The organism is Achromobacter sp. NPDC008082 (assembly GCF_042957345.1).
Lineage (GTDB): Bacteria > Pseudomonadota > Gammaproteobacteria > Burkholderiales > Burkholderiaceae_B > Achromobacter > Achromobacter kerstersii_A.
Window position 1 is genome coordinate 571,841 of the sequence record NZ_JBIBIB010000002.1, and the last position, 54,908, is coordinate 626,748.

The following is a 54,908-nucleotide window of genomic DNA, read 5'->3' on the forward strand; positions in this document are numbered from 1 at the left end:
TAACCATCGCGCGACGGGCTCCGAAGGCCTGATGGCCTTCTATGCCAAGGTCGGTGCGATGCGTCCGACCTTGCCCTACGACATTGACGGCGTGGTCTACAAAGTGGATTCGCTGCCCGCCCAGAAGGTGTTGGGCTTTGTGGCGCGCGCGCCGCGCTTCGCGCTGGCGCACAAGTTCGCCGCCGAAGAAGCCACGACGACGTTGCTGGATATTGAAGTGCAGGTGGGCCGCACGGGCGCCATTACGCCGGTCGCGAGGCTGAAGCCCGTGTTCGTGGGCGGCGTCACTGTCACCAACGCCACCTTGCACAACGAAGACGAGATCCGCCGCAAGGATGTACGCAAGGGCGATACCGTCATCGTGCGCCGTGCGGGCGACGTAATTCCCGAAGTGCTGGGGCCCGTGCTGGAAAAGCGGCCCGACGACGCGCAGGAATTCGTCATGCCCACGGCCTGCCCGGTCTGCGGCTCGGCCATCGAACGGCTGGAAGATGAAACCATCGCTCGGTGCACCGGCGGCCTGTTCTGCGGCGCGCAGCGCAAGCAGACGCTGTGGCACGCCGCCAGCCGCAAGGCGCTGGACATCGAAGGGCTGGGCGAAAAGCTGGTGGACCAACTGGTCGACAGCGGCCGCGTCAAGACGCTGGCCGACCTGTTCAGCCTGCGTCCGCTGGAACTGGTGGGGCTGGACCGCATGGGCCAGAAATCTGCCGACAACCTGGTGGCGGCCATCGACAAGGCGCGTGCGCCGGGTCTGAACCGTCTGCTCTTCGCGCTGGGCATCCGCCATGTGGGCGAAACCACGGCGCGCGACGTGGCGCGGCATTTCGGCAGCATTGACGCCATCATGGATGCCGACGAAGACGCCTTGTCGTCGGTGCCGGACGTGGGGCCGGTGGTGGCCGCATCCATCCGCCGCTTCTTTGCCGAACAGCACAACCGCGATGTGATCGAGCAGTTGAAGGCGCAAGGCGTGAATCCCGTTGCCGAGGCTGCGCCGCAAGACACGACGCTGGCGGGCAAGACCTTTGTGCTGACCGGCACGCTGCCCAACTGGACGCGCGAAGAGGCGTCGATGCACATCCAGGCCGCGGGCGGCAAAGTCAGCGGCTCGGTGTCCAAGAAAACGGCCTATCTGGTGGCAGGCGCTGAGGCGGGCAGCAAGCTCACCAAGGCGCAGGAACTGGGCGTGACCGTGCTGGACGAAGATGCATTGAAAGAACTGTTGGGGATGTCGTAGCCAAAGCTGCACGCCCCAGGGCGCGCAGCTTTTTGTTTTGAGGCGTTGCCCCCCCGAACCGCACAGGCGAAAAAAAACTGCCCGCATCGGCGGGCAGTTTGGGGTCTGGCGCAGGCTTACTGAATCTTGGCCTTGTCGCGCAGTTGCTTCTGGTAGTCGGCCAGGGTTTGCTGGCGCAGCATTTCTTCCAGTTGCGGACGGACTTGATCCAGCGGCGGGAATTCCACCGGGCGGGTGTCCTCAACCTTGATGATGTGCCAGCCGAATTGGGTTTGGACCGGCTTGTCGACCAGTTCGCCCTTCTTCAGTTGGGTCACAGCTTGCGCGAACGGCTGGACGTAGTTGGTCGGGGGAGCCCAACCCAGATCGCCACCCTTTTCGGCGCTGCCGGGGTCCTTCGAGTTCTTCTTGGCCAGATCGTCGAACTTGTTCTTGTTGCTCTTGATCTGAGCCAGCAGGTCATTGGCCGTCTTCTCGTCTTCGACGAGGATATGACGGACCTTGTATTCCATCTTGCCGGCTTGTTCCTTCTTGATCTTCTCGTATTCCGCCGTGACCTTGGCGTCCGACACCGGGTTCTTGGCCAGGTAGTCGGCCATCAGGGCGCGGACCAGGATGCCTTGGCGGGCCAGTTCGATCTCGGTCTGAACGTCGGCCTGCTTGGCGATGCCGCTGGATTCAGCGGCTTGCACGAAGATTTGGCGGTTGATCATTTCCTGCTTGACCTGTTCGCGCAGTTGCGGCGAATCGGTCGCGCCTTGGCTGACCAGCAGCTTGACGAATTGATCCAAATTCTTTTGCGGAATGGCCTTGCCGTTAACGGTGGCCACGTTCTGCGCGAAAGCAGGCACGGCGATGACGCAGGCCGCAGCCAGCATGACGATGCGTTTCATGAATATCCTTTTACTTTCTATTTGGGAGCCTGGGCATCTAGCGCAAGCGCATGAATCGGATAGGGGATCAAATCTTGCAAATGATGATACACCAGCCTATGGCGCGCCACGGCGGAGAGCCCTGCAAAGCAAGGCGCCACGATGTGCACGCGATAATGGCCGGCGCCGTTTTTACTGCCTTCGTGGCCGGCATGCAAATGCGAGTCGTCCAGAATGTCCAAAGTGAGGGGTTCCAGGGCGGCTAGGCGCTCCCGGATCAGGGCGATGCGATCGGTGGTGTCTGACATGGCGGCAATATGAAAGTTCCGGCGCGCGCAGCGGTTGGCGCGCGCCGAGGGTTTATTAGGCCGTCTGGCGGATCAGGGCTTGGAGGGCGGGGGGCCGGAGCCGGCGTTTTCGTCCGTCTGGATGTGCTTGCCCAGCCACACCGACTGGCCAATCACGAAGACGACCATCAGGCCCATCAGGCCAAATGCCTTGAAGCTCACCCATTGCGATTCGGTGAAGTGGCCGGAAAACGCCACATACAGGTTCAGCGCGCCAGCGACGAGGAAGAAGGCTGCCCACACCAGGTTCAGCTTGTCCCAGGTGGCATCGGGCAACTGGATCTGCTTTTCCATCAGGCGGCGGATCAGGTTGCGGCCAAACAGCAAGCGGGCAAACAACAGCGCGCCGCCAAACAGCCAATACAGCACGGTGGGCTTCCACTTGATGAAGACGTCACTGTGCAGCCAGATCGTGGCGCCGCCAAACACCAGGATCACGGTGAGGTTGATCCAGTGCATGGCTTCGGTGGGGCGGCCCGTGGCCTTCAGCCAGATAATCTGCAACACCGCCGCCGCCATGGCGACGCCCGTGGCGATGAAGATGTCCGTGTACCGATAGGCAATGAAGAACAGGAACAGCGGGAACAGGTCGAACAGAAACTTCTTCATTCAGTCTTCTATGGGTTCAAACGTCATCGACAGGGAATTGATGCAATAGCGCAGCCCGGTGGGTTCCGGGCCGTCGGGGAAGACGTGTCCCAGATGCGAGTCGCAGACGTTGCACAGCACTTCGGTGCGCACCATGCCGTGGCTGACGTCGCGTTCTTCGCGAACCAGTTCCGGGTCCAGCGGCTGGAAGTAGCTGGGCCAGCCGCAGCCGGCGTCGAATTTGGTGTCGGATGCGAAGAGCGCCGTGCCACAGCCTACGCAGCGGTAGATGCCCGGCGTGGTCGTATTCCAGTAACGCCCGGTGAACGCGCGTTCGGTACCCTTTTGACGGGTGACCACGTATTCTTCGGGGGAAAGTTGTGCACGCCATTCGGCGTCGGTTTTGCGTACTTTTTCCATATCAGCTCTTGGAGTCCCGATGCCCGAAATGGTTCGGGCATAATTCCGCCCCATGTTAATCGAGTTTGACCAGGCGGTAGTGGCTACGCCCCAGGCAGAAGTGTTGCGCGGGGTGAGCGTAACCCTGGCCGAACGCCGCATTGGCATCGTCGGCCCCAATGGTGCTGGAAAGAGCACGCTGGCCCGGCTGATCAATGGTCTGGTGCTGCCCTCAGCCGGAAGCGTCCGAGTCAATGGCCTGGATACCCGGCATGATTTGAAAGCCGTGCGCCGCCAAGTCGGATTCGTTTTCCAAAACCCCGAAAATCAGATTGTCTTCCCGATCGTGCGGGAAGATCTGGCGTTTGGCCTGAAAAATCTGGAACGGGACAAGGCGCTGCGAGAAACGCGCATCGATGCCCAATTGGCCACTTTGGGCGTGGGGCATCTGGCCGATCGCACCAGCCACACGCTGTCGGGCGGTGAACGCCAACTGGTGGCGCTGGCGGCCGTGCTGGTCATGGAGCCCGCGTTGATTGTCTTTGACGAACCCACCACACAACTGGACTTACGCAACCGCAACCGCGTGCGCCGCGCCATTGCCGAGCTGCCGCACGATGCCATCGTCGTGAGCCATGATCTGGAACTGCTGGAAGATTTCGACCGTGTGCTGGTCGTGCGTGACGGCGGCATCGCCGCCGACGATGCGCCGGCCGCCGCCCTGCGCTGGTATCGGGAGCACTGCGCATGATGGAGCCGCTATACGTCGCCGGCCGGTCGCCGCTGCACCGGCTGCCGGCGTGGCTGAAGCTGGCCGCGCTGGTCGCGGCCGGGGCGGGGCTGTTCGTGCTGCGCGACCCGCGCTGGCTGGGCCTGGCGTTTGCGCTGGCCGCCATCCTCGTCTGGTCCACGGGCGTTACGGCGCGAGCCGTCTGGCGCCAGGTGCGCGGGCTGCTCTGGGTGCTGCTGGCGGTGGGTCTGTTTACGGGATGGTTTCAAGGCTGGATTGACGCGCTGGCCGTGGTGTTGCGCGTGGGCGCCATGGTGGGCCTGGCGCTGGCCGTCACGCTGGCGACTCGGACGTCTGACCTGATCGACGTCTGTGAACGTGTGCTGAAGCCGCTGGAACGCATTGGCCTGGTGGATGCCGGCAAGGTGGCGCTGGCGCTGGCCCTGGCTTTGCGTTTCGTGCCAGAAATCTGGCGGAATTTTCAGGAAATCCGCGAAGCGCAAGCGGCTCGCGGCCTGGGCGCACACCCCGTCGCCCTGATCGTGCCCCTGATCGTGCTGACGCTCAAGCGCGCCCAGGAAGTGGCCGAAGCCATCGATGCGCGCAGCCCTTGACCGCTGCGTGTTCGGATTGACCCTCTAGAAGGTAAGACCATGAAATCCAATAACACCGTACTGATCGCGCTGTTCGCGGCGTTGATCGTCGTCTTGAGCCTGATGCCGCCGATTCCCCTGCCGGGCATTCCGGTGCCGATCACGCTGCAAACGCTGGGCGCCATGCTGGCTGGCGCGATGCTGGGGCCTCTGCGCGGCGCGCTGGCTTGCCTGCTTTATCTGGTGCTGGCGGCGATCGGCCTGCCGGTGTTGCCGGGCGGCCGGGGCGGATTGGGCGCGTTTCTTGGGCCCACGGGCGGTTTCCTGATTGGCATGGTGGTGGGCGCTTTTGTCACGGGCTGGCTGGCGCGTTTGTTGGCGGGCAGCGCAACGGGCACATGGGCAAAACTGGTGGGCTACGTGCTCGCCTGCATCGTGGGCGGCATCGTCGTGGTCTACGCCTTTGGTGTGCCGTGGCTGGCCTCGGTTACCAAGATGGGCTTGCCCAAGGCGGCCACGGCCGTGGCGGTGTTTCTGCCGGGCGACTTGGTGAAAGCAGTGGTGGCCGCGTGGGTGGCGTCCCGCGTTGAACGCGTCTGGCCGATGCTGGGCCGCTAGGACTAGGCGCCTGGCCGTTGACCGTTATGCGTTATGCGTTAAGCGCTAACCCCTTGCCGGTGGCAGCGGGCGCCATTCGTGCGGTGACAGGACCGTAACGGGCGGCCCCACCCGTTTAGGGCATGCTCCGCACTTCCAAGGGAATCCCCCAACTGACGCGCCAAAAGTTTTTCTAGTACAAGTTCGCCATTAACGAATGCGTTTGCTGAATCAAGGTTTCTGTAGCACATCAGGGATTTACCGGAGTTGCGCGTAGTCATCTGATACTGTTTTAACCCTATAATATTTTTTTCTGTATAACTTTAACTAGGCTCGCTTCGCCTCAATCGAGGCACATAAGAGCCACCACAGGAGACAAAAAATATGCGCAAGCACTTCGGCTTGTCCGCGGCGGCTGCCGCTTTCGCCCTGGCTCTGCCGCTCCTGGCGAGCGCTCAGGTCAAAGTCGGCGTCACGGTGTCCAGCACCGGCCCCGCTGCATCGCTGGGTATTCCCGAACGCAATACCGTGGCGCTGCTGCCCAAGGAAGTGGCCGGCCAGAAGATCGAATGGATCGTCCTGGACGACGCCACCGACACCACGCAAGCCGTCAAGAACTCGCGCAAACTGGCCTCCGACGACAAGGTCGATGTGCTGATCGGCACGTCCGTGACGCCGGGCTCGCTGGCCATGGTCGACGTGGCCGCCGAAGCCAAGGTGCCGATGATCAGCGTGGCCGCCAGCGCCAAGATCGTTGAACCGGTTGACGACAAGCGCCGCTGGGTCTTCAAGACCCCGCAGAACGACGCCCTGATGGCCGGCGCTCTGGCTGACGCCATGTCCAAATCCAAGGTCAAGACGCTGGGCTTCATCGGCTTTGCCGACGCCTATGGCGACGGCTGGCTCGACGTGATGCAAAAGGCCGCCAAGGCCAAGGGCATCGAAATCGTCGCCATCGAAAAATACAGCCGTACCGACACCAGCGTGACGGGCCAGGTGCTCAAGCTGGTCGGCGCAAAGCCGGACGCCATCCTGATCGCTGGCGCGGGCACCCCGTCCGCCTTGCCGCAAAAGGAACTGAAGGCTCGCAACTACGGCGGCACCATCTACCAAACCCACGGCGCCGCCAACAACGACGTGCTGCGCGTGTGCGGCAAGGATTGCGACGGCATGTACCTGCCGGCCGGTCCGCTGCTGGTCGCCGCCCAATTGCCGGATAGCAACCCGGTGAAGAAGTCGGCCCTGGCCTACGTTGAAACCTACGAGAAGGCCAACGGCGCCGGCTCCACCAACACGTTCGGCGGCCACATGTGGGACGCCGGTCAACTGGTTGTGGCAGCATTGCCGGTTGCGCTGAAGACCGGCGCCAAGCCCGGCACGCCGGAATTCCGCGTCGCCATGCGCGACGCGCTGGAAGGCGTGAAGGATCTGGCCGCCTCGCAAGGCGTGTTCAACATGTCGCCCACCGACCACGCTGGCTTTGACGAGCGTTCGCGCGTCATCGTCAAGGTTGAAGGCGGCAAGTGGGTCTACCAGCCCGGCCTGTAATTCCCCAGGATTGCCCGATCCACGGGTGCAGAACGCAAGGCGGCGTCCATTCATGGCGCCAGTCTTGCGGCACCTGAGCAATGCTTCGCACCGGCCTATCCGGCCGGTGTGTCGTATCAGTGTTCCGGGTGGGGTCGGAACACCAAGAATCAATAAGGTTGTTAGATGGATTCCTCTATTGCGCTGATTCTGCTGCAAGACGGTGTCGTCAACGGCGCCATCTATGCTCTTCTGGGCATGGCTCTGGTGCTGGTTTTCGCCGTTACGCGCGTCATTTTCATTCCCCAGGGCGAGTTCGTGGCGTTTGGCGCCCTGACCCTCGCCATGCTCGTGGATGGCAAGGTGCCCGGCACCGCCTATCTGCTGCCGCTGCTGGGCGCGGTCTGCCTGGTGCTTGAGCTGCTGCGCGCCGTGCGCACCCGCAGCTTTGCGGGCGTACCCAAATCACTGATCACCTGTGTCGTTCTGCCGCTGGCCCTGCTGTGGCTGACGAAGAGCTACACCGGTCCCGACAACTCGCTGTGGCTGAACATGCTGCTGACGCTGTTGCTCGTGATCCCGATGGGCCCGATGGTCTATCGCATTGTTTATCAGCCCCTGGCCGAAGCCACCGTGCTGGTGCTGCTGATCGTCTCGGTTGCCGTGCACTTCGCGCTGACGGGTCTGGCGCTGGTGTTCTTTGGCGCGGAAGGCTGGCGCACGCCGGCGTTCGTCAGCGGCCAGGTGGATCTGGGCTTCATGGTCTGGTCCGCGCAAAGCCTGTTCGTGGTGGCAACCTGCGCGCTGCTCATCATTGCGCTGTGGCTGTTCTTCGGCAAGACGCTGTATGGCCGCGCGCTGCGCGCCACCGCCGTGAACCGCCGCGGGGCGCGTCTGGTGGGCATCAGCACCACGATGTCGGGCAGCCTGACGTTCACGCTGGCCACCGCCATTGGCGCCATGTCCGGCATGCTGATCGCACCGATCACCACCGTGTATTACGACACCGGCTTCCTGATCGGCCTGAAGGGCTTTGTGGGCGCCATCATCGGCGGCCTGGCCAGCTACCCCGTGGCGGCCGCCGGCTCGCTGCTGGTGGGCGTGCTGGAATCCTTCTCGTCCTTCTGGGCCAGCGCCTATAAGGAAGTGATCGTCTTTACCTTGATTATCCCGGTTCTGGTCTGGCGTTCGTTCAGCACCCATCACGTGGACGAAGAGGAATAAACGTCATGAACCGCATTCTGCTTGCCGTATTTCTCGTCGTCCTGGCGGGCCTGCCACTGGTGCCGGTCACGCCCGAGTTCTGGGTGACGCAACTTAATTACATCGGTCTGGCCAGCCTGGTTGTGCTGGGTCTGGTGCTGCTGACCGGCGTGGGGGGCTTGACGTCGTTCGGCCAGGCCGCGTTTGTGGGCCTGGGCGCTTACACCACCGCATTCCTGACCACGCAGTACGACGTATCCCCGTGGCTGGCGCTGCCGGCCGGCCTGATCCTGACCGCCGTCGTGGCCTATCTGTTGGGCGCGATTACTTTGCGCCTGTCGGGCCACTATCTGCCGCTGGGCACCATCGCCTGGGGCCTGTCGCTGTATTTCCTGTTCGGCAACATCGACTGGCTGGGCAAGCACGACGGTATCGCCGGCATTGAACCCATCAGCATCTTCGGGATGTCGCTGGCCAACGGCCGCCACATTTATTACCTGATCTGGGTGTTCGTGCTGTTGGCGCTGTGGGCTACCCGCAACTTGCTGAACTCGCGCCCGGGGCGCGCCATCCGCGCGCTGAAAAGCGGCGCGGGCATGGCCGAATCGATGGGCGTGAACACGGCGGCGTACAAGGTCGTGATCTTCGTGTGGGCGGCGTTGCTGGCGTGCATTTCAGGCTGGCTCTACGCGCACATGCAGCGCGCCGTCAGCCCCAGCCCCTTCGGCGTGAACTACGGTATTGAATACCTGTTCATGGCGGTGGTGGGCGGTGCGGGCTATGTCTGGGGCGCGTTGCTCGGTTCCAGCGTCATCCTGGTGCTGAAAGACCAGTTGCAGAACTGGCTGCCCAAGCTGCTGGACACCAACGCCAACTTCGAGATGATCGTCTTCGGCGTGCTGCTGATCCTGATGCTGCAATACGCCCGCAACGGCCTGTGGCCGATTCTGGCGGGCTGGTGGGGCAGCATCACGGGCGCCGACGGTTCGCGCCGCAATCTGGCGCCGCCCGCGCCCGCACCGGCTTTGCCGACGCGCGCACGTCCGCAAGCGGGTCAGGTGGTGCTGGAAGTGGACGCCATCCGCAAAGAGTTCGGCGGTCTGGTTGCCGTCAACGACATCACGTTCAAGGTCAGCTCCGGCGAAATCATGGGCCTGATCGGTCCCAACGGCGCCGGCAAGAGCACAACCTTCAACCTGATCAGCGGCGTGTTGCCCGTTACGCGTGGTCAAGTCACCTTCATGGGCCAACGCATCGACAACCGTTCGGCGCGCGAGATCGCCAAGCTGGGTGTGGGCCGCACGTTCCAACACGTGCAGCTGCTGCCGGGCATGACCGTGCTCGAGAACGTAGCCCTGGGCGCGCACTTGCGCTCGGACGTCGGCGTGCTGGCTGGCGCCTTGCACTCGGACCGCGCCCGCGAAGCACAGTTGCTGCACGAAGCCGCCGAGCAGATCAAGCGCGTGGGCCTGGGTGAATACCTGTACGAACAGGCGGGCAATCTGGCGCTGGGCCAGCAACGCATTCTGGAAATCGCGCGCGCCTTGGCGTCCGACCCGGTGCTGCTGTTGCTGGACGAACCCGCCGCCGGCCTGCGCTACAAAGAAAAGCAAGACCTGGCGCGGGTGCTGGAGCAACTGCGCGCGGAAGGCATGAGCATTCTGCTGGTCGAACACGATATGGATTTTGTGATGCGCCTGACCAACCACCTTGTGGTGATGGATTTCGGCACCAAGCTGGCCGAAGGCGTGCCAGCCGACGTGCAAAAGAACCCTGCGGTGCTGGAAGCCTATCTGGGCGGCATCGACGACGACCTGCCCGAAGCGGATCAGGCCAAGCCCGTGTCGGCAGGAGGTGTGCAATGAGCGCCGCGCAAACACCCGTTCTTGAAGTCAGCAATCTGTCGGCCCGCTACGGCAAGGTGGGCGCGCTGGTCGGCGCCACGCTGACCGTGCCCGCTGGCAGCATCGTGACGGTGATCGGCGCCAACGGCGCCGGCAAATCCACCATGCTGAACGCCATGATGGGTTCCTTGCCCCAGACCGGCCATGCGGCAGGCACTGTGCAGTACGCGGGTACCGATGTGTCCAGCTGGCAGGTCGAGCGCCGCGTGGCGGCGGGCATGTCGCTGGTGCCGGAACGCCGCGAATTGTTCGGCACCATGTCCGTGGAAGACAACCTGCTGCTGGGCGGCTTTCGCCGCTACCGCGCCCGCGAGGCCGGCTGGCGCGACACGCTGAACGAAGTGTTCGACCTGTTCCCGCGCTTGCGCGAACGCCGTGCGCAACAGGCAGGCACGTTGTCGGGCGGTGAACGCCAGATGCTGGCGGTGGGCCGCGCGCTGATGGCCAAGCCCACCTTGCTGATGCTGGATGAACCCAGCCTTGGCTTGGCGCCGCGTATCGTGCGCGAAATCTTCCACATCATCGCGCGCCTGCGCGACACGGGTGTGGCGATTCTGCTGGTCGAACAAAACGCCCGCGCGGCGTTGCAAGTGGCCGACTACGGCTACGTGCTGGAAACGGGCGAGGTCATTCTGCACGGCCCGGCGCGTGAGCTGGCCGGTGACCCGAAAGTCATCGAAAGCTATCTCGGCCTGGGCAAGGGCGCGGACAAGGATTGACGCGACGCGCATCCGTCCTTTCCAAAAAAAAACCGGGCGCTGCCCGGTTTTTTATCGCCCGAAGACTTCCACCACGCGAAAGCGTTCACACACCAGCATCATGTCTGGCGCATAGCCGCCGTTGCGGTCGAAGTAGGCAATGTGCGCATCGCGCCAGACATCAAATGGGCCTTCGCCTTCTGCCAGCGCAAACGCCTCGTCCACCTGGTCAAAGCGCTGGATCAACACGCTGGTGGTTTCGATGACGCAGGCCGGGCGGCCCTGGCCGTCCAGCACCACATCGCGCCGGCCAGCCTGCGGCACGGGTTCGTTGTCGTCGAAATGGGCAAGTGCGCCGCACGTGGCCGTTTTGGCGCCGGCCAGTACCAGCGCCAGCAACTCGTCGGCCAGCGCGGGTGAGTCGCCAAACTGGAAGGTCACGGCATCTTCATAGGGGGCGGGCGGTTTCATGCCAACGGTGTCCATTGCAAGATCAGTTCCTGGCCCATTGCGGGGTCCGAGGTGGAGGGGGCGCCAGTCTCGATGCGGCCCGCAAACCGGCGCGACCAAGCGGGCGCGTCATTATCGCGCACGGTGACGTCGTACCAGCCGTCGGTGCGCGCCATGTCCCAGGACAGGTCAATGGACGCCCCAGGCGCTAACGTCGTGTCGGCCTGCTGCGGGTGTTCATAAGCGTTGGCGGCCACGCGGAACGTGCGAGACTGCGTTCCCGGGTTGTGTATCGACAGCCGCAAGGACGCACCGGGTGTGTCATAGGCGGCGATGGCTTCAAGCGGCGGCGCGGCGTGGGGGGTGATGGCCGTGACATCCGTAGCGGGGCTGACGGGGGGCGTGACCGCAGCGCCCGTGTAATGCCGGTGAAAGCCATTCGGGCCCAGCACCCAAAGGTCGTAGCGGCCGTCGTCCTCTGATGTCAGCCATTGGCCTTCCAGCTGTTTTCCTGCCTCGACCGTATAGCGGCGCGGGCCGCGTTCCAGATGCAGGCGGTCATAAACGTGCAGCACAGCGCCTGCCGCGCCCGCATTCTGAAATTGCAGCGCGACGTGTTCACCATCAACGCGCGCATGCACATGCAGCGCATAGGGCAGCGCGCGCGACGGCCGGGTGCCGGGCGCCTGGCGCGCAAGCCCTGCCTGCACGGGCGCGGGGGGAACGACGGTGCCGGGCAATGCCGACGCCTGCGCCGCACGTTCGGACGTGGCGGGAAACGCGCGCAGCAAGTCCGATGCGTCGGGGTTTGCGAAATCGAAGATCGACGTCAGGTCACCGCATACGGCGCGTCGCCACGGCGAAATGTTTGTCTCGGCCACGCCAAAGCGCTGCTCAACAAAGCGCAACACCGAGGTGTGATCGAACACCTGCGAGTTGACCCAGCCGCCTTTGGTCCACGGCGACAGCACGTACATCGGGACGCGTGGCCCCAGCCCATAGACGCCATGCAGATGGGCTGGCGTGTCATCTTTTTCCACGCCGGTGATGATCTCGTGATATTCGCCCCGTGTGTCCACGGTGGACGCGCCCGCCAGCGCACCCGAGGCGTCGCGCGATGGCGGCGCAGGCGGCGGCATGTGGTCGAAAAAGCCGTCGTTCTCGTCGAACATCAGCAGCAGGACGGTCTTGCTCCAGACCTCGGGGTTGGCCGTCAACGCATCCAGCACGCGCGCGGTGTAGTCGGCGCCTTGCGCGGGGCTGGACGGGCTGGGATGTTCCGAGCCCGCCTTGGTGGCGCAGATCCACGTCACTTGCGGCAGCGCGCCATCCAGCACGTCTTGCCGCAGCATGTCGAGATCGCGTGTCGTCAGCGCCTTGTCTTTCAGCGCCGCGAGCGACCCGGGTGCGCCTTGGTAAGCATCGCGGTATGCCTTGAACCCCGCCGTGGGGTTCAGCGAGTAGTTGTCCGCCATGTTCTGGTAGATGCGCCAGCTGACGCCAGCGGCTTCCAGCCGTTCGGGATAGGTCGTCCACGTGTAGGCGCGGGCGGGGTCACCGCCCTTGAGCTTGTTGTAGACGTTGCCCAGCGCCGGGCCGTTGCCGCGCCCCTCGCCATCGTTGGTGCCGCTCCACACGAACAGCCGGTTCGTGTTGGTGCCGCCGGTGAACGAACAGTGATAGGCGTCGCACACCGTGAAGGCGCGCGCCATCGCGTACTGGAAAGGCATGTCGGCGTCGGTGTAGTACGCCATCGAATGATTCTTCTTGGCGGCAGGCCACTGGCCCATGCGGCCTGCGTCCCAGGCGTCTTGCGCGTTGGACCAGGTATGCGGCGTGCTGGCGACGCGCAAGGTCTCGAAGGCTTCGCGCGTGTCCAGGTGATAGGGCAGCACGCTGCGCGGGGCGCCCTCGTCAGGCTTGTCGTTGTATTGCGCCCAGACGGTGCGATGCCGGTAGTCGGGGCTGTCCGGCACCGGAATCGGAAAGCGGTCGCCGAAGCCTCGTACCCCGGCGAGCCCGCCGAAGTAGTGATCGAACGACCGGTTTTCCTGCATGAAGATCACGATGTGTTCAACATCGCGAATCGTGCCGGTGCGGTGGTTGGCGGGGATGGCGAGCGCCCGCCGGATAGAAGCGGGCAAGAACGCCAGCGCGCTGCCGGCGCCTGCCAGGGATGCGCTTGTGCGCAGGAAATCGCGTCTGCTGTGCATGGCTCTGCCTTCTGGGGCGAAGCCGATAGCGTACGCGTGTTTCCCTTTTTTTTCGCTGACTGCGCCGGCCTTTGTCTTACTTGCGGCCCGTGCTTTCCGCGTAGTCCATGTACAGCTTGTGAGCGCGGCGCGCCATCGGGCCGTATTCCAGCGCGCGGTCTTCCACGCGGTTCACATGGACCACCTTGCCGTAGTTGCCGGACGAGAACACTTCGTCGGCTTCTTCGACGTCGGCGCGGGTCAGGCTGCGCTCTTGCACTTCAATGCCATCGGCCTTCAGCAGCGCCAGCACGCGGCGGCGCGTGATGCCGTTCAGGAACGTGCCGTTATCAACCGGCGTGGACACCACGCCGTTCTTGGCGAGCCACAGATTGCTGGTGGCGAATTCCGCGATGTTGCCCGCGCCGTCCAGCATGATGGCGTTGTCGAAACCCTTTTCGGCGGCTTCGCGGATGGCGCGCTGGCCATTGGGGTACAGGCAGGAGGCCTTGGCGTCGGTGGGCGCCATGTTCGGCCATGAGCGCGCAAAGCTCGAGAAGCAGGCCGAGAAACCTTGTTCGCCCGGCATCGGCACTTTGAACACGTGCAGCACGAACTGCGTCTTGTCGGCATCCGGCAGCAGGAAGCCGTCGGCGCAATAGAACATCGGCTTGATGTAGAGCTCGGTGCCTTCAGGGAATTTGGCCACGGCTTCCAGGCACAGCTTCTGGATCGTTTCCCAATCGATCTGCGGCTTCATCAGCATCTTTTCAGCCGAGCGCACGACGCGCTGGCAGTGCAGGTCCAGGTCAGGCGTCAGGCCGCGGAACGCGCGCGCGCCGTCGAAGACCATGCTGGCCATCCAGAAGGCGTGGTCGGCGGGGCCGAGCAGTTTGGGGTTTTCGGTGGTCCAGTGACCGTTGTGCCAATACAGGGCGTCCATGCTTATCTTCCTTCACTTGTGTAGGGTGACGCAGCCGGGGCAAGGCCTGGGCATTACCAGGGCATGACCAGGGCATGACCGGGGCGGCGCCGAAACGTCAGGATACATGAGGCGGCGGGCAAGGTTGGCGCGCCATCGCACGTCATTCGTGCGTCATTCACGGGCCAATGCGGCCTGCACGCGATCAGCGGCATCAGCCGGCATCCATTGCCGCCAGACGGGGCCGTACTGCTTCAGGAAGTAGCGTGCGGCGTCTTCGGGTTCCTTGCCTTCCGTTTCGAGCCAGCCCAAGGTGGCGTTGATGGCGTCATCCGGCACGGTCAGCTTGCTAAGGAATTCCGCGATCTTGGGCGCGTCCTTCGCAAACGCCGCGTTTACGCCGGTCACGACCGGATTGGGCTTGAACTCTGTGGCGACGGGATTGGCGCATTTGGGGTCGGTCATGCAGGTGTATGCCGTCTGGTCGAAGGCGGGCAGTTCCAGCTTCACCAGGTCTAGCGCACCGACCAGCGACGTGGGCGTCCAGTAATAAAAGACGATATCGCGCTTGCGCTTGTAGGCCGACACGATGGCCGCTTTCTGCGCCGCGCCCGAGCCCGGGGCGAAAAGCGAATAGTCTTTATCCAGCTTCAGCGCGCGCAGCAGATTGTCGTTCAAGGTGCCGCAGGCCCAGCCGGCGGGGCAGCCGTAGATGCGGCCGCGTCCCGGTTCTTCGGGGTCGGCGAACACGTCTTTCATGCGCGCAAGGTCGGACGCGGCTTTCAGTTCAGGATGGCGTTCAACGGTGTAGCGCGGCACGTACCAGCCTTCGCCCGCGTCATACACATGGCCCACGCCCAGCACCTTGCCGCTGGCCAGGGCCTTCTTCCAGGCGCCTTCGATCTGGCCGGGCCAGACTTCGGGCGTGACGTCCACATCGCCGCGTTGCAGTGCGGCCAGCATCGGCAGCGTTTCGCCGATTTCAACCGAGGTCTTGCAGCCGTAGCCGTGTTCCAGCACATAGCGTTCGATGCCCGCCAACACCAGGTTGGACTCCCAGTTCAGCCCGCTGAAGCGGACGGGGCGGTTGACTTCACACGTGGGGGTTGCTGTCTTGGCCGCGGCAGGCGTTGCCGAAGGATCGGCGGCATGGGCCGCGGCAGACGCAAGCAGCGCCGCGGCCAGGGCCACAGCGGCAGAGACGGGGGCGAGCGGATGCGGGTTGCGCATGGTCAGGCACCTGTTGGGTTGGGTGCGTTTTATTGTACGGGCGCTTGTGGCGGCTCTAATGCAAACGGGGCCGCATGATGCGGCCCCGTCCGGGTGACAAGCAGGGTCAGGCGTAAGCCGGTCAGGCGCGGGCGGCGCGCCGGCGGTCGATGAACGCGCCGACTTCGCCCACGATGCCGCGCCGGAAGGCCAGCACGCAGATGACGAAGATCAGGCCGATCACGATGGTGACCGATTCGCCCAGGCGCAGGAACCATTCCACGCCGGTCAGGCTGGCCATCATCTGGCCGAAGTCGCCCACCTTGTTCTCAAGCAGCACCACGATGAAGGCGCCCAGGATGGGGCCGGTCAACGTGCCCAGCCCGCCGATCAGCGTCATCAGGATCACAAGCCCGGACATCTGCCAGGTGGCGTCCGACAAGGTGGCCGACACGAACACCAGCGTCTTGGTGGCGCCGGCCAGCCCGGCCAGCGCGGCTGACAGCACGAAGGCCAGCAGCTTGAAGCGGTCGACGTCATAGCCCAGCGAGACCGCACGCGGCTCGTTTTCGCGCAGCGCTTGCAGCACTTGTCCGAACGGCGAATTCACCGTGCGCCAGATGATGAAGTAGCCCAGGACGAAAATGGCCATCACCACGTAGTACAGGTTGATGTCCTTGGACAAATCCAGCATCCCCAGCAAGGTGCCGCGCGGCACGCTTTGCAGGCCGTCTTCGCCACCGGTGAACTTGGCTTGCAGGAAGAAGAAGAACACCATCTGCGCCAGCGCCAGCGTGATCATCGCGAAGTAGATGCCGCTGCGGCGAATGGCGATGGCGCCCATCGCCAAGCCCAGCAGCGCCGCCACGCCCACGCCGAACAGCAGGCCGATCTCGGTGGGAAAGCCCCACACCTTCATCGCGTGCCCGGCCGCGTAGGCCGCGCTGCCCAGGAAGGCGGCGTGCCCGAACGACAAGAGCCCGGTAAAGCCCAAGAGCAGGTTGAACGCGCACGCAAAGAGCGCGTAGCACATGATCTTCATGGCGAAGATCGGGTACACCCCCAGGAAGGGGAGAGCGGCCACCACGACGGCCAGTACCGCATAGCCCAGGAATTGACGATTCATTTTTCTTTTCCGAACAGCCCGGCCGGGCGGATCAACAGAACGATGGCCATGATGATGAACACCACGGTGCTGGACGCTTCGGGCCAGAACACCTTGGTCAGTCCTTCAATCACGCCCAGCCCCAACCCGGTCACGATGGCGCCCATGATGGACCCCATGCCCCCGATCACGACCACGGCGAACACGACGATGATCAGGTTGGACCCCATCAGCGGCGAAATCTGCAAGACGGGCGCGGCCAGCACGCCGGCAAAGCCCGCCAGCGCCACGCCGAAGCCGTAGGTCAGCGTAATCATGCGCGGCACGTTCACACCAAAGGCTTCCACCAGGCGCGGGTTCTCGGTGCCAGCGCGCAGCAGGGCGCCCAGGCGAGTGCGTTCAATGACGAACCAGGTCGCCAGGCAGACCACCACCGACGCCGCCACGACCCAGCCGCGATAGTTCGGCAGAATCATGAAGCCCAGGTTGGTTGCGCCACGCAGCGCTTCGGGGGTCGGGTAAGGTTGCCCCGATACGCCGTAGAAGCTGCGGAACAGGCCTTCGATCAGCAAGGTCAGGCCAAAGGTCAGCAGCAGCCCGTAAAGGTGATCAAGCTTGTACAGATGCTTGAGCAATAGTTTTTCGATCAGTATGCCGAACAGCCCCACGACCAGCGGCGCCAGGATCAGCATGATCCAGTAGTTCAACCCCAGGTACGACAGCCCCATCCAGGCGATGAACGCGCCCAGCATGTAGAGCGCGCCGTGCGCGAAGTTGATGACGTTCAGCAGCCCGAAGATCACGGCAAGCCCGAGCGACAACATGGCATAGAAGGAACCGTTGACCAGGCCCAGTAATAGCTGGCCGAACAAGGCCTGTATAGGGATGCCGAAAAGGTCAGTCATCTTGTGAAAATCCTGCGCGTACGGATGGAAGCGAGCAAATTCAAGGTGCGGCCGCGGCCCGCGCCGGGCCGCACCCTGGTGTCACATGAGCCGGGAATTATTTCTTGACCAGCTTGCAGGTGGACTCGGACAGCTTGGTGTAGACCTCGTCGCCAGGCAGCGTGGCCACGACCTTGTAGTAGTCCCACGGGCCCTTGGATTCGGCCGGGGTCTTCACTTGCATCAGGTACATGTCATGGACCATGCGGCCGTCTTCGCGCACATAGCCGCCTTGGGTGAAGAAGTCGTTGATCTTGTTCGACTTCATCCACTTCATGACGGTGTCGGCGTCGTCCGTGCCCGTTGCCTTCACGGCGTTCAGGTAGAACATCGTCGACGAGTAATCGCCCGCTTGCAGCATCGACGGCTTGCGGCCGACCTTGGCTTCAAACTTCTTGGCCCAGGCGCGCGAGGCGTCGGATTGATCCCAGTACCAGCCGTCGGTCAGGTACATGCCTTGCGTGGCTTGCAGGCCCAGCGAGTGCACGTCGTTGATGAACACGAGCAGGCCGGCCATCTTCATCGTCTTGGTCACGCCGAATTCATTGGCGGCCTTGATGGTGTTGATGGTGTCGCCACCCGCGTTGGCCATGCCCAGGATCTGCGCCTTGGATGCCTGCGCTTGCAGCAGGAAGGACGAGAAGTCCGAGGCGCCCAGCGGTGCGCGCACCTGGCCCTTGATCTCGCCGCCTGCGGCCTTCACAACGGCCATCGTGTCGCGTTCCAGCGCGTGGCCGAAAGCGTAGTCGGCCGTCAGGAAGAACCAGCTCTTGCCGCCGTCCTTCACCACTGCCGAACCCGTGCCGCGCGCCAGCGCCACGGTGTCGTAGGCGTAGTGGACGGTGTAGGGCGAACATTGCGCGTTGGTCAGGTCGGATGCGCCTGCGCCCACGGCGATGAACGGCTTTTTCTTTTCAGCCGCCACGGCCGCCATGGCCAGGCTGGTGGCCGAGTTCGTGCCCGCAACAATGACGTCGACCTTTTGTTGATCGAACCATTCGCGTGCGCGTGCCGACGCCACGTCGGCCTTGTTCTGGTGGTCGGCCGAGACGACTTCGATCTTCTTGCCGTTGATGGTGCCGCCGGCGTCTTCGATCGCCATGCGGATCGCGTCCAGACCAGCCTTGCCGTCGATGTCGGAATACACGCCCGACATGTCGGTGATGAAGCCGATGCGGATGACATCGTCGGAGATACCTTGCGCGTGGGCGGTTGCCCCTGCAAATCCCAGGCCCGCCATGGCCAGTGCAGCAGTGATGGTGTGCAGCTTCATGGGATGACTCCTCTTCCCTACGGTGTAGTGTTGCCGGGATTCCGGCGGATGACAGGTTGTTTTAGACGCCCAACAATTCGTTGAGCGTGTCCTGTTTTTCTGAAAGTTCTGCGGCTTCGAAATGCTCGACGATCTGACCGTGCTCCATGACGTAGAAGCGGTCAGCCAGCGGAGCCGCGAAGCGGAAGTTCTGCTCGACCATGACGATCGTGTAGCCGCGCTGCTTCAGCGCCTTGATCATGCGGGCAAGCGCCTGCACGATGACGGGCGCCAGGCCTTCGGAGATTTCGTCCAGCAGCAGCAGATTGGCGCCGGTGCGCAGAATGCGCGCCACGGCCAGCATCTGTTGTTCGCCGCCCGACAAGCGTGTGCCCGGTGAATTCCGGCGCTCTTGCAGGTTGGGGAACATGTCGTAGATTTCGGCCAGCGACATGCCGCCGCCCAGCGAACCCACGACCGGCGGCAGCAGCAGGTTTTCTTCGCAAGACAGGCTGGCGAAGATGCCGCGTTCTTCGGGGCAATAGCCCACGCCCAGGTGGGCGATTTTGTAGGTGGGCAGGTCGATGGCTTCGGTGCCGTGAATGCGCACCGAGCCCTTGCGGGAGCCCGTCAGCCCGAGAATCGCGCGCAACGTCGTGGTGCGGCCCGCGCCATTGCGGCCCAGCAGCGTGACAACTTCGCCTTGCCCCACGCGCATATCCACGCCGTGCAGGATGTGCGATTCCCCGTACCAGGCTTGCAAGCCTGAAATTTCCAGTGCCGGGGTGCTCATGCGTGCGCTCCTTGAAGTTCGCCGTCGGTGGTGCCCATGTACGCCTGCATCACGGCCGGATGGCGGGAGACTTCGGCGTACGTGCCTTCGGCCAGCACCGAGCCGCGCGCGAGCACGGTGATGGTGTTGGCGATGGAGGACACGACGTTCATGTTGTGTTCCACCATCAGGATCGTGCGCCCGGCGCTGACGCGCTTGATCAGCTGCGTGACGCGGTCCACGTCTTCGTGGCCCATGCCCTGCGTGGGCTCGTCCAGCAGCATCAGTTCGGGTTCCATCGCCAGCGTCGTGGCGATTTCCAGTGCGCGCTTGCGGCCATACGGCAGGTTCACCGTGGTCTCGTCCGCGAAGGCGCCCAGGTCCACCTGTTCAAGCAGCGCGCGCGCCGGCTCGTTCAAGGACGCCAGCCGCTTGTCGCTTTGCCAGAAGTGAAACGACAGCCCGGTCTTGCGCTGCAAGCCGATGCGCACGTTCTCCAGCACGGTCAGGTGTGGAAACACCGCCGAAATCTGGAACGAGCGAATCACGCCACGCCGCGCAATCTGCGCGGGGCGCTCGCCGGTAATGTCGATACCGTTGAACTTGATGGTTCCCGACGTGGGAGATAAGAACTTGGTAAGCAGGTTGAAGCATGTGGTCTTGCCCGCGCCGTTAGGCCCGATCAAGGCATGAATCTCGCCTCGCTTGATACGCAAATCGACCCCATTGACCGCGACGAATCCGCGGAACTCCTTGGTGAGGCCTTTTGTCTCCAGGATTGTGTCATCCATGTCCGCTGCACCAGCGTTGTATTTATATGGTCTCTGCCTGCCGTCATTGCGGCAGACCCCCGCGGGGTCGGAAAACCAGAGATGTCTCGTAGTTTTCTGATGAGTTGCCGGCGAGTATGCGGACCTCTTTATCAAAATTCCATGAGGGTTTTACATAGGTTTTGCAGTGCGGAAAGCTCAATTGTCGGCACGCCGACAATACACGCCGCGCAAGGCGGGAAAACCCTTTTCCAAGCGCAATGCGTTGCAGCAAATACGCGTTGATTCTTATCAACTGATCAAACAAATTCAGCGAGGGAAAACCCCGGTTTTCCACTCGTTGAAATCACAATGCCATATTTAAACCGCAGGGTTTACGCGGGTGTTTTTTGTTTGAATTCACACAGATCGGAAATGCCGCATTGGGGGCACTTCGGTTTGCGCGCCACGCAGATGTAGCGGCCATGCAGGATGAGCCAGTGATGGGCATCCTGGATATATTCGCGCGGAATGAACTTCACGAGCTTGTCTTCCACTTCAAGCACGTTCTTGCCCGGCGCGATACCGGTGCGGTTCGACACGCGAAAGATATGCGTATCCACCGCCATCGTGGGCTGGCCGAATGCGGTGTTGAGCACGACGTTGGCCGTCTTGCGGCCCACGCCCGGCAGCGATTCCAACGCCTCGCGCGTTTGCGGCACTTCGCCGCCGTGATGCTCAAGCAGGATGCGACAGGTGGCGATCGTGTTCTTGGCCTTGGTGCGGTACAGCCCGATGGTCTTGATGTAATCGGACAAGCCTTCTTCGCCCAGCGCCAGCAACGCTTCGGGCGTGCCGTATTGCGGGAAGAATTTACGCGTGGCGATGTTGACCGATTTGTCGGTGGCCTGCGCCGACAGCAGCACCGCGATCAGCAACTGGAACGGCGTGTCGTATTCCAGTTCGGTGGTGGGGTTCGGGTTGGCCGCTTGCAGGCGGGCGAAGATCTCACGGCGTTTGGCTGCGTTCATGACTGCGTCGGATTGCGGCGGGCCCGGGCGCGGGCCAGCGCGGATTCAATGGCGGAGCGCTTGCGGTCTTCGCTTTGCGCGTCGGCGGCGGCGGGGGTAGGCGCGCTGGCGGCGGCGGGCGCCTCGGGCGCCATCAGGCGGGCGTTGTCGGCAGCCAGACGTTCGGCTCGCGCCAGATGGCTGCGGTGCCGCTGGCGGCTGATGGCGGCGTCTTCTGCGGTCCAGGCGCGGCCGGCAGGCACCATTTGAATACAGTCCACCGGACAGGGCGCCACGCACAGATCACAGCCCGTGCACCAATCGGCCAGCACGGTGTGCATGTGCTTGTTGGCGCCCACGATGGCGTCAACCGGACAGGCCTGGATGCACAGCGTGCAACCGATGCAGTGCGCCTCATCGATGCGGGCGACCAGCAGCGGGCCGGGTTCGCCGCGTTCTAGGTCCAGCGGCAGGGCGGGGGTTTGCAGCAAAGCGGATAGCGCGGCGATGCCGTCGTCGCCACCGGGCGGGCAGCGGTTGATCGGTGCTGAGCCGTCCGCGATGGCGTCGGCATAAGGCCGGCAGCCGTCATAGCCGCACTTGGTGCATTGCGTCTGGGGCAGCAAGGCGTCGATGCGGTCGGCAAGTGAGCGACAGGACATGTAAGGCCAATAAAAGAAAAGGGGCCACGCGGGCCCCGTGAAATACGGATCAGGCTTGAGGTGGCGCGGGCCAGGCCCGCGCGTCACCTGCCGGACGGCGCTGCGCCGTCGTCAAGCCGATTGCCGGATGAATTCGGCAATTTTAGGACAGATCATTTCGCGCCAGCGGCGGCCCGAGAAAATGCCGTAGTGGCCGCAGTTCGGCGCGGTGTAGTGCGACTTGCGCTCGGCGGGGATGTTCTTGCACAGCTTGATGGCCGCGCGCGTCTGGCCCTGGCCCGAGATATCGTCCAGCTCGCCTTCAATGGTGAAGAGGGCCACCTTCTTGATGTCGGCGGGGCGCACGGTCTGGCCGTCAACTTCCCACGTGCCGCTGGGCAGCGCGAAGTCCTGGAACACCATGCGGATCGTGTCCAGATAGAACTCGGCCGGCATATCCAGCACGGCGTTGTATTCGTCGTAGAAGCGGCGGTGCGCTTCGGCGTCGCTGTCGTCGCCGCGCAGCAAGTCCAGGTAGAACTCGTAGTGCGACTTCATGTGGCGGTCGGGGTTCATGGCCATGAACCCGGCGTGCTGCAGGAAGCCAGGGTAGACCTTGCGGCCCGCGCCCGGGTAACGCGGCGGCACCGGGTGGATCACCTGGCTTTCAAACCACGAATAGGGCTTGGTGGTGGCCAGGCGGTTCACCTGCGTGGGCGACTGGCGCGGGTCGATGGGGCCGCCCATCATGACCATGCTGCGCGGCTGGCAGGGGTCATTGGCGGTGGCCATCAGCGACACGGCGGCCAGCACCGGCACGGTGGGCTGGCAAACCGAAATCACGTGTACGTCGGGGCCCAGGTGGCGGATGAAATCCTGCACGTAGCGCACGTAGTCGTTCAGATGGAACGGGCCGGCGGCGAGCGGAACCATGCGGGCGTCGACCCAATCAGTGACATAAATGTCATGGTTGGGCAGCAGGGCGCGCACGGTGTCGCGCAGCAAGGTCGCATGGTGGCCCGACAGCGGGGCAACCAGCAGCACCTTGGGGTCATCGCGGCCAGCCACGCGCACGTCGCGGTGAAAGTGCACCAGGCGGCAGAAGGGCTTGTCCAACGCCACCGCTTCGGTCACGCGAACGGACTTGCCGTTGATTTCGGTGGTGGGAAGATTCCAGGCGGGTTTCTGGTATTCCTTGCCGATACGCGTCATCAGCTCGTACCCCGCGGCCATCTGGCGGGAAATCGGGGTGTAAGCGAGGGGACTGTAGGGACTGGAGAACAGCTGAGAACCGGCATCCGTGAATGCAGCGAACGGAGTCAGGAAGGCGCGCTGCATTTCGTGCAATTGGTACAGCATTTGGAGGATGTCCTTCTGGGTCGAGCGTGTGCCCCGATTATTGCGCCGAGGACTAAAGATATATCCAATCAGCCTAAAGAAACTGCGGCTAACACCGGGATTCTGTTGCTAAAAAGAGACCCGTCATCCCCTTAGGCACCAGTTTAGGGCGTTTTTTTGCCCAGCATAGAGACCAAAGGGAGGATTTATGCACTAGGCCGGTCAGTGCGGAATCACCAGTAATTTTCTACTGCCAGGTTGCCCGGTATGCCGCGGCGGCCCGGCTTGAAACCGCGTTCGCCCAGCAGCTTGCGAGCGTCCGCCAGCATGTCGGGGTTGCCGCAAAGCATGATCTTCGCCTGCTCCGGGTCCAGCGGCAGCCCGGCCAGCTGCTCCAGCCGGCCATCGGCGATCAGCGTGGTCAGGCGCTCTTGCGGCATGCCGGGCAGCGCTTCGCGGGTGGCGATGGGCAGGTAGATGAGCTTCTGCGGATCTGCCGCATACAGCTCGGCCAGTTCCTGCCGCGCGCCCCAGGATTCGATCTCTTCGCGGTAGGCCAGCTCCGCCACGGTGCGCACGCCGTGCACCAGAATGATGCGGCGATAGGCGCGCCAGGTGGCAGGGTCGCGCAGCAGCGACAGGTAGGCCGACAGGCCGGTGCCGGAGGCCAACAGCCAGAGGTCGCCGCCGGGCGCAAAGCGTTCCAGCGTCAGGAAACCATAGGGCGTTTTTTCGACGTACAAGGCATCGCCCGGGCGCAACTGCGCCATGCGCGGGCTGAACAGGCCGTCGGGAACCACGATGGAATAGAACTCCAGCCCGGACTCGTGCGGGGCGGACACCATCGAGTAGGCGCGCCACAGGGTGGGCGGGCCGTTGGGATCATCCGCCCCGGGTAAACCGACCCGGGCGAACTGGCCCGGCAGGAACGTATACGCGTCGTCGCGCGTTACGCGCAATGAGAACAGCTTGTCGGGCACCCAGGTGTGGATCTGAGTGACGGTTTGGCGCGTGTATTTGGAGTCGTCGGTCATCGGGGCATCGCACGAAGCCGGCCGCCAGGCGGCAGCCGGCTATCGCGGATTATTTTTCCAGGAATTGCAGCTTGTCCTGCTTGCCGTTCCAGTCGTCGGCGTCCGGCAGGGGCTTCTTGGCGCGGCTGATGCTGGCGAACTCGGGCGAAAGTTCAGCGTTCAGCGCGATGAAATTCAGTTGGTCTTGCGGCACGTCTTCTTCGGCGTAGATCGCATTGGCCGGGCATTCCGGGATGCACACGGCGCAGTCGATGCATTCGTCGGGATCGATCACGAGGAAGTTCGGACCCTCACGAAAACAGTCCACCGGGCACACATCAACGCAATCGGTGTACTTGCACTTAATACAGTTTTCGGTGACAACGTGGGTCATTCAGGAACTCCGGGATCGGCGGCATTTGTGTCTTGTTGGGCGGATTTTACCCAATGCGCGCCGGATGTGCCGGTAATACCCGTATTGACTTCGTGGCCCATGGCCCTGAACCCCTGGTTCTCTATGCTATGGTGTCGCGAAACCGATACGCGCAATCATGATAATCACTTCGCTGCTCGACACCGATCTGTATAAATTCAGCATGATGCAGGTGGTACTGCATCAGTTCCCCGCTGCACAGGTCGAGTACCGTTACAAGTGCCGCACCGTTGGGGCCGATCTGCGCCCCTATCTGGATGAAATCCGTGAAGAAGTGCACCAGCTTTGCCAACTGCGCTTCACTCAGGATGAGCTGGATTATCTGGGCGGCTTGCGCTTCATCAAGAGCGACTTCGTCGACTTTCTTGGCCTGTTCCATCTGCCCGAGCGCTGCATCCATATCAGCGAAGGCGATGCGCCGGGCGAGATCGCCATTGAAGTGAAAGGCCCGTGGCTGCACACGATTCTCTTCGAGATCCCGGTGCTGGCCATCGTCAACGAGGTCTACTTCCGCAACACGCGCAAGAACCCCGACTGGGAAGAAGGCCGCCAGCGCCTGCAATCCAAGATGCACCTGGTGCTGGACGACCCGGCGCTGGCCGATTTCCGCGTGGCCGAATACGGCACGCGCCGCCGCTTCTCCAAGGTTTGGCACCAGGAAGTGGTGTCCACCATGAAGGCCCAGATGGGCGAGCATTTCGCAGGCACCAGCAACGTATTGCTGGCCAAGCAGCATGAAGTGTTGCCGCTGGGCACGATGGGCCACGAATACTTGCAGGCGTGTCAGGCGCTGGGTCCGCGGCTGCGCGACTCGCAGGTGTTCGCGCTGGAAGTCTGGGCCAAGGAATACCGGGGCGACCTCGGCATTGCGCTGTCGGACGTCTACGGCATGGACGCGTTCCTGCGCGACTTCGACATGTATTTCTGCAAGCTCTTCGACGGCGCCCGCCACGATTCTGGCGACCCCTTCGTCTGGGGCGAGCGCCTGCTTGAGCACTACCGCAAGAACCGCGTGGACCCGCGCGCAAAGACGCTGGTGTTCTCGGATTCGCTGACCTTCCCGCGCGCGATCGAGCTGGCCCGCCAGTTCTCGGGCCGCTGCAAGGTGTCGTTCGGCATCGGCACGAACCTGACCAACGACCTGGGCCATGAACCCTTGCAGATCGTCATGAAGATGGTCCGCTGCAATGGCCAGCCCGTGGCCAAGGTGTCTGATGCGCCAGAAAAAACCATGTGCGACGATCCCGCCTATCTGGCGTATCTGCGCCAGGTGTTTCAGTTGCCTCCCGCCTGAGGGCGGCTCGGGGTAAATTGCTGGTTTCCAGTTTCATCAACTCAACTCGACTCTAGGGGAATATTCATGAGCAGCATCAAGCGCTTCCACGTCGCCAAGCGCCTGTCGGACATGGCCGTGTACAACGGTGTCGCGTACCTGGCAGGCCAGGTGCCGGACGACGCCAAGCTGGACATCACCGGCCAGACCGAGCAAGTGCTGGCGACGATCGATCGCCTGCTGGCCGAAGCCGGCACCGACAAGACCAAGATCCTGATGGCCCAGATCTACGTGGCCAACATCAAGGAATTCGACGGCATGAACAAGGCATGGGACGCGTGGGTCGCTGACGGCAATTCGCCTCCGCGCGCCACGGTTGAAGCCCGCCTGGCCAACCCGGATTTCAAGGTCGAGATCATCGTGACGGCCGCTATCTAAGCGACTGCCGCCCGCAAGTGAAAAGCCCTTCGGCATGCCGAAGGGCTTTTTCTTTGGGGTTTTTTCTGTGGGTTTGCACAACCCTGCGCCAACGCGAAGGGCGCGTTACTCCCCCATCAACAACGTTGCCGCCAACAGCCCGCCCAAGGCTTCGCAGCGCGAGAGCTCCGCCGCCGGCACCGTCTTTTCCGCCACGATCTGTTCAGCCGTCTGCGCACCCAGATTCACGATCAGCGCAGGCGCCACCGCGTTCAGCCGCCATCCGGTGCAAATGCGTTCCACCTGCCGCGCGGCGCCCGTGCCATCGCTGCCGGCGCTGATGGCGCAGGCATAGGGCAAGCCCTGGATGCGGTCGAGCACGGCGTAGTAATTGCGATCAAAAAACTCCTTCATCTCACCGCTCAGGCTGGCCAGGTTTTCGGGCGCGCAGAACAGATAGCCGTGGCTCGCCAGCAAGGCGTCGGAGTCAACGTCGGAGGCCCGCAGCAGCTTCACGCACAAGGCGTCCGCCAGGTCGAGTTCGGCCGCGGCCGCTTGCGCGCCCCGCGTAGCGGCCTCGGCCATTTGCCGCGCCGCGCCGGTGCGCGAATGCCAGACGATCAGCAGCTGCTTCATGCGTAGCGCGCCAAGGTGTCCTGCCGGTAATAGGCCCGCAGCAGGTCATACCATTCGGGCAGCGCCTGCTGCATCGGGAACGGGTCCACGAAGAAGTGTTCAGAGCTGACCGCGAAGAATTCCGCTTCGTCCGTGGCCGCGTACGGGTCCATCGGCAATTGGCCGTACCAGGCGTCGGCGGCTTCGCTTTCGGGGTCCACGTCGTGCGGGATGGCCGCTTCCACGGCATCCAGCGCGGCGATGAAGCGGTCAAGGCTGTCGTCCAGCACGCGGCGCCATACCTGCGGTTTCAGATCCGGGTGCGCGGCCAGCGACGGCATGCCATCGGCAAAACCGGAACGCAGGTCCAGCTTGTGGGCGAACTCATGGATGACGACGTTGAAGCCGCCGTCTGACATCTGCGTGTCCTCCCAGGAGAGCACCAGCGGGCCGCCTTCCCACGCTTCGCCCGCCGCATCTTCGATGTATTCGTGAACCACGCCGTCATCGTCCTGGCGCGAACGCGGGATGCGGAAGCTGGCCGGATACACGATGATTTCGTCCCAGCCTTCATAGAGTTCAGGCGCAAGATTCAGAATGGGCAGGCTGGCCTGCGCGGCAATCGACAGGCGCATGAAGTCCGACACGTCCAGGCCCTGCGCGCCGTTGATGGTCTTGCTGGCCAGCAGCCAGGCCGACCGCGCGAGCAGCTGATCGGTTTCATCGGCGTTCAACGCCGCCAGGAAAGGGTGGGCATCCAGCACCTGCCGCCACAGTTCGGGCGAGATGCGGGCTTGCATCTCGGCCACTTCGGACGCGCGGGCGCCCCGGCCCTTGAGCCAGCGCAACATAAGCTTGGGTTCCTTCTATATATCGGGATATGGCAGGGGATTCTGAGTGATCAAACCCTAGTGTAGAGTGTCGGGATATCAACCAACCCCAGCACGACGCCCTTCATGTCCGCCCCGCCTGTTATCGACGCGCCTTCGCCTTTTGACGCTTCCTGGCGGCAGGAGGTAGGGGCGGGCCTGGACGCCGATGGCCTGGCGCTGATTGACCGGGCCGTCGCCTGGGCCACGCCGCGCTTTGAAGGCCAGCAGGCGCTTACCGGCGAGCCCTTGGCCAGCCACGGCGCCGGCGTCGTCCGCATTCTGGCGGCCCTGCATACCGACGCCGCCACCCGCGCCGCCGCGCTGCTGGCCGCCTTGCCCACCGACTTGATGGCCCCGGCGCCCGCCTTGCGCAACGACCCCGTCGCCACCGCCTTCGGCGCAGAAGTGGCGCGGCTGGTACAAGGCACGCGCGCGCTTTTGCGCCTGGGCGTGGTGGCCCGCCAAGCCAGCGACGCCGAAGCCGAAAGCGGTTCCCAAAAGGAAATGCAGCGCAAGATGTTGCTGGCCATGGCGGCCGACCTGCGCATTGTGCTGATGCGCTTGGCCTCGCGGCTGCGCACCTTGCGTTGGCACGCGGAAAGCAAGGCGCCGTGCTCGACCGGGTTCGCGCAGGAAACGCTGGACCTGTATGCGCCGCTGGCGAACCGGCTGGGCATCTGGCAGATCAAATGGGAAATGGAAGACCTGGCTTTTCGCTTCCTGGAACCCGACCGCTACAAGCAGATCGCCCGCTTGCTGGAAGAAAAGCGGGTGGAGCGCGAAGCCTTCATTGCGGGCGCTATCGAGCGCATGCAGACGGCGTTGGCTAAGAGCGGCATCGACGCCGAAGTCAGCGGCCGGCCCAAGCACATCTACAGCATCTGGAACAAGATGCGCGTCAAGCGGCTGGACTTCTCGCAGATGTACGACCTGCGCGCGCTGCGCGTCATCGTCGAAGACGTGCGCGCCTGTTATACGGCGTTGGGGCTGGTGCACGAAATGTGGACGCCGCTGTCTGACGAGTTCGACGACTACATCTCGCGGCCCAAGCCTAACGGCTATCGCTCGCTGCATACCGTGGTGGCGGACGATGACGGCCGCCCGTTCGAAGTGCAGATCCGCACGCGCGAGATGCATCAGTTCGCCGAATACGGCATGGCCGCGCATTGGCGCTACAAGGAAGCGGGCGCGAAGGGCGGCCAGGTGGCGGCGTCCAGTGAATACGACCGCCAACTGGCGTGGATGCGTCAGCTGCTGGCCTGGAACAGCGATGTCGAAGGCGGCGCAGAGCCAGGCCAGGCAACGGGGCTGGAGCCGGGACAAGCGTCCGGCCAAGAGCCGGGTAAGCCTGGGGGTAAAGCGGAATCCGGCAAAGCGGAATCCAACAAGACCGCATCAGGCAAACCCGGCTCCAGCAGGAACCGCAATGCGGTGAAGGCGCCCGCGCACACGGACGAACGCATCTACGTGCTGACGCCGCAAGCGCGCGTGATCGAGCTCCCGGCAGGCGCCACGCCGGTGGACTTCGCCTATCACCTGCATACCGACCTGGGCCACCGCTGCCGCGGTGCGCGCGTTGATGGGCAGATGGTGCCGCTGCAAACGCACTTGTCGACCGGGCAGACCGTGGAGATCATCTCCGCCAAGTCGGGCGGGCCGTCGCGCGACTGGCTCAATCCCCAGTTGGGGTTTCTGGCCAGCCCGCGGGCGCGCGCCAAGGTGCGCATGTGGTTCAACGCCATTGAATTGCAGCAACGCATCACCCAAGGCCAGGCCTTGGTTGAAAAGGAATTGCAGCGGCTGGGCAAGACGGCCGTCAATCTGGAACAGCTGGCGCAAAACCTGGGCTTTGCGCGCGCCGACGACCTGTACGTCGCGGCGGCCAAGGAAGAGTTCAGCCTGCGCCAGATCGACAGTGTTTTCCAGCAGCCGGGGCCTGCGGTGGAGCCGCAGCCGGCGGCGCTGCGCAACGCCAGCGCGGGCAGCGCCGAGAAAAGCGGCAAGAGCGGCGTGCTGGTGGTGGGGGTGGGTTCGCTGCTGACGCAGCTGGCGCGCTGCTGCCGCCCCGCGCCGCCCGACGCCATCGCCGGCTTCGTCACGCGGGGGCGCGGTGTGTCGATCCATCGCAGCGACTGCCACAGTTATCTGGCCTTGGCCGCGCGCGAACCCGAGCGCGTCATTGAAGTGGCCTGGGGCGAAACCTCGGACACGTTCTATCCGGTGGACGTCAGCGTGCGCGCGCACGACCGTCCCGGCCTGTTGCGCGACCTGTCCGAAGTCTTTGCGCGGCTGCGCCTGAACGTGGTGGGGGTGAATACGCAGAGCAAGCAGTCGCTGGCTCATATGGTGTTCACGGTGGAAGTGCGCGGGGGCGAATCGCTCGCCCGTGCGCTGGACGCCTTGGCCGAAGTGGCGGGCGTGTCCTCGGCAACGCGCCGGTAGGACGAAAACCCCCAGGGCCGGGCGGCCGTGGGGGCTCTAGCTTTAGTGGTCCAGCTTCTCGTGCGCGCGTTCGCGCATGAAGAACGAGGCAATCAGGCCCAGCGCCACGCCGAACATCACGTAGTAGGCCGGCGCCATCGGCGAACCGGTGGTCTTGATCAGCCACGTCACGATGAACTGCGCGAAACCGCCGAAGATCATCACGGCCACGTTATAGGCAAGCGACAAGCCCACGGAACGCACGCGCGCCGGGAACAATTCCGCCATCACCGTGCTGAACACGCCGAAGAAGGCCGACACGAAGAAGCACACGACGATCTGCACCGTCAGCAGGCGGCCGATGGACGGGGCGTCCGACAGCCAGTAGTACAGCGGATACAGCACGATCAGGTAGCCGATCAGCGAACTGATCACCAGCGGACGGCGGCCGATGCGGTCGGACCATGCGCCCATGAACGGCGTCATCAGCACCATCAGCGCCGCGCCCGCCATCTGCACCATGAAGGTTTCCTTCATCGGCAGCTTCAGGATTTGCGTGGAGTACGTCACCAGATACGTGAAGGTGATGTAGATGGACACCGTGGCGGTCACGACCAGGCCCACGCCGATCATCGTTTCACGCGTGTGGGTCTTGATCATCTGAACCAGGCTCAGGCGCTGCACTTCACCGCGCGCGGCGGCCTGGCGGTCTTCTTCCTGCATCTTCTTGAAGACGTCGGTTTCGTCGACGTTCTTGCGGATATAGATGGCGATGGGAACAATGACCAGGCCGAAGGCGAACGGAATGCGCCAGGCCCAGGCGGCGATCTGTTCTTGCGTGAAGAACTCGGTGATCAACGTGCCGCAAGCCGCGCCGATCAGCAGCGCCAGCATCTGGCCAGCCATCTGCCACGAACCGTAGAAGCCGCGTTTGCCGTTGGGGGCCATTTCAATCAGCAGCGCCGTCGACGTGCCGAATTCACCGCCCGCCGAGAAACCCTGCAACAGGCGCGCGATCAGGATGAAGATCGGGGCCAGGATGCCGGCGGCGTGGTACGTCGGGGCCACCGTGATCAGCGCGATGGACACGGCCATCAGCGAGGTCACCATCACCATCGCGGCCTTGCGGCCTTTCTTGTCGCCGTACATGCCCAGGATGATGCCGCCCACGGGGCGCATGAAGAAGCCGACGCCGAAGATGGCGGTCGTCATCAGGATGGCGTTGAGTTCGCTGCCCGGCAGGTTGGGGTCGGTGGGGAAAAAGAGCTTCGCGATGATCGGCGTCATGAACGCGAACACCAGGAAGTCATACCATTCGAGGGCGTTGCCTATCACTGCGGCCACGATGTTGCGTGTGGGAACTGCTTTGTGCTGCACGGTTTCTCCTTGGGGGTGTTATTCCAATCCGGGCGACATTCTAGGCGCTTAACCCGTGAACAGTGCCGGGCGCCGTCCGAGACGTGGGCGCTTCCTGGCTTTACACTTCTGTTTTTCCCCAAAGCAGAGAAGTCACATGAACGCGCGCACCTGGCTGGAAACGCTGGTGGGTTTCGATACCACCAGCCGCAATTCCAATCTTGCCCTGATCGAAACCGTCCGCGATTGGCTCAAGGGCCAGGGCGTCGATGCGTGGCTGGCGCACAATCCCGAGCGCACCAAGGCCAACCTGTTCGCCACGTTGCCGGCGCAAGACGGCAACCAGCAGGGCGGTATCGTCCTGTCGGGCCACACCGACGTGGTGCCTGTGGATGGCCAGGATTGGGCCTCGGACCCGTTCAAGCTCATCGAAAAAGACGGCCTGCTGTATGGCCGCGGCGCGTGCGACATGAAGGGTTTCATCGCCGGCTCGCTGGCGTTGGTGCCGGAATTTTTGGCCATGCCGCGCAAGAAGCCGATCCATCTGGCCTTCTCGTATGACGAAGAAGTGGGCTGCGCGGGCGCGCCCTACATGCTGGCCGACTTGCTGGAACGCGGCATCCGCCCCGAAGGCTGCGTGGTGGGTGAACCCACGGGCATGCAGGTGGTGGTGGCCCACAAGGGCATCAACCTGTTCCGCTGCAAGGTGCACGGCAAGGCGGCGCATTCGTCCTTGACCCCGCGCGGCTGCAACGCCATTGAATACGCCGCCCGCCTGATCTGCCGCATTCGCGACCTGGCCGACAGCTTCAAGGCCAACGGCCCGTACGACCAGTTCTACGACGTGCCGTTCTCCACAATGACCACCAACCAGATCCGTGGCGGCATCGCGGTCAACACCATCCCTGAACTGTGCGAATTCACCTACGAATTCCGCAACCTGCCGGGCATGCAGCCCGATGAGATCCAGGCAGAAGTCGAAAAATACGTGCGTGATGAGCTCCTGCCGCGCATGAAGGCCGAATTCGACGGCGCGTCCATCGAAATCGAAACGGGCGCCGCGGCCCCCGCGCTGGAAGCGTCGGAAGAAGCCGCCATCACCCAGCTGGTGCGCGCGCTGACCGAAGACCGCACCACCCGCAAGGTGGCCTATGGCACCGAAGCCGGCCTGTTCCAGGGCATTGGCATTCCCACGGTTGTCTGCGGCCCCGGCCATATCGAACAGGCCCACAAGCCCAACGAATATGTCGCCCTGGACCAAATGGCCTCGTGCGAGACCTTCCTGCGCCGCCTGGGCCAATCGCTGTAACTCGCGCCCACTTGGCGCTACGGACGATCCGGGTGCGGCCGGGGCCGGGGGCTTCCCGCCCCGGCCACGCCCGGGTCAGGTAAAATGACGGGTTGCAAACCGGATTTGCGGCCGGCAGTGGTCTGTCGCGATACCGGGGGAGATGCTTGGTGAAACCTTACGACTTTCCGGATGCCAAGGGCCATTTTGGCCCCTATGGCGGTGTTTTCGTGGCGGAAACGCTGATGCACGCGCTCGACGAGCTGCGTGCCGCCTATGACCATTACCGGGTCGATCCCGCCTTCCAGGAAGAGTTCAACTACGAACTCAAGCATTTCGTGGGCCGGCCCAGCCCGGTCTACCATGCCCGCCGATGGTCCGAGATGCTGGGCGGCGCCCAGATCTGGTTCAAGCGCGAAGACCTGAACCACACCGGCGCGCACAAGGTCAACAACTGCATCGGCCAGGCGCTGCTCGCCAAGCGCATGGGCAAACCGCGCGTCATCGCGGAAACCGGCGCTGGCCAGCACGGCGTGGCCACAGCCACGGTGGCGGCCCGCTACGGCATGGAATGCGTGGTCTACATGGGCAGCGAAGATATCCGCCGCCAGGCGTCGAACGTCTACCGCATGAAGCTGCTGGGCGCCACGGTGGTGCCGGTGACTTCCGGTTCGCGCACCCTGAAAGACGCGCTGAACGAAGCCATGCGCGACTGGGTCACCAACATCGAAAACACGTTCTACATCATCGGCACGGTGGCGGGTCCCGACCCCTATCCCCGCATGGTGCGAGACTTCCAGACCGTCATCGGCAACGAATGCCTGACGCAGATGCCGGAGGCCATCGGCCGCCAGCCCGACTACGTCGTGGCGGCAGTGGGCGGCGGTTCCAACGCCATGGGCATCTTCCATCCCTACATCCCCTACGAAAACGTGCGCCTGATTGGTGTCGAAGCGGCGGGCGAGGGCATGGATAGCGGCAAGCACGCGGCGTCCCTGGCCGCCGGCCGGGTGGGCGTGCTGCACGGCAACCGTACTTACGTCATGCAGGACGCCGACGGCCAGGTCCAGGAAACGCATTCGGTGTCGGCCGGCCTGGATTACCCCGGTGTGGGTCCTGAGCATGCCTGGCTGAAAGACTCGGGCCGCGCGGAATACGCGGGGATCACCGACGATGAGGCCCTGAAGGCGTTTCATGAATGCTGCCGCATCGAAGGCATCATGCCGGCGCTGGAGTCCTCGCACGCCATTGCGCAAGCGGTGAAGATGGCTCCCACGCTGCCGCGCGACGCGATCATCCTGGTCAACTTGTCGGGCCGTGGCGACAAAGACATGCATACCGTCGCCGAACGTGCCGGTATCGAGCTCTAACACCATGACTACTCGCATTGATCGTATTGCTGCCGCCTTCGCGCGCACGGCCGAATCCGGCCGCGCCGCGGCGCTGATTCCCTATATCGCGGCAGGTGATCCTTCGCCCGCCGCCACCGTTCCGCTGATGCACGCGCTGGTCGAGGCGGGCGCCGATGTCATCGAGCTTGGCGTACCGTTTTCCGATCCCATGGCCGACGGCCCCGTGATCCAACGCGCCGCCGATCGCGCCATTGCGCAGGGCGTGGGCCTGGCCCGGGTTCTGGAGCTGGTGGCGGAATTCCGCCAACGCGACACCACCACGCCGGTGGTGTTGATGGGCTACGCCAACCCGATCGAACGCATGGGCCAGACGGCATTTGCCGTCAACGCCGAACGCGCGGGGGTGGATGGCGTGCTGGTCGTTGACTACCCGCCCGAAGAAGTCATCGAATTCGCCGGAACGTTGGGCGAACACGGCATTGCCCCGATTTTCCTGCTGGCTCCCACCTCCACGGAAGAGCGCATCAAGGCCGTGGCGGAAGTGGCGCGCGGCTACGTGTATTACGTGTCGCTCAAGGGAGTCACGGGCGCGGGCTCGTTGAACACCGACGACGTGGCTGAACGCGTTGCCGTCATCCGCCGCCATATCCGCGACATCCCGGTTGGCGTGGGCTTTGGCATCCGCGACGCCGAAAGCGCCCAGCGCGTGGCGCGCGTGGCGGACGCGGTCGTCATCGGCAGCAAACTGATTGAAACCATGGAGCAGGCGGCGGCGAATGCCCCGGCTGACCAGAAAACCGGCGCAGCCGTCACCGCCGCCGGCGGCTGGCTGCGCACCATCCGGCAAGCGCTGGATCAAGTCAAACGAGACGGCGCGTCGGCCTGAGCGGCCCGGCGCGACCTCTAACGGGATGAAATAACAATGAGCTGGATCGAAAAACTCCTGCCTCCTCGCATCAATAAAACCAGCGACAGCGGCGCCCGCCGCGTTCCGGAAGGCCTTTGGGTGAAATGCCCGTCGTGCGAATCGGTGCTGTACAGCGAAGACTTGGCGGCCAATCTGCACGTGTGCCCCAAGTGCGACCATCACATGCGCATCGGCGCGCGCGCCCGCATTGATTCGCTGCTGGACATGGAAGGCCGCGTTGAAATCGGCCAGACCACGCGTTCGGTCGACACGCTGAAGTTCAAGGACACCCGCAAGTATCCCGAACGTCTGCAAGAGGCCGTCAAGCAAACGGGCGAGACCGATGCGCTGGTAGTCATGAGCGGTTCCATTCGCGGCGTGCCGGCCACCTTGGCCTGCTTCGAATTCGAATTCATGGGCGGTTCCATGGGCTCGGTGGTGGGCGAGCGCTTTGCGCGCGGCGCCCAGGCTGCGCTGGACAACAAGACGCCGTTCATCTGTGTGGCGGCTTCAGGCGGCGCGCGCATGCAGGAAAGCCTGCTGTCGCTGATGCAGATGGCCAAGACGAACGCCATGCTGACCCGCTTGTCGGCGGCCGGTCTGCCGTTCATCAGCGTGCTGACCGACCCCACCATGGGCGGCGTGTCGGCCAGCTTCGCCTTCATGGGCGACGTGGTCATCGCCGAACCCAAGGCGCTGATCGGCTTCGCCGGCCCGCGCGTGATCGAACAAACCGTGCGCGAAAAGCTGCCCGAAGGCTTCCAGCGCGCTGAATTCCTGCTGCAGAAGGGCGCGATCGACATGGTTGTCGATCGCCGTCAGCTGCGCGAGGAAATCGCGCGTCTGCTGGCGCTGTTGACCAATCAGCCTGCGGACGTCGTGACGGCCTGAGGCCTTTGTGGGTTCGCATGAAAAATGCCGTCGTCAGGCCAACGCTTGAAGACGGCATTTTCTTTGCGGCGAGGGTGTCTGTTACCCGGGGCGGGTGCAGGGTGTATCGAGTGTGACCATGCTTTTCGGAACAGTGTTTTCCACCGAAATATGTTGCCATATTGCGACAACCGCCGAGCTATCTGACCCGGATTTTGATATGTTGCCAACTAGACCAGAAATCCACGGAGTTACTTGATGCTGTCGACCAAGAAGAAAATGCTCACGCGCCTTGTCGGTTTGGCTTTGGCCGGCGCTGCAACGCTTGCAAGCGCCCAGTCCTCAACCGGTACGCAAGGCGGCGTCAGCCTGCATTACGGCATCGGCGACCACTACAAGCGCCTGACGCTGAACTACGAAACTCCGTCCGTGTGGACGTATCAATTCGGTGGCAACTGGGGCCGCCTGGACCTGACCCCCGAACTGGGCGCGTCCTATTGGCAGGCCGATGGCTCGCGTTCGCCGGGCCATGTCTGGCAGCTCAACGCCATTCCGATGTTCCGCTGGTGGACGGGTGAGCGCTTCTACCTCGAAGCCGGTATCGGCGCCACGTTGTTCTCCAGCACGCGTTTCGCTGACGAAAACATCAGTACCGCTTTCCAGTTCGGCGATCACGTCGGCCTGGGCTTCCTGCTGACCCCGAACAACCGTATTGGCGTGCGCTATTCGCACTTCTCCAACGCCAGCATCAAGCGTCCGAACCCGGGTTTGGATTTGGTGCAACTGACCTATACGTACCAGTTCTGATCGCTGTAGGTTGAATGCTGAAAGCCCTCGCAAACTGCGAGGGCTTTTTTTATGCCGCGCCGAAGGCATCGGGCAGCGTCACCAATAGCGCCCAAAAAAAAGCCCCCGTCATGGGGACGGGGGCTTTTTGTGTCGAGCGGCTTAGTGGCGCGTTTCGACTTGAACCAGCGGTTCGTTCGACACTTGCGCGACCGGCTTGCGCTCGCGGCCCAGGCGGGTCGGCGTGTGCGCGGCGGCGATACGCAGTTGCGTCTGAGCGTGACGGTCGGGGTCGGTTTCCACCCACTTCAGACCGGCAGCGTTGACAACGTCATGCAACGCTTGCGCCTTGGCGGACGGCGTAGCGGCCGGCACAACGATGGGCTGTTGCGACGGCGTCGGCGCGGCAGGGGCCGGAGCAGCAGGAGCTGCGGCAGCCGTTGCTTCGGCAGCCGGAGCTGCGACCGGAGCTGCAACCGGGGCTGCAACCGGTGCCGGCGATGCGGCGACCGGAGCGGCGGGCGCCGTCACGACGGGTTCTGCGGCGGCGTGAGCCGGCGTTTCAACCGGTGCAGCCGGCGCGGACACCTGGGTGGCGGGTTCAACGGCCACGGGCTGGCTGACTTCCGCGGCAGCCGTTTGCACGGGCTCGGCCTTGGGGGCTTCGGCGGCAACTTGAACCGGCGCGGCCTTGGGCGCGTCGGCGGCAGCGTGTTCAGCTGCCGGTTGGGCTTCGATCACCTGGGCTTCCGTCACCTTGGTTTCAACAACCTGGACCGGAGCAACCGGGGCGGTTTCGGCCTGGGCAGCTTGCACCTGAGCGGGGGCGGCAGCTTCGGCGGGCACGGCTTGGGCGGCTACGCCTTCAGCCTGTTCGCCAGCGTCGTCATCCGAACCGTCTTCCAGTTGCTCGTCGCTGCCTGCCAGACCTGCTTCGTCCTGGCTGCGGCGGCCACGGCGGCTGCGGCGGCGGCGGCGCTTGCGTTCCGGATCGGCAGCACCCTCTGCGCCTTCAGCGGTCGGGATGCCATCGGTTTGGTCAGCGGCGTCGGCGGCGACTTCAGCGGCAGGCTTGGTGTCGGGCAGGGCGGTCGCAACGGACTGCGCCAGCGCGGCGACCATGCTTTCCTGTTCGCTCATCGGCGCATCGGACTGGCCTTCTTCACGGCGGTTGCGGCCACGGCCACGACGGCGGTTACGGCCAGCGCCGGTGTCCTCGCCATTGGCCAGATCAGCCTGGTCGGGGCGGTTAGACGCCAGAGCGGCTTGGGCGGTCTGGGTGTCGCGGTCGCCACGAGCTTCGTTGCGGTTGTTGCGGTCGCCGCGTTCCTGGCGTTCGCCTTCGGGGCGGCGGTTGCCGCGGACGTGATGACGGCCGCCTTCGCTGCCCTCGGCGCCTTCACCGCGCGCTTCGCCGCGGCGGTTGCCACGGTTGCGGTCCGAACCATGGCGTTCGCCACGGCGTTCCTGGCCGTCATGGCCAGCACGGCCCTTGCCACGGCCGGAAGCGGCGCGCTTGGCGCTGTCTTCCTGAGCGGCGGGCGTTGCCGGCTTGGCGGACTCGGTGTTGCCGGTCAGCCAGCCAACCAGGCGCTTGAACAACCCACCCAAGCCACCCGCGGCGGCCGGCGCCGCAGGCGCTGCGACGGGGGCTGCGGGCGTCGACACGGGAGCCGGCTGCGAGGGCGTGATGCCCTTGACCAGCGCTTCCGGACGGGCCTTGATTTCGCTTTCGCGCGGCTGCCAGGGCGCGTTCGTGGCCGGGGCTTCCACCAGCTCGAAGCTGGTCTTCAGCTCTTCCAGGCGCGGGTCATCGTGGCGCAGCCGTTCAATGTGGTGATGCGGCGTTTCCAGATGCTTGTTGGGGATCAGCATCAGGTTGACCTTCAGGCGGGCTTCCATCTTGGTGATATCGGCGCGCTTTTCGTTCAGAAGGTAAGTGGCCACATCGACCGGCACCTGGGCGTGGACCGCCGCGGTGTTTTCCTTCATCGCTTCTTCTTGCAGCAGGCGCAGCACGTGCAGGGCGCTGGACTCGGCATCGCGGATCACGCCGGTGCCGTTGCAACGCGGGCAGGTGATGTGCGAGCCTTCGTTCAGCGCCGGGCGCAGGCGCTGACGCGACAGCTCCATCAGGCCGAAGCGCGAAATCTTGCCCATTTGCACGCGGGCACGGTCGAAATGGAGCGCATCACGCAGGCGCTGTTCAACAGCGCGCTGGTTCTTGCTGTCTTCCATGTCGATGAAGTCGATGACGATCAGGCCACCCAAGTCGCGCAGGCGCAACTGGCGGGCCACTTCGTCGGCGGCTTCCGAGTTGGTGCGCAACGCGGTTTCTTCGATGTCGGCGCCGCGCGTGGAGCGGGCCGAGTTCACGTCGACGGAAACCAGCGCTTCGGTGTGGTCGATCACGATGGCGCCGCCGGAAGGCAACTGCACCGTGCGCGAATACGCCGTTTCAATCTGGTGTTCGATCTGGAAGCGCGAGAACAGCGGGATATCGTCGCGGTAGCGTTTGACGCGCTGGACGTTGTCCGGCATCACCACGCTCATGAACGCGGTGGCCTGATCGGCGATCTCGTCGGTATCGATCAGGATCTCGCCGATTTCGGGCGAGAAGTAATCGCGAATGGCCCGGATGACCAGGCTGGATTCCAGGTAGATCAGGATGGGCGCGGAATTGTCGCGGGCGGCGCCATCAATGGCGGTCCACAGCTGCAACAGGTAGGACAAGTCCCACTGGAGCTCTTCGACGTTGCGGCCAATGCCTGCGGTGCGCGCAATGATGCTCATGCCCTGGGGCAGCTCAAGCTGCTCCATGGTGTCGCGCAGTTCCTGGCGGTCTTCACCCTCGACACGGCGCGAAACGCCACCGCCACGGGGGTTGTTGGGCATCAGGACCAAATAGCGGCCAGCCAGCGAGATGAACGTGGTCAGGGCTGCGCCCTTGTTGCCGCGCTCTTCCTTTTCGACTTGGACGATCAGTTCCTGACCTTCGCGCAGCGCATCCTGGATGCGGGCGCTACGGACGTCCACGCCTTCCTTGAAGAAGCTGCGGGCAACTTCCTTGAAGGGCAGAAAGCCGTGACGGTCTTCACCGTAGTTGACGAAGCAAGCTTCGAGGCCGGGTTCGATCCGGGTAATGACACCTTTGTAGATGTTGCCTTTGCGTTGTTCGCGGCCGGCAGTCTCGATGTCGAGGTCGATGAGTTTTTGCCCATCGACGATAGCGACGCGTAATTCTTCCTGATGCGTCGCATTGAACAGCATGCGCTTCATGAGAGGGTTTCTCCGTTGTCATGACGCGCCGATATCGGCGCGTGACCTCGGGTCACTCGGGCTGCGGCTGAAGCGGGCAAGAAATGCGGACCGTACCTGGGCGGCGCCCAGGCGTATCCGCCGCGGGTCAGGCGGGCACGTCGTGCCGTGGGGCACGGGGTTCTGTCAGCAGGAGGGTCAGCTTCACTGAATGTGGTTTGACGGAAAAATTGCTGTGAACGGCAGTTGCGGTCGGATTGGTTGCCTACACGCAGCTGGTGCTTTAAATATGCGACGATTCTTGCAGTGCTTCAGAGCCGCTTGCGGCATGCAACGGACCTGCTGGGACAGCGGGCAAAGTGAATGCCACACCACTATCCGGCAGGGCGCGGTTGCGCCGGCGACCAAGAGACCCAGGGGTTGAATCAGCAGGCAGTACAATTGTGGCCCGCGCGCTCGACGGAGTTGCGTACTTGTTTGCATCTCTACGCCAGGCGGCTAGTTCAGCCCCTTAAGGCTGTCCCGATTATATGTCGCTTTCCGCAATGCGCAAAGAAACTTCCTCCCCTATATCCCCCTCTAAAGCCCCCCCCGCCGTCCGCATGGTGGAGGTCGATGCCGAGCAAGCTGGCCAGCGTCTGGATAACTTCCTGATGCGCCTGTGCAAGGGCGTCCCCAAAACGCATATCTACAAAGCCATCCGTGGCGGCGAAGTGCGTGTAAACAAGGGACGCATCTCGGTCGACTACCGCATCGCCGCGGGCGATATCGTGCGCATCCCGCCCTTGCGGCTGCCCGACCCCGGCAAACCCCGGCCCGTGCCTGGCGCGGAATTTCCGGTGGTGTTTGAAGACGATGCGCTGCTGGTCGTGGACAAGCCTGCGGGCGTGGCGGTGCACGGCGGCAGCGGCGTGTCTTTCGGCGTCATCGAGCAATTGCGCGCGGCCCGGCCCGACGCCAAGTTCCTGGAACTGGTGCACCGGCTGGACCGTGAAACCTCGGGTCTGCTCATGGTGGCCAAGAAGCGCAGCGCGCTGCTGGCCCTGCATGCCATGCTGCGCGAAGGCAAGGGCGACAAGCACTATCTGGCCCTGGTTGAGGGCGACTGGGTCAATGATCGCCAGCACATCAAGCTGAGCCTGTCCAAGTGGACCACCCAATCCGGCGAGCGCCGCGTCAAGGTGGACCCGGACGGCCAGACGGCGCACACCATCATCACGCTGAAGCAGCGCTTTGGCGGTTACAGCCTGGTGGATGCCGAGCTGCGCACGGGCCGTACCCACCAGATCCGCGTTCACCTGGCGGCCAGCGGCTTTCCCATCGTGGGTGACGACAAGTACGGTCATGACGACGTGCGCGCGGAGTTCTCCCGTATGGGATTCGGCCGGATGTTCCTGCACGCCCATCAATTGACGCTGGCCCACCCGGTGACGGGCGAGCCCCTGACCCTTACCGCCGAGCTGCCCCCCGCGTGCCGGCAAATACTGAAAAAACTGGAGTCGGTCTGATTATGTCGTCGTATTCGCTGGTCGTTTTTGACTGGGATGGCACCTTGATGGATTCCACGCACAGCATCGTGGCCGCCATCCAGGGCGCGTGCCGCGATCTGGAGCTGGCGGTGCCGTCGGCGTCCGAGGCCAGCTGGGTCATTGGTCTGTCCCTGGAAAGCGCGTTGCGCCGTGCCGTGCCGGAATTGACGCAAGCCATGATGCCGCGCTTCCTGGAGCGCTATCGCACGCACTACCTGCTGCGTGACCCCGAACTGCGGCTGTTCGACGGCATTCCTGAATTGCTGGCCGAATTGGCCGGCCAGAATGTCCGGCTGGCCGTCGCCACGGGCAAGAGCCGTGTCGGTCTGACCCGCGCGCTGGCCGCGACCGGCCTGGGCCCCTTGTTTGATGCGACCCGAACCGCTGATGAAACGTTCAGCAAACCGCACCCCGCGATGCTGCATGAACTGATGCAGGAATTGGATGTGGACCCCGAGCGCGTGGTGATGGTGGGCGATACCTCGCACGATTTGCAGATGGCGGTCAATGCGGGGGTGCATGGGCTGGGTGTGACGTACGGCGCTCACACCCTGAAGGAACTTCAAGGTTGTGCGCCGCAGGCGGTGCTGGATAGCGTGCCGCTCGTGCGCGACTGGTTGCTGCCTCGCGTGGCCGCCAGCGCCTGACCCGGCGGACCTTCGGTTGCGCGGCCGGACGGGAACGTCCGGCCGCGCCCAAGGTCAATCTGAAAGTTCCTATCCGCAGGCGTGCCGCCGCGGAATATCATGGGACCGCGCAACGTCTATGACATGCGCTGGGCGCGGCCATGGCTGGCTGGCGCCGAACCGGAGACCATGATGTTGATACGTAAGCCCGACGATATTCTTCCGTCCGAAATCACTGACGAGGCCGTCTGGCGCTCGCGCCGCGAACTGATGCTGCGCGCCGGGCTGACCGCCGCCGCCGTCGGTTTGCCGGGTTGGGCAACCCGCAGCGCGTTCGCGCAAGAGGCCGGTGCGCTGCCGGCCAAGCCGAACGGCTCGCTCAGCGTCATGGACAAACAGACGTCGCTTGCCGACGTCACGTCCTACAACAATTACTACGAATTCGGCGTCGACAAGGGCGACCCCGCCGCCAACGCCGGCAAGTTGCAGACGCGCCCTTGGACGGTTTCTGTAGAGGGCGAGGTCGCCAAACCGCGCACCTTTACCATCGAAGAATTGCTGAAACTGGCGCCCATGGAAGAGCGGGTCTATCGGCTGCGCTGCGTGGAAGGCTGGTCCATGGTGATTCCGTGGGTGGGCTATTCGGTATCGGAACTGCTCAAGCAGGTCGAGCCCACCGGCAACGCCAAGTATGTTGAATTTGTCACGGCCGTGCAGCGCGAGAACATGCCGGGCGTGCGCGCCGCCATCCTGGAATGGCCCTATGTGGAAGGCCTGCGTATCGACGAAGCCATGAATCCGCTGGCCATGCTGGTGTTCGGCGTTTACGGCAAGGTGCTGCCGAACCAGAACGGGGCGCCGCTGCGGCTGGCTGTGCCGTGGAAGTATGGCTTCAAGTCGGCAAAGTCCCTGGTGAAGATTCGTCTCGTGGAAAAATTGCCGGTGTCGTCTTGGATCAAGGCCGCGCCGCAGGAATACGGTTTCTACGCCAACGTGAATCCCAACGTCCCGCATCCGCGCTGGAGCCAGGCGACTGAACGCCGCATCGGCGAGGACGGCCTGTTCAGCCCCAAGCGCAAGACCTTGATGTTCAACGGCTATGGCGAGCAAGTGGCGTCGCTCTATCAGGGCATGGACCTGAAGGCGAATTACTGAGCGCGCTTATGCCTGACGTTTCAACGCCGTCTTCGGTGGCGCCGCCGCGCAAGACACAACTGTCCGCCAAGACGGTTGGACGGTTCAAGCCGGTTTTGTTTCTCTTGGGCCTGGCGCCGTTTGCGCGCTGGATCTGGTTGGGCGTGAATAACGGGCTGACCGCGAATCCGGTTGAGTTTCTGACCCGCTCGTCCGGCACGTGGACGCTCGTCTGCCTGCTGGTGACGCTAGCGATCACCCCGTTGCGCCGCCTGGCCGGGCAGCCCGCCTTGGTGCGCCTGCGCCGCATGTGCGGCCTGTTTGCGTTCTTCTACGGCGCCATGCATTTCACGGCCTGGGTCTGGTGGGACCGGGGCTTGGACCCCGCCGCCATGCTGCAAGACATCGGCGAACGTCCCTTCATCACCGTGGGATTTGCGGCGTTTGTGTTGATGACCGCCCTGGCGGCGACCTCCACGCAGTGGGCCATGCGAAAGCTGGGCAAGCGCTGGCAGCAGTTGCACCGCGCGATTTACGCCATTGGCCTGCTGGCGGTGCTGCATTACTGGTGGCACAAGGCGGGCAAGAACGATCTGGCGCAGCCCGCCCTGTATGCGGCGGTGCTGGCCTTGCTGCTGGGCTGGCGGATTGTGGTGTGGTGGCGGCGCAGGCGCTGACGTTTGCCAGGTTGCGCCGCCTGTCCCTACGGAATCGCCAGCATGATCGCGGCGGTTTCCGCGTCGGGCTGGCCATCGTATCGCGCCGGGCGGTAGTGCATCTGGAACGCCGCCAGCGTGTTGATGGTGGCCCGGTCCAGCACGCCATCTTGCGGGCTGGTGTAGCCCAGGCGCTGCAATTGCGCCTGGAACCAGGCCACATCCGGCACGCCTTGCGTTTGTAGGCGCGTCAGGTGCTCGGCGGCGCCCGTTTCGTCGTACCAGCGGCCGATGCCGGCCGCGGCCAGCGCTTTCCAAGGGAACAGCGGGCCAGGGTCAACCTTGCGCTGCGGCGCGATGTCGCTATGGCCCACGACGTTTTCTGGGGCGATGCCGTGGCGTTGGATGATGTCGCGCAGCAGTATCGTCAGCGCCCGCACCTGGCGGTCGTTGTAGGCGTGCCAGATGGGTTTGCCATCTGGGCCTTCCGTCCAGCCGGGGTTCACGATTTCAATGCCGATGGACGTGCTGTTCATGGCAATGTTGCCGTACCAGGAACTGGCGCCGGCATGCCATGCTGCGCGGCTTTCATCGACCAGCCGATAAGCGCGTCCGGCGTCGTTGATGAGATAGTGCGCGCTGACTTTGCCGCGCGACAGCAGTTTCATTGAGGTCGCGTCATCGACCGTGGTGTAGTGCACAACGACGCTGCGCACGCGGCTGGCCTGGCTGACGGCGGTGACTGAGGTGTCCAGGTCCAGTCCAGCCGGGCCGCGCGTGGCGCAGCCGGCCAGCACTGCTGTGGCCAGCAGGGTGGTGATAAGGCGGAACATGGTCAGCGGGCCAGGTAGAGGAACAGCGTGGGCAGCTTGTCCAGTTGCGGGGCGGGCAGCTTCTTCCAGTCGGCCACCGTGTGTGTCACGACCCACTCATCGGCGGTTGTGACCGAGCGCGCTACGCACAGCTTGGTGTCGCCCTTCAGGCTGGCCAAAAGCGTGGCGAACATGGCGGCGTTGCGATACGGCGTTTCGATCAGCAGCTGAGTCTGGTTGTGCTTGGAGGAGTGCTGCTCCCAGGCTTTCAGCTGCTTGGCGCGCTCGCCCGGATCGACCGGCGCATAGCCGTGGAAGGCGAAGCGCTGGCCGTCCAGGCCGCTGGCCATCAGGCCCAGCAAAATGGACGAGGGGCCAACCCAGGGCTTGACGGTGATGCCCAGCCGATGGGCAGCGTCCACGACCTTGGCGCCGGGGTCCGCCACGGCCGGGCAGCCGGCTTCGGAAACTAGTCCAATTTCCGCGCCTTGCTTGACGGGGGTGAGCCAGGCCTTGATCTGGGCGGCGTCGACCTTGTCGGTCAGTGTGTGGATGGTGATTTCCTGCAACGGCCGGGTGGTGCCGATCAGCTTCAGGAAGGCGCGGGCCGTCTTGGCGTTTTCGGCGATGTAGGTGTCCAGCCGTCCGGCCAATGCGCGAACTTCAGCCGGCAGCCAGCGTTCGGCCGGCGCATCACCCAGGCTGACGGGTATCAAGTGCAGGGCGCCGCTCATGCTGGCGCGCCCGGTGCGTCCAGCGGGTCCAGGCCGAACAAGGCCAGCATGCGCGTGAGTTCAATCAGCGGCAGGCCGATAATGGCGGTCGGATCGTCGCTCTGGATGCTCTCCATCAGCGCAATGCCCAGGCTTTCCGCCTTGGCGCTGCCTGCAGTATCGTAGGGTTCTTCGGCCCGCAGATAGGCGTCGATAGCGTGATCCGACAGGTTGCGGAAGCGGCAGCGTGTGATGATGTCTGCTTTTTCAACGCGCTGGCCATCCGTCACCGCCAGTGCGCTATGAAACTCCACGGTTTGACCCGACAGGGCGCGCAATTGCGCCTGGGCGCGCAGGAAATCCCCCGGTTTGCCGATCGGCGCGCCGTCCACGGTGGCGACCTGATCCGATCCGATCACAAGGCTGCCCGGGTGCTTGGCGGCAACCGCCATGGCCTTCGCAACCGACAGGCGCAATGCCAGCGCCGCGGGTGTTTCTCCCGGGTGTGGCGTTTCGTCTACATCGGGTGAAATAGTCGTAAAGGGCAGTCGCAGGCGCGACAGCAATTCTTTGCGGTAACGCGAGCTGGACGCGAGGATCAGGCTAGGCTTGGAAGGCATGCGGTATTTGACGGTTAAGCGTAAGTCGCAGTATTATCTAACGTTTTGCGGGATTTTTGCACCAAAGCAGCCGGAGCAAGCCTCAGGCAACCGGGTCATTTTTTCGGGTATCAGATCTGTCTGGACTGGTATCTGGGCGATCTTGGGCAAGCGGCGCAACCCGTGAAGACAGAGGACGCCTTGCAGAGGGCATCTTGCAGAGAACATCTGCAAAGGACTGATCATTAAGCGCATCGATGCATTCGCATTTGCCCATAGTGGCAAAGAAGCGCATGGAACCATACCTCTTGTGCGGTTTTCGCGCGCGGTTGAAGGGTTACCCGAACAACCGCTAGGCGATGCCGGGCTTGTGACGTGGTCCGTGCGGGGTGAGATGGGCAAGTCTGGTCTGTTGCTTGGCCGGCCGTTGCTGCACGTTCACGTGCAAGCGAACCCGGTGCTGGTGTGCCAGCGGTGCAATGCGCCGTTCGTGTATCCGGTCGATAGCGAAGTCCTCTTGCAGCTGGTTAAGTCAGAAGCCGATCTCGACGATGGTTTCACCAACGGTGATGTCACCGATGGTTATTCCGGCGAGGACGATGAAGACGAAGAAGGAAATGGTTTTGTGTCCAGCCAGCCTGAAAAGGTGGTGGGTTCACATCATTTTGATCTGCTGGCCCAGGTCGAAGATGAGCTCATTCTGAGCGTTCCGTATGTGCCCAAGCATGAAGTATGCCCGGGCGCGCAGGCCAAAGTCAGCGAAGCTCCTGAAGAGCCCGCTGTCAAGCGTCCGTCGCCGTTTGCGGTGCTGGAACAACTGAAGCACAAAGATTGAGATCAACATCGGGCCGCATCGCGTACAATGCGCCCCGTTTCTAGGAGTCATCATGGCCGTTCAACAAAACAAGAAGTCCCCCTCCAAGCGCGGTATGCACCGTTCGCACGATTTTCTGGTTGCTCCGTCGACCGCCATCGAGCCGAACACCGGTGAAACGCACCTGCGTCACCACATCAGCCCCAACGGCTTTTACCGTGGCCGCAAGGTCCTGAAGACCAAGGCCGACGAATAAGGCCCCCGGGCCGAACTCGTACTCGGACCAATTCGGCTACGCGCTGATACCTGGCACCCGTGATACGCATCGCCATAGACTGTATGGGCGGAGACTTCGGTCTGCCCGTCACGATTCCGGCTGCGATCGAGTTCGCCCGGCAATTTCCGGATACCCGGCTGTTGCTGGTCGGGCTTCCCGACGCTATCGAAGCGGCGCTCTCCGAGCACCGCGACGTTGCGCGCGATCGTATGGAAATCGTGGCGGCTTCTGAAGTCGTCACCATGGACGACCCGGTTGAGGTCGCCCTGCGCCGCAAAAAAGACTCCTCCATGCGCCTGGCCGCCCAGTCCGTCAAGGACGGGCGCGCCGACGCCTGCGTTTCCGCGGGCAATACCGGTGCGTGGATGGCCATTTCACGCTACGTGCTCAAAACGCTGGACGGCATAGACCGCCCCGCGATCGCCACGTCCATTCCGAACCAGACGGGCCGCGCCACCACGGTGCTGGACCTGGGTGCGAATGTGGACTGTTCGGCCGAGCACCTACTGCAATTCGCCATCATGGGCGCCGCACTCTCGCAGGCGGTGGACCATCGTGAGAACCCCACTGTGGGCTTGCTCAACATCGGCGAAGAAGTCATCAAGGGCAATGAAGTCGTCAAGGAAGCGGCAGAGCTTCTGCGCGGCAGCCCCTTGAATTTCTACGGCAACGTGGAAGGCAATGACATCTTCAAGGGCACGGTCGACGTCGTCGTTTGCGACGGTTTCGTCGGCAACGTCGTGCTCAAGTCCGTTGAAGGGCTGGCGAAGATGCTGTCCAGCATCATTCGCGAAGAGTTCAAACGCAACATCTTTACCTTGCTGGCCGGCGCCATCGCCAAGCCGGTGCTCAACCGTCTGCGCAATCGCGTCGACAACCGTCGCTACAATGGCGCCGCGTTGTTGGGTTTGCGCGGCGTGGTCATCAAGAGCCACGGTTCCGCGGATGTCTACGCCTACGGTTTTGCGTTGCAACGAGCTCGCGAAGCTGTAGTGAGTAAACTGCTGGAGCGCACCGCTCAGACGGTCGCTCAGATTACCAAGCGCGTTCAATCAGAAGAGGGCGCTGCAACGCTCTCACAGAACGTGGCTGGGGACACCGCTTGATGGATACCGTAATGAAATATTCCGTGATCGCGGGCACCGGCAGCTTCCTGCCGGAACGCGTGGTTTCGAATGACGAACTGGCAGCGGAACTGGCGACGCGCGATATCGCCACGTCCGATGAATGGATCGTTGAGCGCACGGGCATCCGTCAGCGCCACCTTGCCGAGCGTGGCGTCACGACCAGCCAGCTCGCCACCGAAGCCTCGCGCCGCGCGCTGGCCGATGCGGGCGTCGAGGCGTCCGACATCGACCTGATCATCGTCGCCACTTCTACCCCTGATTTCGTGTTCCCCAGCACGGCTTGCCTGGTGCAGGCCAACCTGGGCGCCAAGGGTTCCGCTGCGTTCGACGTGCAAGCCGTGTGCAGCGGTTTCGTCTACGCGCTGACCACCGCCGACAGCTTCATCCGCGCGGGCCGTGCCCGTTGTGCGCTGGTGATCGGCGCGGAAGTGTTTTCGCGCATCCTGGACTGGAACGATCGCAGCACCTGCGTGCTGTTCGGTGACGGTGCGGGCGCGGTGGTGCTGAAAGCCTCCGACACGCCGGGCATCATGGCCGCGCAACTGCACGCCGACGGCAGCCAGATGAAGATCCTGAGCGCCGCGGGCAACGTGGCCTATGGCGACGTGACGGGCGATCCGTTCCTGCGCATGGACGGCCAGGCGGTGTTCAAGCAGGCGGTGACGGTGCTGGACCGCTCGGCGCGCGATACCTGCGCCGAAGCCGGCGTTGAGCTGGCCGAGGTCGATTGGCTGATCCCGCATCAGGCCAACGTTCGCATCCTGAATTTCCTGGCGCGCAAGCTTGCCGTGCCCGTTGAAAAAGTCGTCATTACCGTTGATAGCCACGCCAACACCTCTGCGGCCAGCGTGCCGCTGGCACTGGACGCCGCGCGCCGCGATGGCCGCGTCAAGCCTGGCCAGCTCATTCTGATGCAAGGCGTGGGCGGCGGATTCACCTGGGGCTCGGTACTCGCCCGCATGTAAGGGCGCGCCCAGGCTGCGCGGCGCAATGCGCCGCCGCCTGCAGAGCGCGCCTGACATTCCTCACAGACACTGAATCAATCAAACCGGTCACTCATGAAAATCGCTTTTGTCTTTCCCGGCCAAGGTTCGCAAGCTGTCGGCATGCTGGATGCCTGGTCGGACGTTTCCGCCGTTACCGATACTGTCGCCCGTGCCTCGCAGGCGCTGGGGCAGGATCTGGGCGCGCTGATCGCCCAGGGTCCGGCGGAACAGCTCAACCTGACCACGAACACCCAGCCCGCCATGCTGACCGCAGGCGCTGCGTTCTACGCCGCCTGGTCCGCAGCGGGTGGCCGCAAGCCTGATGTCGTCGCCGGCCACAGCCTGGGCGAATACGCCGCGCTGACGGCCGCTGGCGCGTTGGCGCTGGAAGACGCCGTGCGCCTTGTGCGCGTGCGCGCTGACGCCATGCAAGCCGCCGTGCCGGTCGGCACGGGCGCCATGGCCGCCATTCTGGGTCTGGACGACGATGCCGTGCGCGCCGCGTGCGCCGCTGCCGCCCAAGGTGAAGTGGTCGAAGCCGTGAACTTCAATGCGCCCGCCCAAGTCGTGATCGCCGGCCATAAGGCGGCCGTTGAACGCGCTTGCGAACTGGCCAAGGCCGCGGGCGCCAAGCGCGCGCTGCTGTTGCCGGTGTCCGCCCCGTTCCACTCCAGCCTGCTCAAGCCCGCCGCCGATGTGCTGGCGGGCGCGCTGGCCGGCGTGACCGTGTCGGCGCCCCAGATTCAAGTCATCAATAACGTCGACGTGGCGTCCCCCACCGACCCCGCCGCCATCCGCGATGCGCTGGTTCGTCAGGCGTGGCATCCTGTGCGCTGGGTTGAAACCCTGCGCGCCATGAAGGCGCAAGGTGTCACGCACGTCATCGAATGCGGTCCCGGCAAGGTGCTGGCCGGCCTGACCAAGCGTATCGACCCCGAACTTACCGGCCTGGCCATTACCGACCCCGCTTCGCTTGAAGCCGCGTTGGCCGTCGTTAACGGAAATTAAAGACATGGACAACTCGATCGAACTGCAAGGCAAGATCGCGCTGGTGACCGGCGCCACGCGCGGCATTGGCCGCGCTATCGCCCAGGAACTGGCCGCGCGCGGCGCAACCGTTGTGGGTACCGCCACGTCCGAATCGGGCGCGGCCGCCATTACCGAAGCGCTGGCGCCGTTTGGCGGCCGCGGCGTGGTTCTGAACGTGACCGACGCCGACGCTTGCGACGCCCTGATCGACGCGCTGGGCAAGGAAGGCGGCGGTCCGCACATCCTCGTCAACAACGCCGGCATCACCCGCGACACGCTCGCCATGCGCATGAAGGACGACGACTGGTCGGCCGTGCTGGATACCAACCTGACGTCGGTGTTCCGCCTGTCGCGCGCCGTGTTGCGCAGCATGATGAAGGCCCGCTGGGGACGCATCATCAACGTGACCTCCGTGGTGGGCTCGAGCGGCAACGCCGGCCAGGCCAACTACGCCGCTGCGAAAGCGGGCGTGTCGGGAATGTCGCGCGCGCTGGCCCGTGAGTTGGGTAGCCGCAACATCACTGTGAACTGCGTCGCGCCGGGTTTCATCGACACCGACATGACGCGTGCGCTGGCTGAGAGCCAGACCACCGCCTTGCTGCAACAGATTCCGCTGGGCCGTTTGGGTTCGCCCGAAGACATCGCCCATGCGGTGGCCTTTTTGTCCGGGCCTCAAGCGGGTTACATTACCGGCACCACCCTGCACGTCAACGGCGGGATGTACATGCAATAAATCACGAATTGCGCGCAAGGCGGCCCAGGCTGCCGCGCCTTCACCGGGTTCCGGGCAAGGCTGTGCGCAATTCACCGGAAACGCCGCATACCGGTATTTCTGAGCCCCCCGGGGCAACAGATCCAGTGCGCGGTGTTATTTTTGTCACGGCCAGGCGTTGCTTTCCTCTACGCTTGGCTATAATTCGCGGGATTTTTCCCAATTGGAGATCTGCATGGAAAGCATCGAACAGCGCGTCAAGAAGATCGTCGCTGAACAACTTGGCGTGAACGAAGCCGAGATCAAGAACGAATCCTCCTTCCTTGACGACCTCGGTGCCGATTCGCTCGACATGGTCGAACTGGTCATGGCGCTCGAAGACGAATTCGAGACCGAGATCCCCGACGAAGAGGCCGAAAAGATCACGACCGTGCAACAAGCGATTGACTACATCAATTCGCACGGTAAGCAGTAAGCTCAGCCTATATCCTTCTGGTTGCCCGACTTTCGGGGCCAATCAGGAAACGGGGCGGTTTCAGGAATTTGCCGTGTGGTCCGCGTGCGGGAAGGGCGTTGTAAAGCCCGACCCGCTTTCGCGTGGGCCACACGAGCAGCGCATCCCGAAAGCCGCCTTTCTTTTGTCTGTTTGAGGAGTCATCCGTGAAGCGACGTGTCGTCATCACTGGCCTTGGTATCGTTTCGCCCGTAGGGAACGACCTGACCACCGCTTGGGACAATATCGTCAACGGACGTTCTGGCATCAGCCGCATCACCCGTTTCGATCCCTCGGCCATCACCACGCATATTGCTGGCGAAGTCAAAGACTTCGACATCAGCACCTATATCTCGGCCAAAGAAGCCCGCCAGATGGATACCTTCATCCATTACGGCCTGGCCGCCGGGATGCAGGCATGGCGCGATAGCGGCCTGGAAGTCACTGAAGCCAATGCCGAGCGCATTGGCGTGATCGTGGGTTCCGGTATCGGCGGTTTGCCGCGCATCGAAGAAACCCAGGTCGAATATATGGCCAAGGGTCCGCGACGGATCTCTCCGTTCTTCGTGCCGGGTTCGCTGATCAACCTGATCTCCGGTCATTTGTCCATTGCCTACGGCATGAAGGGCCCCAGCTACGCTGTCGTGTCGGCTTGCACGACCGGCCTGCACTGCATCGGCGACGCTGCTCGCCTCATCGAGTACGGTGATGCGGACGTCATGGTGGCAGGCGGCGCTGAATCGACCGTGTCGCCGCTGGGCATCGGCGGTTTCGCAGCCATGCGCGCCTTGTCGACCCGCAACGATGATCCTCAGACGGCTTCGCGTCCCTGGGATCGCGACCGCGACGGTTTCGTCCTGGGCGAAGGCGCAGGCGTACTGGTGCTGGAAGAGTACGAACACGCCAAGAAGCGTGGCGCGCGCATTTATGGTGAGCTCGCCGGTTACGGCATGAGCTCCGACGCGCACCACATCACGGCTCCGGACAAGGACGGCCCGCGCCGCGGCGTCATCAACGCGCTGCGCAACGGTGGCCTGAATGCCGACGACATCCAGTATGTCAACGCACACGGCACGTCCACGCCGCTGGGTGACAAGAACGAAACCGACGCGCTGAAGCTGGCGTTCGGCGATCACGCCAAGAAGCTGGTGGTCAACTCGACCAAGTCCATGACCGGGCACTTGCTCGGCGCGGCCGGCGGCATCGAGGCCGTGTTCACCACGTTGGCGGTGTACAACCAGGTTTCGCCTCCCACGATCAACATCTTCAATCAAGATCCGGAATGCGATCTCGATTACTGCGCGAATGAAGCGCGGCAGATGAAGATCGAGGTCGGCCTGTCCAACTCGTTCGGCTTCGGCGGCACCAACGGCTCCATGGCCGTTCGCCGGGTCTGATTTGGCAGGCTCCGACGCAGGGCGCTGGTCGTTTCAGGTGCCTGTGGAGCGCCCGCGCCGCGTCAGCACGCTTTGCGCGCTGGCGCTCGCGGCGGCCGCAGCATCGGTACTGGCCGTGGCGACCTGGTACGGCATGGCATGGGCAGCAGGCGCGATCATCGCGCTGCTGCTTATGCCCGCCGGGCTGTTACACTCGGCACGACGTGGCCCGTCCCCGGTATCGGCATTACGCACGGCAACCGGAGCGGGGCGCTGGCAGGTATGTTTGCCGCACGGCTGGCAAGATGCCGAGCTGCGGCATCAGCAGCGCGGCCGGCGCTGGCTGACGCTAACTTTGCGGCCTTTGCCCACCGGGAGTACGGCTTTTAAAAATAGCACCATTACCCTCACCGTCTGGCAGCGGACGTTGCGACCTGAGTCCTGGCGGCGTCTGTGCCTGCTGACGGGCACGGCGCGGCGCGCGCCTATGGCGGCACGCCCGCAGGAGGCGCCATGAGCGAACGCGAAGTCGACGCAGAATTGGTCGCGCGCGTTCAGCGGGGCGACAAGAAGGCTTTCGATCTGCTGGTGCTGAAGTACCAGCGCAAGATTCTCCGCCTGCTGGCCAGAATGATCCGCGACCCCTCGGAAATCGAGGACGTGGCCCAGGAAGCGTTCATCAAGGCCTATCGGGCCTTACCCCAGTTCCGGGGTGACAGCGCCTTCTACACCTGGCTGTACCGTATCGCCATCAATACGGCGCGCAACTGGCTGGCCTCGCAAGGCCGGCGTCCCAGCGCGCCCAATGCGATAGAAACGGAAGACGGTGAAACTTTTAACGAAACCGACAACCTAACCGATATAAGCACGCCGGAATCCATGGTTGCCAGCCGCGAAATCGCCGAGACGGTGAACGCGGCGATCGAGGAATTGCCCGAAGAGTTGCGCACCGCAATTGTCCTGCGTGAAATCGAAGGTATGAGTTACGAAGACATCGCCCAGAGCATGGATTGCCCGATCGGTACGGTGCGCTCCCGCATTTTTCGTGCGCGAGAAGCCATTGCGACCAAATTGCGTCCATTGCTTGGCACCGATGCCGAGCGTCGCTGGTAAGGAGTGGCAGTCATGCAAACCGCAGCCAAGTCCGTTGAAATCGCCGAATCCTCCTGGGAGGAATCGGTTTCCGCCTGGATGGACGGAGAAGATTCCGACGATATATTTCCCAGTCTGTTGTCCAAGGAAGGACGTCAGACCTGGGACACCTATCATTTGATCGGTGATTCCCTACGCAATTCTGATCTGGCATTGACGCCCAGCGCGGCTTTCCAGTCGCGCCTGGCGCGAGCGCTCGACGCCGAATTGCCTATCGTGGCGGCGCCTCGGCGCCGTTCGCCGTTGCGCGTCGGCCTGTCCGGCCTGGCGGTGGCGGCAGCCGTTGCCACGGTCGCCTGGGTTGCGCAGCCCTACCTGACGGGCACGCCCGCCACGGAAGTGCGCGTGCTGGCCGATGCCAGCGGCACCCCCGCCTCTGCCTCCGCCGCCGATGACTCCGGCCTGCGCGACTACCTGGAGGCCCATCGCCAGATGGCGGGTCCCAGCGCGGTGCGTCAGGTCTCGTTCGACGTCGGAGCGGGGCGTTGATGGCGGTGGTGTTACCAACTCGTTGGCCGCGCGTCGCCTCCTGGCACGCGCACCGCGCTGGCTGGTTCGCCGCCACCTTGCTGACCGCCTTTCTGGCCGCGCACGAACCTGCGCGCGCCGCTGACCCCGCGCCGGCCACGGACGACGTCGTCCAGCTCTTGTCGCGTATTCAACAGGCCGCGCGCAAGCAGGACTACGCCGGCGTGTTCATGTATCAGCAAGGCGAGATGATCCAATCCTC

At 63.7% G+C, this 54,908-nt stretch carries 57 protein-coding genes (2 of these 57 running past the window's edge); 31 read left to right on the plus strand and 26 right to left on the minus strand.

The annotated features are described in order from the left end of the window. A protein-coding gene (gene ligA, locus ACFZAI_RS09630) for an NAD-dependent DNA ligase LigA (protein WP_391566697.1) crosses the window boundary here: on the plus strand, positions 1-1,240 show its 3' portion. The gene continues 863 nt to the left of window position 1, outside the view; 1,240 of the gene's 2,103 nt are visible here — the last part of the coding sequence; the start codon falls outside the window, past its left edge; the stop codon is at positions 1,238-1,240. A 116-nt stretch (positions 1,241-1,356) separates the two neighbouring features. Here the strand turns inward: ligA and ACFZAI_RS09635 are convergent, their stop codons facing one another. The 4 genes from ACFZAI_RS09635 to msrB all read right to left on the minus strand — a co-directional run bounded on the left by ACFZAI_RS09635 (position 1,357) and on the right by msrB (position 3,467). Continuing rightward, a complete protein-coding gene (locus ACFZAI_RS09635) occupies positions 1,357-2,133 on the minus strand; it encodes a peptidylprolyl isomerase (RefSeq protein ID WP_054424114.1) in 777 nt (258 codons plus the stop codon). Positions 2,134-2,150: 17 nt separating this feature from the next. Then, positions 2,151-2,420, minus strand: coding sequence for a BolA family transcriptional regulator (locus tag ACFZAI_RS09640; RefSeq protein WP_054424111.1), 270 nt, complete (start codon positions 2,418-2,420; stop codon positions 2,151-2,153). Positions 2,421-2,492: 72 nt separating this feature from the next. Next, a complete protein-coding gene (locus ACFZAI_RS09645) occupies positions 2,493-3,068 on the minus strand; it encodes a septation protein A (protein ID WP_391566698.1) in 576 nt (191 codons plus the stop codon). Continuing rightward, entirely contained in the window at positions 3,069-3,467 is a 399-nt protein-coding gene (gene msrB, locus ACFZAI_RS09650; protein ID WP_391566699.1) for a peptide-methionine (R)-S-oxide reductase MsrB, read from the minus strand. 52 nt (positions 3,468-3,519) lie between these two features. On the opposite strand from msrB, the gene ACFZAI_RS09655 reads away from it, so the two are divergent. The 7 genes from ACFZAI_RS09655 (at position 3,520) to ACFZAI_RS09685 (ending at position 10,719) form a co-directional block, all read left to right on the plus strand. After that, on the plus strand, positions 3,520-4,197 hold the full coding sequence (locus tag ACFZAI_RS09655; RefSeq protein WP_391566700.1) for an energy-coupling factor ABC transporter ATP-binding protein: 678 nt from the start codon (positions 3,520-3,522) through the stop codon (positions 4,195-4,197). Beyond that, positions 4,194-4,790: an energy-coupling factor transporter transmembrane component T family protein gene (locus ACFZAI_RS09660; protein ID WP_391566701.1), complete on the plus strand. Its 597-nt coding sequence runs from the start codon at positions 4,194-4,196 to the stop codon at positions 4,788-4,790. Before ACFZAI_RS09655 ends, ACFZAI_RS09660 begins: the two co-directional genes overlap by 4 nt. Positions 4,791-4,829: 39 nt before the next feature. Then, positions 4,830-5,387 carry a biotin transporter BioY gene (locus ACFZAI_RS09665; protein WP_391566702.1) on the plus strand — a complete coding sequence of 186 codons (558 nt, stop codon included), beginning with the start codon at positions 4,830-4,832 and terminating at the stop codon, positions 5,385-5,387. A 363-nt stretch (positions 5,388-5,750) separates the two neighbouring features. Next, the gene (locus ACFZAI_RS09670) at positions 5,751-6,914 is read left to right on the plus strand and encodes an ABC transporter substrate-binding protein (RefSeq protein ID WP_391566703.1); all 1,164 of its coding nucleotides are present in this window, start codon (positions 5,751-5,753) and stop codon (positions 6,912-6,914) included. Positions 6,915-7,079: 165 nt separating this feature from the next. Further along, positions 7,080-8,117, plus strand: a complete 1,038-nt coding sequence (locus tag ACFZAI_RS09675; RefSeq protein ID WP_391566704.1) for a branched-chain amino acid ABC transporter permease — start codon at positions 7,080-7,082, stop codon at positions 8,115-8,117. Between the two features lie 5 nt (positions 8,118-8,122). Next, the gene (locus ACFZAI_RS09680) at positions 8,123-9,961 is read left to right on the plus strand and encodes an ATP-binding cassette domain-containing protein (protein ID WP_391566705.1); all 1,839 of its coding nucleotides are present in this window, start codon (positions 8,123-8,125) and stop codon (positions 9,959-9,961) included. Then, positions 9,958-10,719: an ABC transporter ATP-binding protein gene (locus ACFZAI_RS09685; protein ID WP_391566706.1), complete on the plus strand. Its 762-nt coding sequence runs from the start codon at positions 9,958-9,960 to the stop codon at positions 10,717-10,719. Before ACFZAI_RS09680 ends, ACFZAI_RS09685 begins: the two co-directional genes overlap by 4 nt. Before the next feature lie 51 nt (positions 10,720-10,770). Here the strand turns inward: ACFZAI_RS09685 and ACFZAI_RS09690 are convergent, their stop codons facing one another. From ACFZAI_RS09690 to fdxA, 14 genes are all read right to left on the minus strand, one after another. Beyond that, positions 10,771-11,169 carry an ASCH domain-containing protein gene (locus ACFZAI_RS09690; protein ID WP_391566707.1) on the minus strand — a complete coding sequence of 133 codons (399 nt, stop codon included), beginning with the start codon at positions 11,167-11,169 and terminating at the stop codon, positions 10,771-10,773. Continuing rightward, on the minus strand, positions 11,166-13,361 hold the full coding sequence (locus tag ACFZAI_RS09695; protein ID WP_391566708.1) for a phosphocholine-specific phospholipase C: 2,196 nt from the start codon (positions 13,359-13,361) through the stop codon (positions 11,166-11,168). The genes ACFZAI_RS09690 and ACFZAI_RS09695 overlap by 4 nt, the downstream gene beginning before the upstream one ends. Before the next feature lie 76 nt (positions 13,362-13,437). Further along, the gene (locus tag ACFZAI_RS09700) at positions 13,438-14,283 is read right to left on the minus strand and encodes a branched-chain amino acid aminotransferase (protein WP_391566709.1); all 846 of its coding nucleotides are present in this window, start codon (positions 14,281-14,283) and stop codon (positions 13,438-13,440) included. 153 nt (positions 14,284-14,436) lie between these two features. Beyond that, positions 14,437-15,492, minus strand: coding sequence for an ABC transporter substrate-binding protein (locus ACFZAI_RS09705; protein ID WP_391566710.1), 1,056 nt, complete (start codon positions 15,490-15,492; stop codon positions 14,437-14,439). Positions 15,493-15,613: 121 nt separating this feature from the next. Further along, a complete protein-coding gene (locus tag ACFZAI_RS09710; RefSeq protein WP_391566711.1) occupies positions 15,614-16,597 on the minus strand; it encodes a branched-chain amino acid ABC transporter permease in 984 nt (327 codons plus the stop codon). Then, a complete protein-coding gene (locus ACFZAI_RS09715; protein WP_054424084.1) occupies positions 16,594-17,481 on the minus strand; it encodes a branched-chain amino acid ABC transporter permease in 888 nt (295 codons plus the stop codon). The genes ACFZAI_RS09710 and ACFZAI_RS09715 overlap by 4 nt, the downstream gene beginning before the upstream one ends. Positions 17,482-17,578: 97 nt before the next feature. Further along, entirely contained in the window at positions 17,579-18,793 is a 1,215-nt protein-coding gene (locus tag ACFZAI_RS09720) for an ABC transporter substrate-binding protein (RefSeq protein WP_391566712.1), read from the minus strand. A 61-nt stretch (positions 18,794-18,854) separates the two neighbouring features. Then, the gene (locus ACFZAI_RS09725) at positions 18,855-19,565 is read right to left on the minus strand and encodes an ABC transporter ATP-binding protein (protein WP_391566713.1); all 711 of its coding nucleotides are present in this window, start codon (positions 19,563-19,565) and stop codon (positions 18,855-18,857) included. Further along, positions 19,562-20,335, minus strand: coding sequence for an ABC transporter ATP-binding protein (locus tag ACFZAI_RS09730; protein ID WP_391566714.1), 774 nt, complete (start codon positions 20,333-20,335; stop codon positions 19,562-19,564). Before ACFZAI_RS09730 ends, ACFZAI_RS09725 begins: the two co-directional genes overlap by 4 nt. Before the next feature lie 353 nt (positions 20,336-20,688). Beyond that, positions 20,689-21,324, minus strand: coding sequence for an endonuclease III (gene nth / locus ACFZAI_RS09735; protein WP_054424076.1), 636 nt, complete (start codon positions 21,322-21,324; stop codon positions 20,689-20,691). Then, a complete protein-coding gene (rsxB, locus tag ACFZAI_RS09740; RefSeq protein ID WP_391566715.1) occupies positions 21,321-21,965 on the minus strand; it encodes an electron transport complex subunit RsxB in 645 nt (214 codons plus the stop codon). The genes nth and rsxB overlap by 4 nt, the downstream gene beginning before the upstream one ends. 111 nt (positions 21,966-22,076) lie before the next feature. Next, complete coding sequence (locus ACFZAI_RS09745) at positions 22,077-23,303, minus strand: polyhydroxyalkanoate depolymerase (protein WP_391566716.1); 1,227 nt, start codon at positions 23,301-23,303, stop codon at positions 22,077-22,079. A gap of 212 nt (positions 23,304-23,515) precedes the next feature. Continuing rightward, positions 23,516-24,316: a ferredoxin--NADP reductase gene (locus tag ACFZAI_RS09750; protein WP_391566717.1), complete on the minus strand. Its 801-nt coding sequence runs from the start codon at positions 24,314-24,316 to the stop codon at positions 23,516-23,518. A 49-nt stretch (positions 24,317-24,365) separates the two neighbouring features. After that, positions 24,366-24,689 carry a ferredoxin FdxA gene (gene fdxA / locus ACFZAI_RS09755; protein ID WP_054424067.1) on the minus strand — a complete coding sequence of 108 codons (324 nt, stop codon included), beginning with the start codon at positions 24,687-24,689 and terminating at the stop codon, positions 24,366-24,368. A 157-nt stretch (positions 24,690-24,846) separates the two neighbouring features. Between fdxA and pncB the strand changes: the two genes are divergently transcribed. Then, positions 24,847-26,022 (plus strand): nicotinate phosphoribosyltransferase, encoded by a 1,176-nt coding sequence (pncB, locus tag ACFZAI_RS09760; protein ID WP_391566718.1) that lies wholly within the window; start codon positions 24,847-24,849, stop codon positions 26,020-26,022. 66 nt (positions 26,023-26,088) lie between these two features. Beyond that, positions 26,089-26,439 (plus strand): RidA family protein, encoded by a 351-nt coding sequence (locus ACFZAI_RS09765; protein WP_006218017.1) that lies wholly within the window; start codon positions 26,089-26,091, stop codon positions 26,437-26,439. A 105-nt stretch (positions 26,440-26,544) separates the two neighbouring features. Here the strand turns inward: ACFZAI_RS09765 and ACFZAI_RS09770 are convergent, their stop codons facing one another. After that, on the minus strand, positions 26,545-27,054 hold the full coding sequence (locus ACFZAI_RS09770; RefSeq protein WP_391566719.1) for an NAD(P)H-dependent oxidoreductase: 510 nt from the start codon (positions 27,052-27,054) through the stop codon (positions 26,545-26,547). Beyond that, on the minus strand, positions 27,051-27,884 hold the full coding sequence (locus tag ACFZAI_RS09775; protein ID WP_391566720.1) for a zinc-dependent peptidase: 834 nt from the start codon (positions 27,882-27,884) through the stop codon (positions 27,051-27,053). Before ACFZAI_RS09775 ends, ACFZAI_RS09770 begins: the two co-directional genes overlap by 4 nt. Positions 27,885-27,989: 105 nt before the next feature. On the opposite strand from ACFZAI_RS09775, the gene ACFZAI_RS09780 reads away from it, so the two are divergent. Next, complete coding sequence (locus ACFZAI_RS09780) at positions 27,990-30,347, plus strand: RelA/SpoT family protein (protein WP_391566721.1); 2,358 nt, start codon at positions 27,990-27,992, stop codon at positions 30,345-30,347. A 42-nt stretch (positions 30,348-30,389) separates the two neighbouring features. Here the strand turns inward: ACFZAI_RS09780 and ACFZAI_RS09785 are convergent, their stop codons facing one another. After that, positions 30,390-31,703 (minus strand): MFS transporter, encoded by a 1,314-nt coding sequence (locus ACFZAI_RS09785; protein ID WP_391566722.1) that lies wholly within the window; start codon positions 31,701-31,703, stop codon positions 30,390-30,392. Positions 31,704-31,839: 136 nt separating this feature from the next. On the opposite strand from ACFZAI_RS09785, the gene argE reads away from it, so the two are divergent. From argE to ACFZAI_RS09810, 5 genes are all read left to right on the plus strand, one after another. After that, positions 31,840-32,991: an acetylornithine deacetylase gene (gene argE / locus ACFZAI_RS09790; RefSeq protein WP_391566723.1), complete on the plus strand. Its 1,152-nt coding sequence runs from the start codon at positions 31,840-31,842 to the stop codon at positions 32,989-32,991. Between the two features lie 149 nt (positions 32,992-33,140). Beyond that, the gene (gene trpB / locus ACFZAI_RS09795; protein ID WP_391566724.1) at positions 33,141-34,340 is read left to right on the plus strand and encodes a tryptophan synthase subunit beta; all 1,200 of its coding nucleotides are present in this window, start codon (positions 33,141-33,143) and stop codon (positions 34,338-34,340) included. Between the two features lie 4 nt (positions 34,341-34,344). Beyond that, a complete protein-coding gene (gene trpA, locus ACFZAI_RS09800) occupies positions 34,345-35,208 on the plus strand; it encodes a tryptophan synthase subunit alpha (protein ID WP_391566725.1) in 864 nt (287 codons plus the stop codon). Between the two features lie 36 nt (positions 35,209-35,244). After that, positions 35,245-36,120 (plus strand): acetyl-CoA carboxylase, carboxyltransferase subunit beta, encoded by an 876-nt coding sequence (gene accD / locus ACFZAI_RS09805; protein ID WP_062679495.1) that lies wholly within the window; start codon positions 35,245-35,247, stop codon positions 36,118-36,120. 237 nt (positions 36,121-36,357) lie between these two features. Beyond that, positions 36,358-36,906, plus strand: a complete 549-nt coding sequence (locus ACFZAI_RS09810) for an acyloxyacyl hydrolase (RefSeq protein WP_054424052.1) — start codon at positions 36,358-36,360, stop codon at positions 36,904-36,906. A 141-nt stretch (positions 36,907-37,047) separates the two neighbouring features. On the opposite strand, the gene ACFZAI_RS09815 is transcribed toward ACFZAI_RS09810, so the two are convergent. Next, a complete protein-coding gene (locus ACFZAI_RS09815) occupies positions 37,048-40,164 on the minus strand; it encodes an Rne/Rng family ribonuclease (protein WP_391566726.1) in 3,117 nt (1,038 codons plus the stop codon). A 524-nt stretch (positions 40,165-40,688) separates the two neighbouring features. Between ACFZAI_RS09815 and ACFZAI_RS09820 the strand changes: the two genes are divergently transcribed. The 4 genes from ACFZAI_RS09820 (at position 40,689) to msrQ (ending at position 44,109) form a co-directional block, all read left to right on the plus strand. Continuing rightward, positions 40,689-41,651: an RluA family pseudouridine synthase gene (locus ACFZAI_RS09820; protein ID WP_175169603.1), complete on the plus strand. Its 963-nt coding sequence runs from the start codon at positions 40,689-40,691 to the stop codon at positions 41,649-41,651. A gap of 2 nt (positions 41,652-41,653) precedes the next feature. After that, positions 41,654-42,319 carry an HAD family hydrolase gene (locus ACFZAI_RS09825; RefSeq protein WP_391566727.1) on the plus strand — a complete coding sequence of 222 codons (666 nt, stop codon included), beginning with the start codon at positions 41,654-41,656 and terminating at the stop codon, positions 42,317-42,319. 171 nt (positions 42,320-42,490) lie between these two features. Further along, a complete protein-coding gene (gene msrP / locus ACFZAI_RS09830; RefSeq protein WP_391567098.1) occupies positions 42,491-43,453 on the plus strand; it encodes a protein-methionine-sulfoxide reductase catalytic subunit MsrP in 963 nt (320 codons plus the stop codon). An 8-nt stretch (positions 43,454-43,461) separates the two neighbouring features. Then, a complete protein-coding gene (msrQ, locus tag ACFZAI_RS09835; protein WP_391566728.1) occupies positions 43,462-44,109 on the plus strand; it encodes a protein-methionine-sulfoxide reductase heme-binding subunit MsrQ in 648 nt (215 codons plus the stop codon). Positions 44,110-44,135: 26 nt separating this feature from the next. Here msrQ and ACFZAI_RS09840 read toward each other — a convergent pair whose 3' ends face one another. From ACFZAI_RS09840 to ACFZAI_RS09850, 3 genes are read right to left on the minus strand one after another with little or no spacing between them, the layout of a single operon-like run. Beyond that, entirely contained in the window at positions 44,136-44,921 is a 786-nt protein-coding gene (locus ACFZAI_RS09840) for an N-acetylmuramoyl-L-alanine amidase (protein WP_391566729.1), read from the minus strand. 2 nt (positions 44,922-44,923) lie between these two features. Beyond that, positions 44,924-45,634, minus strand: a complete 711-nt coding sequence (locus ACFZAI_RS09845) for an SAM-dependent methyltransferase (RefSeq protein WP_391566730.1) — start codon at positions 45,632-45,634, stop codon at positions 44,924-44,926. Continuing rightward, positions 45,631-46,233 carry a Maf-like protein gene (locus tag ACFZAI_RS09850; RefSeq protein ID WP_391566731.1) on the minus strand — a complete coding sequence of 201 codons (603 nt, stop codon included), beginning with the start codon at positions 46,231-46,233 and terminating at the stop codon, positions 45,631-45,633. The genes ACFZAI_RS09845 and ACFZAI_RS09850 overlap by 4 nt, the downstream gene beginning before the upstream one ends. 217 nt (positions 46,234-46,450) lie before the next feature. On the opposite strand from ACFZAI_RS09850, the gene ACFZAI_RS09855 reads away from it, so the two are divergent. From ACFZAI_RS09855 to fabF, 8 genes are all read left to right on the plus strand, one after another. Then, on the plus strand, positions 46,451-47,047 hold the full coding sequence (locus ACFZAI_RS09855) for a YceD family protein (RefSeq protein ID WP_391567099.1): 597 nt from the start codon (positions 46,451-46,453) through the stop codon (positions 47,045-47,047). Between the two features lie 52 nt (positions 47,048-47,099). After that, entirely contained in the window at positions 47,100-47,282 is a 183-nt protein-coding gene (gene rpmF / locus ACFZAI_RS09860) for a 50S ribosomal protein L32 (RefSeq protein ID WP_006218037.1), read from the plus strand. Between the two features lie 59 nt (positions 47,283-47,341). Beyond that, complete coding sequence (gene plsX, locus ACFZAI_RS09865; protein WP_391566732.1) at positions 47,342-48,409, plus strand: phosphate acyltransferase PlsX; 1,068 nt, start codon at positions 47,342-47,344, stop codon at positions 48,407-48,409. Continuing rightward, a complete protein-coding gene (locus ACFZAI_RS09870) occupies positions 48,409-49,395 on the plus strand; it encodes a beta-ketoacyl-ACP synthase III (protein WP_391566733.1) in 987 nt (328 codons plus the stop codon). Before plsX ends, ACFZAI_RS09870 begins: the two co-directional genes overlap by 1 nt. Before the next feature lie 93 nt (positions 49,396-49,488). Beyond that, positions 49,489-50,424 carry an ACP S-malonyltransferase gene (fabD, locus tag ACFZAI_RS09875; RefSeq protein ID WP_391566734.1) on the plus strand — a complete coding sequence of 312 codons (936 nt, stop codon included), beginning with the start codon at positions 49,489-49,491 and terminating at the stop codon, positions 50,422-50,424. A 4-nt stretch (positions 50,425-50,428) separates the two neighbouring features. Beyond that, positions 50,429-51,178, plus strand: a complete 750-nt coding sequence (gene fabG, locus ACFZAI_RS09880; protein ID WP_391566735.1) for a 3-oxoacyl-ACP reductase FabG — start codon at positions 50,429-50,431, stop codon at positions 51,176-51,178. A 214-nt stretch (positions 51,179-51,392) separates the two neighbouring features. Beyond that, the gene (gene acpP / locus ACFZAI_RS09885; RefSeq protein ID WP_003813816.1) at positions 51,393-51,632 is read left to right on the plus strand and encodes an acyl carrier protein; all 240 of its coding nucleotides are present in this window, start codon (positions 51,393-51,395) and stop codon (positions 51,630-51,632) included. Between the two features lie 185 nt (positions 51,633-51,817). Continuing rightward, positions 51,818-53,047, plus strand: a complete 1,230-nt coding sequence (fabF, locus tag ACFZAI_RS09890; protein WP_391566736.1) for a beta-ketoacyl-ACP synthase II — start codon at positions 51,818-51,820, stop codon at positions 53,045-53,047. Positions 53,048-53,080: 33 nt separating this feature from the next. On the opposite strand, the gene ACFZAI_RS09895 is transcribed toward fabF, so the two are convergent. Then, positions 53,081-53,206 (minus strand): hypothetical protein, encoded by a 126-nt coding sequence (locus tag ACFZAI_RS09895; protein ID WP_391566737.1) that lies wholly within the window; start codon positions 53,204-53,206, stop codon positions 53,081-53,083. 333 nt (positions 53,207-53,539) lie between these two features. On the opposite strand from ACFZAI_RS09895, the gene rpoE reads away from it, so the two are divergent. The 3 genes in view from rpoE to ACFZAI_RS09910 are tightly spaced (at most 12 nt apart) and all read left to right on the plus strand, a layout consistent with a single transcriptional unit that may run on beyond the window. Then, a complete protein-coding gene (rpoE, locus tag ACFZAI_RS09900; protein WP_006218045.1) occupies positions 53,540-54,139 on the plus strand; it encodes an RNA polymerase sigma factor RpoE in 600 nt (199 codons plus the stop codon). A 12-nt stretch (positions 54,140-54,151) separates the two neighbouring features. Beyond that, a complete protein-coding gene (locus ACFZAI_RS09905; RefSeq protein ID WP_391566738.1) occupies positions 54,152-54,667 on the plus strand; it encodes a sigma-E factor negative regulatory protein in 516 nt (171 codons plus the stop codon). Continuing rightward, positions 54,667-54,908: the 5' end (the start) of a MucB/RseB C-terminal domain-containing protein gene (locus ACFZAI_RS09910; RefSeq protein WP_391566739.1), read on the plus strand. The gene runs 838 nt beyond the window's last position; 242 of the gene's 1,080 nt are visible here — the first part of the coding sequence; its start codon is at positions 54,667-54,669; its stop codon lies off the right edge, out of view. Before ACFZAI_RS09905 ends, ACFZAI_RS09910 begins: the two co-directional genes overlap by 1 nt.

Bases quoted from the DNA above. Each gene is read 5' to 3' on its own strand.
- ACFZAI_RS09635 (WP_054424114.1), bottom strand. From the start codon at position 2,133: ATGAAACGCATCGTCATGCTGGCTGCGGCCTGCGTCATCGCCGTGCCT.
- ACFZAI_RS09640 (WP_054424111.1), bottom strand. From the start codon at position 2,420: ATGTCAGACACCACCGATCGCATCGCCCTGATCCGGGAGCGCCTAGCC.
- ACFZAI_RS09645 (WP_391566698.1), bottom strand. From the start codon at position 3,068: ATGAAGAAGTTTCTGTTCGACCTGTTCCCGCTGTTCCTGTTCTTCATT.
- msrB (WP_391566699.1), bottom strand. From the start codon at position 3,467: ATGGAAAAAGTACGCAAAACCGACGCCGAATGGCGTGCACAACTTTCC.
- ACFZAI_RS09655 (WP_391566700.1), top strand. From the start codon at position 3,520: ATGTTAATCGAGTTTGACCAGGCGGTAGTGGCTACGCCCCAGGCAGAA.
- ACFZAI_RS09660 (WP_391566701.1), top strand. From the start codon at position 4,194: ATGATGGAGCCGCTATACGTCGCCGGCCGGTCGCCGCTGCACCGGCTG.
- ACFZAI_RS09665 (WP_391566702.1), top strand. From the start codon at position 4,830: ATGAAATCCAATAACACCGTACTGATCGCGCTGTTCGCGGCGTTGATC.
- ACFZAI_RS09670 (WP_391566703.1), top strand. From the start codon at position 5,751: ATGCGCAAGCACTTCGGCTTGTCCGCGGCGGCTGCCGCTTTCGCCCTG.
- ACFZAI_RS09675 (WP_391566704.1), top strand. From the start codon at position 7,080: ATGGATTCCTCTATTGCGCTGATTCTGCTGCAAGACGGTGTCGTCAAC.
- ACFZAI_RS09680 (WP_391566705.1), top strand. From the start codon at position 8,123: ATGAACCGCATTCTGCTTGCCGTATTTCTCGTCGTCCTGGCGGGCCTG.
- ACFZAI_RS09685 (WP_391566706.1), top strand. From the start codon at position 9,958: ATGAGCGCCGCGCAAACACCCGTTCTTGAAGTCAGCAATCTGTCGGCC.
- ACFZAI_RS09690 (WP_391566707.1), bottom strand. From the start codon at position 11,169: ATGAAACCGCCCGCCCCCTATGAAGATGCCGTGACCTTCCAGTTTGGC.
- ACFZAI_RS09695 (WP_391566708.1), bottom strand. From the start codon at position 13,361: ATGCACAGCAGACGCGATTTCCTGCGCACAAGCGCATCCCTGGCAGGC.
- ACFZAI_RS09700 (WP_391566709.1), bottom strand. From the start codon at position 14,283: ATGGACGCCCTGTATTGGCACAACGGTCACTGGACCACCGAAAACCCC.
- ACFZAI_RS09705 (WP_391566710.1), bottom strand. From the start codon at position 15,492: ATGCGCAACCCGCATCCGCTCGCCCCCGTCTCTGCCGCTGTGGCCCTG.
- ACFZAI_RS09710 (WP_391566711.1), bottom strand. From the start codon at position 16,597: ATGAATCGTCAATTCCTGGGCTATGCGGTACTGGCCGTCGTGGTGGCC.
- ACFZAI_RS09715 (WP_054424084.1), bottom strand. From the start codon at position 17,481: ATGACTGACCTTTTCGGCATCCCTATACAGGCCTTGTTCGGCCAGCTA.
- ACFZAI_RS09720 (WP_391566712.1), bottom strand. From the start codon at position 18,793: ATGAAGCTGCACACCATCACTGCTGCACTGGCCATGGCGGGCCTGGGA.
- ACFZAI_RS09725 (WP_391566713.1), bottom strand. From the start codon at position 19,565: ATGAGCACCCCGGCACTGGAAATTTCAGGCTTGCAAGCCTGGTACGGG.
- ACFZAI_RS09730 (WP_391566714.1), bottom strand. From the start codon at position 20,335: ATGGATGACACAATCCTGGAGACAAAAGGCCTCACCAAGGAGTTCCGC.
- nth (WP_054424076.1), bottom strand. From the start codon at position 21,324: ATGAACGCAGCCAAACGCCGTGAGATCTTCGCCCGCCTGCAAGCGGCC.
- rsxB (WP_391566715.1), bottom strand. From the start codon at position 21,965: ATGTCCTGTCGCTCACTTGCCGACCGCATCGACGCCTTGCTGCCCCAG.
- ACFZAI_RS09745 (WP_391566716.1), bottom strand. From the start codon at position 23,303: ATGCTGTACCAATTGCACGAAATGCAGCGCGCCTTCCTGACTCCGTTC.
- ACFZAI_RS09750 (WP_391566717.1), bottom strand. From the start codon at position 24,316: ATGACCGACGACTCCAAATACACGCGCCAAACCGTCACTCAGATCCAC.
- fdxA (WP_054424067.1), bottom strand. From the start codon at position 24,689: ATGACCCACGTTGTCACCGAAAACTGTATTAAGTGCAAGTACACCGAT.
- pncB (WP_391566718.1), top strand. From the start codon at position 24,847: ATGATAATCACTTCGCTGCTCGACACCGATCTGTATAAATTCAGCATG.
- ACFZAI_RS09765 (WP_006218017.1), top strand. From the start codon at position 26,089: ATGAGCAGCATCAAGCGCTTCCACGTCGCCAAGCGCCTGTCGGACATG.
- ACFZAI_RS09770 (WP_391566719.1), bottom strand. From the start codon at position 27,054: ATGAAGCAGCTGCTGATCGTCTGGCATTCGCGCACCGGCGCGGCGCGG.
- ACFZAI_RS09775 (WP_391566720.1), bottom strand. From the start codon at position 27,884: ATGTTGCGCTGGCTCAAGGGCCGGGGCGCCCGCGCGTCCGAAGTGGCC.
- ACFZAI_RS09780 (WP_391566721.1), top strand. From the start codon at position 27,990: ATGTCCGCCCCGCCTGTTATCGACGCGCCTTCGCCTTTTGACGCTTCC.
- argE (WP_391566723.1), top strand. From the start codon at position 31,840: ATGAACGCGCGCACCTGGCTGGAAACGCTGGTGGGTTTCGATACCACC.
- trpA (WP_391566725.1), top strand. From the start codon at position 34,345: ATGACTACTCGCATTGATCGTATTGCTGCCGCCTTCGCGCGCACGGCC.
- accD (WP_062679495.1), top strand. From the start codon at position 35,245: ATGAGCTGGATCGAAAAACTCCTGCCTCCTCGCATCAATAAAACCAGC.
- ACFZAI_RS09810 (WP_054424052.1), top strand. From the start codon at position 36,358: ATGCTGTCGACCAAGAAGAAAATGCTCACGCGCCTTGTCGGTTTGGCT.
- ACFZAI_RS09815 (WP_391566726.1), bottom strand. From the start codon at position 40,164: ATGAAGCGCATGCTGTTCAATGCGACGCATCAGGAAGAATTACGCGTC.
- ACFZAI_RS09820 (WP_175169603.1), top strand. From the start codon at position 40,689: ATGCGCAAAGAAACTTCCTCCCCTATATCCCCCTCTAAAGCCCCCCCC.
- ACFZAI_RS09825 (WP_391566727.1), top strand. From the start codon at position 41,654: ATGTCGTCGTATTCGCTGGTCGTTTTTGACTGGGATGGCACCTTGATG.
- msrP (WP_391567098.1), top strand. From the start codon at position 42,491: ATGTTGATACGTAAGCCCGACGATATTCTTCCGTCCGAAATCACTGAC.
- msrQ (WP_391566728.1), top strand. From the start codon at position 43,462: ATGCCTGACGTTTCAACGCCGTCTTCGGTGGCGCCGCCGCGCAAGACA.
- ACFZAI_RS09840 (WP_391566729.1), bottom strand. From the start codon at position 44,921: ATGTTCCGCCTTATCACCACCCTGCTGGCCACAGCAGTGCTGGCCGGC.
- ACFZAI_RS09845 (WP_391566730.1), bottom strand. From the start codon at position 45,634: ATGAGCGGCGCCCTGCACTTGATACCCGTCAGCCTGGGTGATGCGCCG.
- ACFZAI_RS09850 (WP_391566731.1), bottom strand. From the start codon at position 46,233: ATGCCTTCCAAGCCTAGCCTGATCCTCGCGTCCAGCTCGCGTTACCGC.
- rpmF (WP_006218037.1), top strand. From the start codon at position 47,100: ATGGCCGTTCAACAAAACAAGAAGTCCCCCTCCAAGCGCGGTATGCAC.
- ACFZAI_RS09870 (WP_391566733.1), top strand. From the start codon at position 48,409: ATGGATACCGTAATGAAATATTCCGTGATCGCGGGCACCGGCAGCTTC.
- fabD (WP_391566734.1), top strand. From the start codon at position 49,489: ATGAAAATCGCTTTTGTCTTTCCCGGCCAAGGTTCGCAAGCTGTCGGC.
- fabG (WP_391566735.1), top strand. From the start codon at position 50,429: ATGGACAACTCGATCGAACTGCAAGGCAAGATCGCGCTGGTGACCGGC.
- acpP (WP_003813816.1), top strand. From the start codon at position 51,393: ATGGAAAGCATCGAACAGCGCGTCAAGAAGATCGTCGCTGAACAACTT.
- ACFZAI_RS09895 (WP_391566737.1), bottom strand. From the start codon at position 53,206: ATGATCGCGCCTGCTGCCCATGCCATGCCGTACCAGGTCGCCACGGCC.
- rpoE (WP_006218045.1), top strand. From the start codon at position 53,540: ATGAGCGAACGCGAAGTCGACGCAGAATTGGTCGCGCGCGTTCAGCGG.
- ACFZAI_RS09905 (WP_391566738.1), top strand. From the start codon at position 54,152: ATGCAAACCGCAGCCAAGTCCGTTGAAATCGCCGAATCCTCCTGGGAG.